Origin of the sequence: Luteibacter aegosomaticola, from assembly GCF_023078475.1 — a bacterium.
GTDB classification, from domain to species: Bacteria; Pseudomonadota; Gammaproteobacteria; order Xanthomonadales; family Rhodanobacteraceae; genus Luteibacter; species Luteibacter aegosomaticola.
In genome coordinates this window covers 1,835,425-1,893,095 of the sequence record NZ_CP095741.1, presented here as the reverse complement: position 1 = coordinate 1,893,095, position 57,671 = coordinate 1,835,425, and the positions used below count along the sequence as shown (strand labels likewise).

The 57,671-nt window shown below is 65.2% G+C and carries 43 protein-coding genes and 1 riboswitch (2 of these 44 only partly in view); of the genes, 21 read left to right on the top strand and 22 right to left on the bottom strand.

Going from position 1 to position 57,671, the window contains the following annotated elements; translation table 11 throughout:
• The 5 genes from L2Y96_RS08300 to L2Y96_RS08280 form a co-directional block, all read left to right on the top strand.
• Nucleotides 1-627, top strand: partial view of an SDR family oxidoreductase gene (locus L2Y96_RS08300; RefSeq protein WP_247335423.1) — the 3' portion only. Its footprint begins 105 nt before the window's first position; 627 of the gene's 732 nt are visible here — the last part of the coding sequence; the start codon falls outside the window, past its left edge; the stop codon is at nt 625-627.
• Between the two features lie 173 nt (nt 628-800).
• Nucleotides 801-894, top strand: a riboswitch (glycine riboswitch).
• 41 nt (nt 895-935) lie between these two features.
• Nucleotides 936-3,806 (top strand): aminomethyl-transferring glycine dehydrogenase, encoded by a 2,871-nt coding sequence (gene gcvP / locus L2Y96_RS08295; RefSeq protein ID WP_247335420.1) that lies wholly within the window; start codon nt 936-938, stop codon nt 3,804-3,806.
• Nucleotides 3,807-4,048: 242 nt separating this feature from the next.
• A complete protein-coding gene (locus L2Y96_RS08290) occupies nt 4,049-4,714 on the top strand; it encodes a carbonic anhydrase (RefSeq protein ID WP_247335409.1) in 666 nt (221 codons plus the stop codon).
• Nucleotides 4,711-5,589, top strand: a complete 879-nt coding sequence (locus L2Y96_RS08285; protein WP_247335406.1) for a bestrophin family protein — start codon at nt 4,711-4,713, stop codon at nt 5,587-5,589. The genes L2Y96_RS08290 and L2Y96_RS08285 overlap by 4 nt, the downstream gene beginning before the upstream one ends.
• Nucleotides 5,590-5,796: 207 nt before the next feature.
• A complete protein-coding gene (locus L2Y96_RS08280; protein WP_247335404.1) occupies nt 5,797-8,202 on the top strand; it encodes a GH92 family glycosyl hydrolase in 2,406 nt (801 codons plus the stop codon).
• Nucleotides 8,203-8,307: 105 nt separating this feature from the next.
• On the opposite strand, the gene L2Y96_RS08275 is transcribed toward L2Y96_RS08280, so the two are convergent.
• Together L2Y96_RS08275 and L2Y96_RS08270 are read right to left on the bottom strand one after the other, a co-directional pair.
• Complete coding sequence (locus L2Y96_RS08275) at nt 8,308-10,629, bottom strand: heavy metal translocating P-type ATPase (RefSeq protein WP_247335375.1); 2,322 nt, start codon at nt 10,627-10,629, stop codon at nt 8,308-8,310.
• Nucleotides 10,626-11,042 (bottom strand): heavy metal-responsive transcriptional regulator, encoded by a 417-nt coding sequence (locus L2Y96_RS08270; RefSeq protein ID WP_247335372.1) that lies wholly within the window; start codon nt 11,040-11,042, stop codon nt 10,626-10,628. The genes L2Y96_RS08275 and L2Y96_RS08270 overlap by 4 nt, the downstream gene beginning before the upstream one ends.
• A 792-nt stretch (nt 11,043-11,834) precedes the next feature.
• Between L2Y96_RS08270 and L2Y96_RS08265 the strand changes: the two genes are divergently transcribed.
• From L2Y96_RS08265 to L2Y96_RS08255, 3 genes are all read left to right on the top strand, one after another.
• Nucleotides 11,835-15,065, top strand: a complete 3,231-nt coding sequence (locus L2Y96_RS08265; protein WP_247335369.1) for a TonB-dependent receptor — start codon at nt 11,835-11,837, stop codon at nt 15,063-15,065.
• 83 nt (nt 15,066-15,148) lie between these two features.
• Nucleotides 15,149-17,518 (top strand): GH92 family glycosyl hydrolase, encoded by a 2,370-nt coding sequence (locus L2Y96_RS08260; protein WP_247335367.1) that lies wholly within the window; start codon nt 15,149-15,151, stop codon nt 17,516-17,518.
• A 35-nt stretch (nt 17,519-17,553) separates the two neighbouring features.
• Nucleotides 17,554-19,422 (top strand): glycoside hydrolase family 2 protein, encoded by a 1,869-nt coding sequence (locus L2Y96_RS08255; protein ID WP_247335358.1) that lies wholly within the window; start codon nt 17,554-17,556, stop codon nt 19,420-19,422.
• Nucleotides 19,423-19,434: 12 nt separating this feature from the next.
• On the opposite strand, the gene L2Y96_RS08250 is transcribed toward L2Y96_RS08255, so the two are convergent.
• From L2Y96_RS08250 to L2Y96_RS08240, 3 genes are all read right to left on the bottom strand, one after another.
• Nucleotides 19,435-21,207 carry a tetratricopeptide repeat-containing diguanylate cyclase gene (locus L2Y96_RS08250; RefSeq protein WP_247335356.1) on the bottom strand — a complete coding sequence of 591 codons (1,773 nt, stop codon included), beginning with the start codon at nt 21,205-21,207 and terminating at the stop codon, nt 19,435-19,437.
• Nucleotides 21,208-21,261: 54 nt separating this feature from the next.
• On the bottom strand, nt 21,262-21,576 hold the full coding sequence (locus L2Y96_RS08245) for a hypothetical protein (RefSeq protein ID WP_247335354.1): 315 nt from the start codon (nt 21,574-21,576) through the stop codon (nt 21,262-21,264).
• An 81-nt stretch (nt 21,577-21,657) separates the two neighbouring features.
• A complete protein-coding gene (locus L2Y96_RS08240; RefSeq protein ID WP_247335352.1) occupies nt 21,658-22,500 on the bottom strand; it encodes an SAM-dependent methyltransferase in 843 nt (280 codons plus the stop codon).
• A 205-nt stretch (nt 22,501-22,705) separates the two neighbouring features.
• On the opposite strand from L2Y96_RS08240, the gene L2Y96_RS08235 reads away from it, so the two are divergent.
• Entirely contained in the window at nt 22,706-23,077 is a 372-nt protein-coding gene (locus L2Y96_RS08235; RefSeq protein ID WP_247335349.1) for a nuclear transport factor 2 family protein, read from the top strand.
• A gap of 57 nt (nt 23,078-23,134) precedes the next feature.
• On the opposite strand, the gene L2Y96_RS08230 is transcribed toward L2Y96_RS08235, so the two are convergent.
• Nucleotides 23,135-23,890: an SDR family NAD(P)-dependent oxidoreductase gene (locus tag L2Y96_RS08230; protein WP_247335346.1), complete on the bottom strand. Its 756-nt coding sequence runs from the start codon at nt 23,888-23,890 to the stop codon at nt 23,135-23,137.
• A gap of 158 nt (nt 23,891-24,048) precedes the next feature.
• Here L2Y96_RS08230 and L2Y96_RS08225 point away from each other — a divergent pair, with 158 nt between their 5' ends.
• From L2Y96_RS08225 to L2Y96_RS08210, 4 genes are all read left to right on the top strand, one after another.
• Nucleotides 24,049-24,930 carry an AraC family transcriptional regulator gene (locus L2Y96_RS08225; RefSeq protein ID WP_247335343.1) on the top strand — a complete coding sequence of 294 codons (882 nt, stop codon included), beginning with the start codon at nt 24,049-24,051 and terminating at the stop codon, nt 24,928-24,930.
• Nucleotides 24,931-25,035: 105 nt separating this feature from the next.
• The gene (locus tag L2Y96_RS08220) at nt 25,036-27,318 is read left to right on the top strand and encodes a TonB-dependent siderophore receptor (RefSeq protein WP_247335341.1); all 2,283 of its coding nucleotides are present in this window, start codon (nt 25,036-25,038) and stop codon (nt 27,316-27,318) included.
• Nucleotides 27,319-27,324: 6 nt separating this feature from the next.
• Nucleotides 27,325-28,032 (top strand): response regulator, encoded by a 708-nt coding sequence (locus L2Y96_RS08215; RefSeq protein WP_247335340.1) that lies wholly within the window; start codon nt 27,325-27,327, stop codon nt 28,030-28,032.
• Nucleotides 28,025-29,413, top strand: a complete 1,389-nt coding sequence (locus L2Y96_RS08210; protein ID WP_247335337.1) for an ATP-binding protein — start codon at nt 28,025-28,027, stop codon at nt 29,411-29,413. Before L2Y96_RS08215 ends, L2Y96_RS08210 begins: the two co-directional genes overlap by 8 nt.
• On the opposite strand, the gene L2Y96_RS08205 is transcribed toward L2Y96_RS08210, so the two are convergent.
• The 4 genes from L2Y96_RS08205 to L2Y96_RS08190 form a co-directional block, all read right to left on the bottom strand.
• Nucleotides 29,410-29,943, bottom strand: a complete 534-nt coding sequence (locus L2Y96_RS08205; RefSeq protein ID WP_247335335.1) for a DUF488 domain-containing protein — start codon at nt 29,941-29,943, stop codon at nt 29,410-29,412. The two genes, L2Y96_RS08210 and L2Y96_RS08205, sit on opposite strands and share 4 nt — an antisense overlap.
• A gap of 133 nt (nt 29,944-30,076) precedes the next feature.
• The gene (locus L2Y96_RS08200) at nt 30,077-31,762 is read right to left on the bottom strand and encodes a hypothetical protein (RefSeq protein ID WP_247335333.1); all 1,686 of its coding nucleotides are present in this window, start codon (nt 31,760-31,762) and stop codon (nt 30,077-30,079) included.
• Nucleotides 31,759-31,908, bottom strand: a complete 150-nt coding sequence (locus L2Y96_RS08195; RefSeq protein ID WP_247335332.1) for a hypothetical protein — start codon at nt 31,906-31,908, stop codon at nt 31,759-31,761. The genes L2Y96_RS08200 and L2Y96_RS08195 overlap by 4 nt, the downstream gene beginning before the upstream one ends.
• Nucleotides 31,909-31,946: 38 nt before the next feature.
• On the bottom strand, nt 31,947-34,154 hold the full coding sequence (locus L2Y96_RS08190) for a toll/interleukin-1 receptor domain-containing protein (protein WP_247335330.1): 2,208 nt from the start codon (nt 34,152-34,154) through the stop codon (nt 31,947-31,949).
• Nucleotides 34,155-34,260: 106 nt separating this feature from the next.
• Between L2Y96_RS08190 and L2Y96_RS08185 the strand changes: the two genes are divergently transcribed.
• Nucleotides 34,261-34,614, top strand: coding sequence for a hypothetical protein (locus L2Y96_RS08185; protein WP_247335328.1), 354 nt, complete (start codon nt 34,261-34,263; stop codon nt 34,612-34,614).
• Between the two features lie 40 nt (nt 34,615-34,654).
• On the opposite strand, the gene L2Y96_RS08180 is transcribed toward L2Y96_RS08185, so the two are convergent.
• A complete protein-coding gene (locus L2Y96_RS08180; protein WP_247335327.1) occupies nt 34,655-35,554 on the bottom strand; it encodes a LysR family transcriptional regulator in 900 nt (299 codons plus the stop codon).
• A gap of 119 nt (nt 35,555-35,673) precedes the next feature.
• Here L2Y96_RS08180 and L2Y96_RS08175 point away from each other — a divergent pair, with 119 nt between their 5' ends.
• The 3 genes from L2Y96_RS08175 (at nt 35,674) to L2Y96_RS08165 (ending at nt 38,452) form a co-directional block, all read left to right on the top strand.
• Nucleotides 35,674-36,396: an SDR family NAD(P)-dependent oxidoreductase gene (locus L2Y96_RS08175; RefSeq protein ID WP_247335325.1), complete on the top strand. Its 723-nt coding sequence runs from the start codon at nt 35,674-35,676 to the stop codon at nt 36,394-36,396.
• A complete protein-coding gene (locus L2Y96_RS08170) occupies nt 36,396-36,881 on the top strand; it encodes a RidA family protein (protein WP_247335323.1) in 486 nt (161 codons plus the stop codon). Before L2Y96_RS08175 ends, L2Y96_RS08170 begins: the two co-directional genes overlap by 1 nt.
• Nucleotides 36,882-36,970: 89 nt before the next feature.
• A complete protein-coding gene (locus L2Y96_RS08165; RefSeq protein WP_247335309.1) occupies nt 36,971-38,452 on the top strand; it encodes a hypothetical protein in 1,482 nt (493 codons plus the stop codon).
• A gap of 3 nt (nt 38,453-38,455) precedes the next feature.
• On the opposite strand, the gene L2Y96_RS08160 is transcribed toward L2Y96_RS08165, so the two are convergent.
• Nucleotides 38,456-39,478, bottom strand: coding sequence for a sulfite exporter TauE/SafE family protein (locus L2Y96_RS08160; protein ID WP_247335306.1), 1,023 nt, complete (start codon nt 39,476-39,478; stop codon nt 38,456-38,458).
• A gap of 196 nt (nt 39,479-39,674) precedes the next feature.
• Here L2Y96_RS08160 and L2Y96_RS08155 point away from each other — a divergent pair, with 196 nt between their 5' ends.
• Nucleotides 39,675-40,775 (top strand): glycosyltransferase family 9 protein, encoded by a 1,101-nt coding sequence (locus L2Y96_RS08155; RefSeq protein ID WP_247335303.1) that lies wholly within the window; start codon nt 39,675-39,677, stop codon nt 40,773-40,775.
• Here the strand turns inward: L2Y96_RS08155 and L2Y96_RS08150 are convergent.
• The 8 genes from L2Y96_RS08150 to L2Y96_RS08115 form a co-directional block, all read right to left on the bottom strand.
• Complete coding sequence (locus L2Y96_RS08150) at nt 40,772-42,172, bottom strand: ATP-binding protein (RefSeq protein WP_247335301.1); 1,401 nt, start codon at nt 42,170-42,172, stop codon at nt 40,772-40,774. The two genes, L2Y96_RS08155 and L2Y96_RS08150, sit on opposite strands and share 4 nt — an antisense overlap.
• Nucleotides 42,169-42,834 (bottom strand): response regulator, encoded by a 666-nt coding sequence (locus L2Y96_RS08145; RefSeq protein WP_247335298.1) that lies wholly within the window; start codon nt 42,832-42,834, stop codon nt 42,169-42,171. Before L2Y96_RS08145 ends, L2Y96_RS08150 begins: the two co-directional genes overlap by 4 nt.
• Nucleotides 42,835-42,899: 65 nt before the next feature.
• A complete protein-coding gene (locus L2Y96_RS08140) occupies nt 42,900-44,378 on the bottom strand; it encodes a SulP family inorganic anion transporter (RefSeq protein WP_247335296.1) in 1,479 nt (492 codons plus the stop codon).
• 226 nt (nt 44,379-44,604) lie between these two features.
• On the bottom strand, nt 44,605-47,610 hold the full coding sequence (locus L2Y96_RS08135) for a TonB-dependent receptor domain-containing protein (RefSeq protein ID WP_247335294.1): 3,006 nt from the start codon (nt 47,608-47,610) through the stop codon (nt 44,605-44,607).
• A 108-nt stretch (nt 47,611-47,718) separates the two neighbouring features.
• Complete coding sequence (locus L2Y96_RS08130) at nt 47,719-49,629, bottom strand: alpha-galactosidase (RefSeq protein ID WP_247335292.1); 1,911 nt, start codon at nt 49,627-49,629, stop codon at nt 47,719-47,721.
• Between the two features lie 69 nt (nt 49,630-49,698).
• Complete coding sequence (locus L2Y96_RS08125; protein WP_247335290.1) at nt 49,699-50,622, bottom strand: 1-phosphofructokinase family hexose kinase; 924 nt, start codon at nt 50,620-50,622, stop codon at nt 49,699-49,701.
• A complete protein-coding gene (locus L2Y96_RS08120; RefSeq protein WP_247335287.1) occupies nt 50,619-51,542 on the bottom strand; it encodes a carbohydrate kinase family protein in 924 nt (307 codons plus the stop codon). Before L2Y96_RS08120 ends, L2Y96_RS08125 begins: the two co-directional genes overlap by 4 nt.
• On the bottom strand, nt 51,539-52,714 hold the full coding sequence (locus L2Y96_RS08115; protein WP_247335285.1) for an SIS domain-containing protein: 1,176 nt from the start codon (nt 52,712-52,714) through the stop codon (nt 51,539-51,541). Before L2Y96_RS08115 ends, L2Y96_RS08120 begins: the two co-directional genes overlap by 4 nt.
• Before the next feature lie 80 nt (nt 52,715-52,794).
• Between L2Y96_RS08115 and L2Y96_RS08110 the strand changes: the two genes are divergently transcribed.
• The 3 genes from L2Y96_RS08110 to L2Y96_RS08100 are packed head-to-tail and all read left to right on the top strand — an operon-like array spanning nt 52,795 to nt 55,746.
• Nucleotides 52,795-53,700: a class I fructose-bisphosphate aldolase gene (locus L2Y96_RS08110; RefSeq protein ID WP_247335283.1), complete on the top strand. Its 906-nt coding sequence runs from the start codon at nt 52,795-52,797 to the stop codon at nt 53,698-53,700.
• A 10-nt stretch (nt 53,701-53,710) separates the two neighbouring features.
• Nucleotides 53,711-54,931, top strand: a complete 1,221-nt coding sequence (locus L2Y96_RS08105) for an amidohydrolase family protein (RefSeq protein ID WP_247335281.1) — start codon at nt 53,711-53,713, stop codon at nt 54,929-54,931.
• 11 nt (nt 54,932-54,942) lie between these two features.
• Nucleotides 54,943-55,746 (top strand): DeoR/GlpR family DNA-binding transcription regulator, encoded by an 804-nt coding sequence (locus L2Y96_RS08100; RefSeq protein WP_247335278.1) that lies wholly within the window; start codon nt 54,943-54,945, stop codon nt 55,744-55,746.
• On the opposite strand, the gene L2Y96_RS08095 is transcribed toward L2Y96_RS08100, so the two are convergent.
• Together L2Y96_RS08095 and L2Y96_RS22960 are read right to left on the bottom strand one after the other, a co-directional pair.
• Nucleotides 55,727-57,004, bottom strand: coding sequence for a hypothetical protein (locus tag L2Y96_RS08095; protein WP_247335275.1), 1,278 nt, complete (start codon nt 57,002-57,004; stop codon nt 55,727-55,729). The genes L2Y96_RS08100 and L2Y96_RS08095 overlap by 20 nt on opposite strands.
• Nucleotides 57,005-57,050: 46 nt before the next feature.
• On the bottom strand, nt 57,051-57,671 hold the end of the coding sequence (locus L2Y96_RS22960) for a PAS domain S-box protein (protein ID WP_283248875.1). Its footprint extends 783 nt past the window's final position; the window shows 621 of its 1,404 coding nt (coding positions 784-1,404); its start codon lies beyond the right edge, outside the window — the gene reads right to left on this strand; it ends in the stop codon at nt 57,051-57,053.

Sequence of the window (57,671 nt, the reverse complement as noted above, 5' to 3'; positions counted from 1 at the left end):
GCCCGCGATGCCGGTCGTGGCCAGGCGGCCGCGGACACCCTGAAGGGCGAAGGCCTGGATGTCCGCTTCATCAAGGTCGACCTGGCTGATTCGGCCTCGCTTGCCGCGGCCGCCGCCCAGATCGAAGCCAGCGAGGGCCGCATCGATGTCCTCGTCAACAACGCAGGTGTTGCCCTCGAAGGCGATGGCAATGTCAGCACAGCGAACCTGGACGCGGTCCGCCGCATTTTCGACACCAACTATTTCGGCACGATCGCCGCCACCCAGGCCCTGCTGCCGCTGGTGAAGAAGTCGGCGGATGGCCGGATCCTCAATGTTTCCAGCCGGCTCGGCTCCATCACCTATAACGCCGATCCCAGCTGGGACTACGCCGCGGTCAAGCTCATTGGCTACAACGCCTCCAAAGCCGCGCTGAACATGTCCAGCGTGATCCTGGCCGATGAACTGAAGGACACCGGCATCAAGGTCCACGTGGTGTGCCCGGGCTATACGGCCACCGACCTCAACGGCAACAGCGGCCCGCAGACGGTCGAGGAAGGCGCCGAGGAGATCGTTCGCCTCGCCACTCAGGCCAACGCGGCCCCGAGCGGGTCGTTCACCGGCAAGGAAGGCCCGGCACCGTGGTGAGCGTGGCCAGGTAAATGGCGGCCCGAATGCACCAGCATGGTGCTTCGGGCTACCCCCGCGCGGGCTTGGGTTGGCTGTATAATCCCCGCCCTACCGTACGGTGGGAGAAGCGGATGGACCCGCTGCCGAAGGCGCAACGCCCGTAATCGCTCAGGCTCCCATACCATCGCGCGGCACATCACTCTGGAGAGACCGGTTCAATCCGGCGCCGAAGGTGCAAGGGGTACCCACCCCCAAACTCTCAGGCAAAAGGACAGAGGGGCGCCCCACGTGCCGGCACGGCACGTATTTCCGGACGCCCCTACGCCATGAGCCAGAAAAACACCCCCTCGCTGCGCGATCTCGAGAACCACGGCGCGTTCATCGAACGCCATATCGGCCCGAACGATGCCGAAATCTCCGAGATGCTTACCGTCGTTGGCCACGGCTCGCTCGATGCGCTGACCGATGCCATCGTCCCCGGCTCGATCAAGTCGCCTGCCCCGCTCGCCCTGCCTCGCGCAGTGACCGAAGAAGAGGCCCTGGCCAAGATCCGCAAGGTGGCTGACCGCAACCAGGTCTTCAAGAGCTTCATCGGCCAGGGTTACTACGGCACCCTCACCCCGAACGTCATCCTGCGCAACGTGCTGGAGAACCCGGCGTGGTACACGGCTTACACGCCGTACCAGGCCGAGATCTCGCAGGGCCGCATGGAGGCGCTGATCAACTTCCAGACCATGGTCACCGATCTGACCGGTATGGACATCTCCAACGCCTCGCTGCTCGACGAAGCCACCGCCGCCGCAGAAGCCATGACGCTCGCGAAGCGCTCGGCCAAGTCGAAGTCGAAGGTCTTCTTCGTGTCGAAGGATGTGCACCCGCAGACCATCGAAGTGCTGCGTACCCGCGCCGACGGTGTGGATATCGAAGTACACGTGGGTGACGATGCCGAAGCCGGCACCGTTGATAGCTTCGGCGTGCTGCTGCAGTACCCGAACACCTTTGGCCGCATCAACGATTACAAGGCGCTCGCCGACGCCACCCACGCGCGTGGTGCGATCGTCTGCGTCGCCACCGACCTGCTCGCCCTCACCGTCATCGCCTCGCCAGGTAGCTGGGGCGCCGATATCGTCGTCGGCAACACCCAGCGTTTCGGCGTGCCGTTCGGCTTCGGCGGCCCGCATGCCGCCTACCTCGCCTGCCGCGACGCCTACAAGCGCTCGATGCCGGGCCGCCTGATCGGCGTGTCGGTGGATACCGAAGGTAAGCCGGCTTACCGCCTCACCCTGCAGACCCGCGAGCAGCACATCCGCCGCGAGAAGGCCACCTCGAACATCTGTACCGCGCAGGTGCTGCTTGCCGTCATGGCCAGCATGTACGCCGTGTACCACGGCCCGGAAGGCCTGGTCCGCATCGCCCGCCGCGTGCACCGCATGACCGCGATCCTCGCCGGCGCCCTGACCAAGGCGGGCGTGAAGGTCGGCGGCGACTTCTTCGACACCCTGCACATCACGGGCGTCGACGCGAAGGCCCTGCATGCCAAGGCCGCCGCGTCGAAGATCAACCTGCGCGCGATCGACGCCTCGTCGGTCGGCATCAGCCTGGATGAAGCCACCACCCGCGCCGACGTCGCCGCGCTCGCCGCCGTGTTCGGTGCCGATGCCAGCGATATCGACGCGCTCGATGCCGCCACCGCCGACGCCCTGCCGGCTGCGCAGGTGCGTGGTCTCGATTTCCTCCAGCACCCGGTGTTCAACACCCACCACAGCGAGCACGAGCTGCTCCGCTACCTGCGTGGCCTCGCCGACAAGGATCTGGCGCTCGACCGCACCATGATCCCGCTCGGCTCGTGCACCATGAAGCTCAATGCCACCGCCGAGATGATCCCGGTGACGTGGCCGGAGTTCGCCAACATCCATCCGCTGGCCCCGGCCGACCAGGCGCAGGGCTACAAGCAGCTGATCGATGAGCTGGAAGCCATGCTCGTCGAGTGCACAGGCTACGATTCGGTCAGCCTCCAGCCGAATTCCGGCGCCCAGGGTGAATACGCTGGCCTGCTCGCCATCCGCGCTTACCACCGCTCGCGCAACGAAGGCCATCGCGATATCTGCCTGATCCCGGAATCGGCCCACGGCACGAACCCGGCTTCGGCGCAGATGTGCGGCATGACCGTCGTCGTCACCCGTTGCGATGCCAACGGCAACGTCGACGTCGAGCACATCCGCGAGATGGCCGAGAAGTACTCGGACCGCCTCGCCGCCATCATGATCACCTACCCCTCGACGCACGGCGTGTTCGAGGAAGACGTGGTCGCCATCTGCGACGTCGTGCACAAGCACGGCGGCCAGGTGTACACCGACGGTGCCAACATGAACGCCCTCGTCGGCGTGGCCAAGCCGGGCAAGTGGGGTTCGGACGTTTCGCACCTCAACCTGCACAAGACCTTCTGCATCCCGCACGGCGGTGGCGGCCCGGGCGTCGGCCCGTGCGCGGTCAAGTCGCACCTGGCACCGTTCCTGCCGCGTGCGTTCGGTAGCGAAGGCGAAGTGGGCATGGTCAGCGCCGCGACCTTCGGCTCCGCATCGATCCTGCCGATCTCGTGGATGTACATCACGCTGATGGGCACGGAAGGCCTGCGCAAGGCGACCCAGGTGGCCCTGCTCAATGCCAACTACATCGCCAAGCGCCTCGCCCCGCACTACAAGACGCTCTACACGGGCCGTAACGGCCTGGTGGCGCACGAGTGCATCCTCGACCTGCGCCCGCTGAAGGACGCCACGGGCATCGGTGCCGAAGACGTGGCCAAGCGCCTCATCGATTTCGGCTTCCACGCCCCGACGCTGTCGTTCCCGGTGGCCGGTACGCTCATGGTCGAGCCGACCGAGAGTGAATCGCAGCACGAGCTCGATCGTTTCATCGACGCCATGATCCAGATCCGCGACGAAATCCGCGCCGTGGAAGATGGCCGCCTGGACCGCGAGGACAACCCGCTGCGCAACGCCCCGCATACGGCGGCGATGGTCACGGGCACCGAGTGGACCCACGCCTACCCGCGTGAACTGGCCGCCTTCCCGCTGCCTTCGCTGAAGCTGAGCAAGTACTGGCCGCCGGTGTCGCGCGTGGACAACGTCTACGGCGACAAGAACGTCATGTGCGCCTGCATCCCCATCGATGCGTATAAGGAAGACGCCGAGGTCTAAGACCTCGCTGCCCCCTGTAGGAGCCCACCCTGTGGGCGACATCTTTCGCCTCACCGCCGCACACCCTGTGGCGCTATCGCGAACAGCGTCGCCCACAGGGTGGGCTCCTACAAGGGGGGACGCTTCGCTGCAAAAGAGCGGGATCCATACCGCTGCGCATTTCCATCACCCGGGTTTGCCTTAAACTGCGTCACCTAAGCCCGCCTGGCGCCCTGCTGGCGGCACTATTCCAAGGTGAGCACATGACCCAGGAAACCCCGCGCGACGACAGCCTGCTTGGCTTGCTCAAGGGTGTCGAAGACTTCAGCGCCAACGTCTTCCCCGAGACCCAGCAGCTGTTCAGCGAACTGGCCGAAGGCCAGAGCCCGCATACCCTTTTCATCACCTGCGCGGATTCCCGCGTGGTGCCGGAAATGATCACCCAGACCCAGCCGGGCGACCTGTTCGTCTGCCGCAACATCGGCAATATCGTACCGGGTTACGGCGAGATGCTCGGTGGCGTGTCTGCCGTGGTCGAGTTCGCGGTGGCCGTGCTGCGCGTACGCCACGTGGTCATCTGCGGTCACAGCGATTGCGGCGCCATGAAGGGCCTGCTGAACCCGGATTCCACCAAGAGCCTGCCGACGGTCGAAGCCTGGCTGCGTAATGCGGCCGCGGCAAAGAGCGCCGTGTTCGCCCGCCAGCCCGAGCCGGCCGACGTACTGAAGGATGTCACCCAGCAGAACGTCCGCCTGCAGCTCGACCATCTGCGCACGCATCCGGCCGTCACCGCTGCCCTGGCCAACCACGCCATCACGCTGCAAGGCTGGGTCTACGACATCGGCGACGGCACGATCGCCGTGCTCGACAAGGCCTCGGATACGTTCATCCCGCTGGCCGAAGCCATCAAGAAAGAACACAGCGCATGATCCTGCCGGGGCGCGCGCACCTCGGCCACATCCTCCGCTACGTCGGCAGGCCATTGGCCTTGCTGTTCGCGTGGGACGTGGCGGTCACCGCGTTCTGGTATTTCGCTCATCCGCGCTGGACGGCGGACTTCCCCGCCCTGCCCATCACCTTGCTGGGCTCGGCGATCGCCGTGTATCTGAGCTTCCGTAACACCACCGCCTACGCGCGGTGGTGGGAGGCGCGCACCTTGTGGGGCGCGATGGTCAATGCCTCGCGCACCCTGGCCCGTGAAGCCGTCACGCTGCTGCCCGAGCGGGCCACGGGCATCACCGTGGTCCACCGCCAGATCGCCTACGTGCAGGCCCTGCGCCTGCATTTACGGCGCCAGGTGCCGTGGGACGAACTTAGCCCGCGCCTTCCGCCCCAGGAAGTCGCCCGGCTTAAGCAGGTCGGCAACGTACCCAATGCCATGCACATGGCCACGGCGGAGCTCATCGCCGGCGCCAGGCCCGATCCCATCCTGCTTGCGTCGCTGACCCGCACGCTTTCGGATATCTCCAACGCCCAGGGCGGCATGGAGCGGATCAAGAACACCCCGCTGCCCCAGCAATACGCGACGTACCCGGCGATCTTCACCCACGGGTTCTGCCTGCTGTTGCCGCTGAGCCTGGTGGAAAGCCTGGGCCTATGGACGCCGCTGGGCTCCACGGTCGCCGGCTTCCTGTTCCTTGCGCTCCTGCAAATCGGCAACGACATGCAGAACCCGTTCGAGAACCTCGACGACGACGTGCCGCTGACCACGCTCACGCGCGCCATCGAGATCGACCTGCGCGACATGCTGGGCGAGACGCACGAGCTGAAGCCCGTCCAGCCCGAGAACGGCATCCTGTTTTAGCTGCCGACGCCCCGTAGGAGCCCACCCTGTGGGCGACGCTGTTCGCGATACCGCCACAGGGCCTGCGGCGGAGAGGCGAAAGATGTCGCCCACAGGGTGGGCTCCTACGGGACTCATGTTGCGGTGCAGTCATGACCGGTGGCACACGACACTGCGCGCCGCAGGGATTTCAATCGATATAAATTAGCCCATCGTGGAGGTTCCCCCTTGCGCGCGTTCCAGCCGATCGCTCTTGCCGCTGCCCTTTTCCCCGCCTTGGCCGGTGCCGCCTCCACGCCTGCGGAGCTTGTGAACCCGCTGATTGGCACGACGAACGGGGGCAATGTGTTCCCCGGCGCCGTGGTGCCGTTCGGCATGTTCCAGTTCACGCCGGAAGCCTCGCCGCTGCCGGGCAAGAAATCGCCGATCGCCGCACCGGGTGGTTATGAGTACCGCGCGGATGCCATCCGCGGCTTCGCCCTCACCAACGTGGAAGGCTGGGGCTGCGGCGGCGGTTCGGGCGACGTGCCGATCATGCCGATCACCGAGGATGTCGTCGCATCGCCCAGCACGGACTTCCGCCACGCCTACGCCTCGAAGTTCAGCCACGCCAACGAGACCGCGAAGGCGGGCCACTACCAGGTGAAGCTGGATAACGGCGTCACCGCCGACCTCGCCGCCGCCCTGCACAGCGGCGCGGGCCGCTTCGCCTTCCCCGCAGGCAAGCCGGTGAACATCCTCGTCCGCGCGTCGGATTCCGAAGTGGGCTCGGAGAACGCCACGGTCAACGTGGACAAGGCCAACCACCGCATCAGCGGCTCGGTGACCAGCGGCAACTTCTGCGGCTACATCGACAAGGCCGACCGGCATAGCTATTACACGGTCCACTACGTGATCGAGTTCGACCAGCCGTTCGCCAGCACCGGCACGTGGAAGGACACCACCGTCACCAAGGGCGGCACGAAGAGCGAGGGCGGCTCCGGTTACGGCGACAAGGGCTGGCCGAAGGAAGGCAACGGCTCCGGCGCATGGGTGGGCTTCGCTCCCGGCACGAAAGATGTGAACGTACGCGTCGGCATCTCCTACGTCAGCGCCGCCAACGCGCAGGCCAACCTCGATGCCGAAGTGCCCAGGGGCACGACGTTCGAGAAGGTCCGCGACAATGCCGTCGCCGACTGGAACAAGCAGCTTTCCCGCATCGAGATCGACGGCGGCACGCCCGACCAGCGCACCGTGTTCTACACCGCGCTGTACCACGCCTCGATGACCCCGAACGTCTTCAGCGACGTCAACGGCGAGTACATGGGCTTCGACCAGAAGCCGCATAAGGTCACCGGCACGCAGCACGCGCAGTACGCCAACTTCTCCGGCTGGGACGTGTACCGCTCGCAGCTGCCGATGCTGGCCTGGCTCACCCCGAAGATCGCCAGCGATATCGGCCAGAGTCTGTACAACCAGGCCCAGCAGAACCACGGCGTGTGGGATCGCTGGACGCATAACAACGGCGCGACACACGTCATGAATGGTGACCCCGCCGCGCCGTCGATCGCGGGTATCTATGCCTTCGGTGCGCGAGATTTCGACGCGAAGGGCGCCCTCGCCTCGCTGATCCACGCGGCCGACAACCCCACCGCGCTCGATACCTCGATGGACGGTTGCCCGGTCGAATGCGTCGGCCAGCGCCCCGGCCTCGACCAATGGCTGAAGCTGCACTACATCCCGGTCGGCGCACCGGCATGGGGCCCGGCCGCCGATACGCTCGAGCTGGTGGCGGCCGAGTTCGCACTGAGCGCTATGTCCGAACGCATGGGCGACAAGGCGAACGCCGACCGCTTCCTCGGCCGGGCGCAGTACTGGCGCAACCTGTTCGACCCGAAGGCAGCGCCGGATGGCGGCTATATCCGTAACCGTAACGCCGATGGCTCGTGGGCGCAGGTGAAGGACGACGACGACAAGGAAGCGCACGATTTCGTGCCCTCTACGGAGGACGGCTTCGTCGAAGGCAGCGCCGCGCAGTACGTTTGGATGGTGCCGTTCAACGTGCACGGCTTGTTTGAAGCCATGGGCGGCATGGATAAGGCCACGAAGCGCCTGGACAACTACTTCTACCAGCCGGATGGCAAGTTCGCCGTCACCAAGTCGGGCCCGCTGCATGCCGAACTGGATAACGAACCGTCGATCGGCGGTCCGTGGCTGTACAACTACGCCGGCCAGCCGTGGAAGACGCAGGAGCTCGTCCGTCGCGTGCTCGATACGATCTGGGTGAATGCACCGAATGGCATCCCCGGCAACGACGATCTCGGCGAGATGTCCTCGTGGTACGTGTTCGCCGCGCTGGGCATTTACCCGAACATCCCGGGCCGCGCGGAGTTCATCGTCGGCAGCCCGCTGTTCACCAAAGCCGTCATCCATCGCGAAGGCGGTGACGTGACGATCCTCGCGCCGAACGCCGGCATGGGTAAGCCCTATGTCCACGGCCTGAAGGTCAACGGCAAGCCGGTCGATCAGTCGTGGCTGCCGGAAACCTTCGCACTGAAGGGCGGCACGCTCGAGTTCGACCTGAAGGACACGCCGAACAAGGCATGGGCATCGAAGGCCAAGGACGCCCCGCCGTCGTTCGACACGAAGAAGTAACAGCCCCCTGTAGGAGCCCACCCTGTGGGCGACGCCTTTCGCACCACCGCCACAGGGCCTGTGGTTCTTCCGCGAAAGATGTCGCCCACAGGGTGGGCTCCTACGTTAGATGGCTTTGCTACGCAGGCGCAGCGCGTTGCCCACCACCGATACCGAGCTCAGGCTCATCGCCAGCGCGGCGATCATCGGCGAGAGCGTGAGGCCTAGCAGCGGGTACAAGATGCCGGCGGCGAGCGGCACGCCGGCCGCGTTGTAGATGAAAGCGAACAGCAGGTTCTGGCGGATGTTCTTCACCGTCGCTTCCGACAACGCGCGTGCCCGGGCGATACCGGCCAGATCGCCCTTCAACAGGGTGACCGAGGCGCTCTCGATGGCAATGTCGCTGCCATTGCCCATGCCGATGCCGATATCCGCCTTTGCCAGTGCAGGCGCGTCGTTCACGCCATCACCCGCCATGGCCACCTTGCGACCTTCGGCTTTCAACCGGGCCACGTAGTTCGCCTTGTCTTCCGGCGAGGCACCGGCATGCACATCATCGATCGGCAGCGCGGACGCCACGGCCTTCGCCGTCACCGCGTTGTCGCCCGTGAGCATCACCAGGCGCACGCCGGCCTCATGCAGCGCCTCCAGTGCTGGCTTCGTCGACGGCTTGACGGCATCCGCCAGCGAGAGCACGGCGGCCAGCCGGCCATCGATCGCCACATACATCGCCGTGGCGCCCTTCGCACGCCACTTCTCGGCAATGTCGCGCCCTGCGGCCGCATCAACACGCTGGTCTTCCATCAACCGGCCGTTGCCCACGGCCACGTCATGGCCCTCGACCCGACCAGCAACGCCCCGGCCCACGACCACCTGGAACCCGGCCACCTTGTAAGCAGGCGCACCCTCGCCTTCTGCCGCGGCAACGATCGCCGCAGCGAGAGGGTGTTCGCTCGGTCGCTCCACGGCGGCAGCGAACGCCAGCACCTCGGCGCGCTCGCGGCCAAACGTGCGCATATCCACCAGCGAAGGCTTGCCTTCCGTCAGCGTGCCGGTCTTGTCGAACACCAACGTGTCGATATCACGCAGGGATTCGATCGCCGCCGCATCACGGAACAACACGCCAGCCTGCGCACCGCGCCCGCTAGCCACCATGATCGACATCGGTGTCGCCAGGCCGAGCGCGCAAGGGCACGCAATGATCAGCACCGACACCGCGGCAACCAGCGCATGGGCAAACACAGGCTCGGGACCGACCAGCCACCACACCACGAACGCGAGCGCGGCGACGAGCACCACGCCTGGCACGAACCAGGCCGCGACCTTGTCAGCGATGCGTTGCGACGGCGCCCGTGAACGCTGGGCTTCCGCCACCATCATCACGATGCGCGAGAGCACCGTATCCGCACCGACGTGATCCACGCGCAGGGTGAGCGCGCCGTGTTGGTTCTGCGTGCCGCCGGTGAGCTTGTCGTGCACTTTCTTCGCCACCGGATTGGCCTCGCCGGTGAGCATCGCTTCATCCACATGGCTTTCGCCGTCAATCACGGTGCCATCAGCCGGCACCTTTTCACCGGGACGAACACGCAGATGGTCACCGACATGAATGTGATCGAGCGGCACATCTTCTTCGCGGCCATCGGCGGCGATGCGGCGCGCGGTCTTCGGCACGAGACCGAGCAGCCCACGCAACGCGGCACCCGTGCGGCGGCGCGCACGCAACTCGAGGAAATCACCGAGGGTCACCAGCGTAACGATGACCGCTGCGGATTCGAAATAGACATCGACATGCCCGTGCATGTCATGCATCGACACGGGAAACATCCCAGGCACGAGCAGCGCGAACACGCTGTACAGCCATGCCACGCCCGTACCCAGGGCGATGAGGGTGTACATGTTCGGCGACCAGGGCTTAAGCGAACGCCAGCCGCGCGCGAAGAACGGCGCACCGCCCCATAGCACCACGACGCTAGCCAGCAACGCCTCGCCCCAACGCGCGAGCGCATCCCAGGGCGAGGGCCACATCCAGCCAAACAAGTGTGGCCCCATCGCCACGACGAACACTGGCAAGGTCAGCGCCAGCAGCACGCCGAAGCGGCGGGCCATCGAGGTCACTTCACCATCATCGTCATCGAGCGACGGCATCGCGGGCTCAAGGGCCATGCCGCACTTTGGGCATGAACCTGGCCCTTCCTGGCGCACTTCGGGGTGCATCGGGCAGGTGTAGATCGTGCCAGCCGGCAACGGCGCCGCCGGCTCGACAGGCGCGAGATAACTCGCAGGATTTGCCATGAACTTCTCGCGGCAGCGTGCGCCGCAGAAGTGATAGTCGTGGCCTTCGTGCGTGTGGTGGTGCGGCGTTTTCGCCGGGTCCACCGTCATGCCGCACACCGGGTCGATGACGGCCGCCTGCGCGGTCGCCTTATGCGAGCAGCAACTCTCGCTCATGCGCTCGGCTCCGCCAGCGCCTTCAGGATCGGACAGTCCTCCGGCGAGCCATGGCCGGGACAGGCATCGACCAGCTCCGCCAGGCCATTACGTACGCGCTGCAATTCGCTTATGCGGTCATCGATGGCCTTTAAACGTGCTGCGGCACGATCACGCACGCCCTCCACGCCGCCATGGCGGTCTGCCGACAAGGCCAGCAGCTCACGGATCTCTTCCAGCGTGAAGCCAAGCTCCTTGGCTCGGCGGATGAAGCGCAGCCGCGACACTGCGGAGGTGTCGTACTCGCGGTAACCCGATGGCCGGCGACGGGGTTCGGGCAGCAAGCCTTCGCGCTCGTAGAACCGGATGGTATCGATGGCGACGCCCGCGCTCTGCGCGATGCGGCCGATGGTGAGGGACGGTTGAGTAGTCATGGCTCAAGTCTAGAGCCTTGAGCTAGCTCCAGAGTCAAGTGATACCCAGGCGCCCTATGACAGCCGTATGACCATGCAGATACATCGGCCGTTCCGACCGTTCCTAGGACATGGAATAGTTCATTTTTGGTGCACATATTGCCGATTTTGCATATATGGCACCCCGTCATCGTGACTGCGCCGCAACAAGGCCTGCCCGGAGTCGTTCGCATTTGGCTGTCTAAACGGCGCCACAGCGCCATTTGTTTACGATTTTTCGTAGATCTCTTCTGGTTTTGCGACGCAGCGTGACACCCCCCTACCCGACCCCGTTAAATCTGCGTCGGGGAATTAGATCGATCCAAGCCGAGAACCGACCGCAGAAACGGCCGACTCGATTTGGCGCAAGGCGGGGGTGGGGCAAGGGGTAACGTGCGCTGCATGCGCCGGCCCGCAGGTAGCCGCAACCCGCCGAACCGTTTGAGGGGAATGGGAAGCGACTACGTGAATGTAAAAACTACCCGTCATTCCATGATCCAGGGCCCACGCCTTTCGCGCGGCGCCCTTCTCTTCGTCTTTTCCGATGCGCCGCGGCACCCCGCCGTGGTGTTTCCGCACAACTGAAGCACCCACCGCCGACAAGCCCGGGGGCGCGTCGGCATTCTGAAATTTGGATCGATCCAAGACTGATGGCGAGAGGAGGACGCGTGCAGCACTAATTCGCGCATCTGCACCGGGTGATCAAACGGGGGATCACCGCGCTACGCCCACCAGGGCACATTTTCATTGAGGGATGAAAAAGAAATGTCTTACATGCCGCAACTTTTCAAGCGCAAGCCGCTGTGCGCCGCACTGGCCACCGCCACTCTTTCACTAGCCGTCGTTGCACCCGCCGCTGCCTTCGCGCAGCCTGCCGCACCCACCGCGCCTGTCTCCACGCCCGCCGCCGCACCGGCCCCGGCGCAGGATCAGCAGCAGTCGCAGGCTGATGCGGACCAGGCCAAGAAGGACGCCAACCAGAAGAAGAAGGATGGCAAGCAGGCCCGCGCCAACGACGAGCAGAGCCCGATCAACCTGGATACGGTGGTCGTCACGAGCTACCGCCAGTCGATCGACCAGAACGTGCAGGACAAGCGCGAAGCGAACTCCATCGTCGAAGTGATCAATGCGCAGAATATTGCGCAGTTCCCGGCGAAGAATATTGCTGACGCGCTGGCGCACGTGCCGGGCGTGGTCATCAGCCGCGAATCGGGCGAAGGCAAGACCGTCAGCATCCGCGGCCTGGCCCCGGAACTGACCTACACGCAGTTGAACGGTAACTACGTCGCTTCGGCCGATACCTCGGCCGGCCTCACCCGTTCGTTCAACTACACGCTGTTCCCGGCGAACATGTTCTCGGACATCAAGCTCTACAAGAGCCTTGAGGCCCGCCTGGATGAAGGTGGCATCGGCGGTAACGTCGATCTGCGCACCCGTCGCCCGCTCGAGATGGAAGCCAACGAAGGCTTCGTGACCGGCACCGGCGCCATGTCCGATACCAGCGGCAAGACCGAACCGCAGGGTTCGGCGCTGTATTCGTGGAAGAACAAGGACGAGACGTTCGGCTTCCTCGTTGCCGGCTCGTACCAGAAGCGCCAGGCCACCACGTATGAAGCGGATGCTTCCAGCTGGCACTGGTGGTCGGATGACTGTAAGGATCACACCACCTGCACGCAGGCACCGGTGGATATCCACGGCAACCCGTACGACTCCGCGGTCAACAACAACATCGACCTGTGGGGCAATGGCGTCGTCGACCAGGCGGGCAACGTCTCGAATGGTTTCTGGATGCCGCAGCAGTTCGCCACGAGCCGCAACGACCTGAGCCTGAAGACCAAAGGCGCCCAGGCCACGATGCAGTTCAAGCCGAGCGACCACTTCCTGCTGACGGGTAACTACTTCCGTTTCGAGCGCCAGCAGACCCAGATCACCAACACGCTGGAAATCCCCGAGTGGGGCCTGCCGAACAACAGCAACTACGCTGACCAGAACGGCCGCCTGCTCGCCCCGAACGGCCTGACCTTCGACCCGTCGCACACCATCGTGACCGGCGCGAACTACCAGCTGCCGGCCGCTGGCGTCGGTTGTAACTCCACGACCAACCCGGTGACCGGCGCGCAGCGCCAGCCGGTCGACGTCTGCTCCACCGAAATCCCCTGGCTCAACGGTAACTACTCCGTCGAGAAGGCCACCTCGCAGACCCTCAACTTGGAAGGCGAGTGGGACAACGGCGGTTCGCTCAGCGGCTCGTTCAACTTCGGCCGCACCTGGGCCAAGGGTGGCCCGTCGGTCGAACTGGGCATGGCTGCCAAGCCGCGTAACTTCGTCAACGGCGCGTGGGTCGACGGCAGCAATGGTGCCTCGTGGACCACGGCTGGCGGCGCCAACAGCAGCAAGCCGGGCATCAGTGCCGAGCAGGACGTGCTGAACAACATGCTCAACGGCGCGGGCCAGGTCGACCTGGGTTCCACCGGTTCGAACATGGTCAACACCTCGAACTCGCAGAACTTCGCCCAGGCTGACTTCACCTGGTCGCTCGATTCCAGCTGGCTGCAGTCGATCCAGTTTGGCGGCAAGTACAGCGACGCGAACGCCGAACAGCAGAGCAACGAAGTGCGCTGGTACTGCAAGGGCACCCAGCTGCAGTTCCAGACCTGCGATCCAAACGCGGGCCAGCTGCCGGCAGGCTTCCTGCAGGGTGACTATCTCAATGGCGTGAACCACGCCTATGGCGATGACATCTTCCCGGCGATCAACTTCCCGGCGTACTACAACTACCTGAACCAGACGTACGACCGCGTGCTCTACAACAAGCCGCAGAACAAGTCGTCGATCGGCGAGAAGATCGCAGCTGCCTACGTGCAGGCGAACTTCGACACCGGCACGATCCGCGGTAACGTCGGCGTACGCTTCGTCACGACGAAGCAGGACCTCACCGTCGCCAACCAGGTCACCACCAACAACGCGGTGTACTACCACGACCCGGCGGGCAACATCCTGATCTGCCCGGCCTCGGGCGTGAACGCGGGTGGCGGTGCGTGCGCCCCGGGTGATTTCCAGTACCTGCCGCGCGAAGTGTCAGTCGTCGAGAACTTCACCAACTCGACCACGCAGAAGCGTTACAACAAGTTCCTGCCGAGCTTCAACATCGCCTGGACGATCGCCGATAGCTTCGTCCTGCGTGCCGCGGGCTCGCAGGCCATGGCCCGCGCGAACTACACCGACCTGGCCCAGCTCGGCCAGCTGACCAACAACACGCAGGACTACTACAACGACCGCAAGCAGTTCGGTGCTCCGCTGCCGGGCTGGTACGGTTCGGGTGCCAACGCCGACCTGAAGCCGTTCACGGCTACCCAGTTCGACCTGGCTGGTGAGTGGTACTACGCGCAGCACGGCGTCGTCGGCGTCGATCTGTTCCAGAAGAAGGTGAAGAACTTCGTCGTTCCGGTCACCGTCAACAACATCAATGTTGACGTGGGCGGCACCCAGACGAACTTCCTGCAGTACAGCACCAATGCCAACGGCCGCTCCGGCACGTCGAAGGGCGTTGAAGTCTATGCGCAGCACACCTGGGATACCGGCTTCGGCTACATCGTCAACTACACGCTCAACAAGACGAACGAAACCGCCGTCTCGCTGGGCGATACGCAGGTCGGCAAGGCCGAGCTGATCGGTAGCGCGAAGTACGCCGCCAACGTCTCGCTGTTCTATGAAAAGAACGGCCTGCTGCTCCGTGCCAGCGACAACTGGACCGGCCGCACCATGACCGGCCTGGCCTCGGGCCTGCCGATCTACGCGCAGCCGTACCACCAGATCGACCTGAACGGCGACTATGAATTCAACAAGCACTTCATGGTCACGGCCTCGATCATCAACTTCAACAAGGCTACGCCGCACACCTACCTCGGTAGCGACACGCGCGCACGCCTGGTGCAGCTGATGTACCCTGGCCGCCAGTACTACGTAGGCATCACCTACAAGTTCGGTGGCGACAGCAACAAGTAAAAAAATCGGACGGGGCCAGGCACATCGCCTGGCCCCGTCTTCGTTTCAACGGATGAATCCCCGCTCCGTCGAAGGAAAACCCCATGAATACGCTATTGGCACGCCATCCCCGTCGTGCCCTCGTCCTCGCGCTGTCCGTGCTTGCCATGGGCTCCGCCCTCGCCGGCCAGGCGAAAACCCCGAAGTCCGCCGCCGCGGCCACCGCATCGGTCGATATCGCCAATCCGTTGGTTGGCACCGCGCCGCTGGATGACCAGAAACTCCTTGGCAACGCCCCGCCCCCCGGCGAGCCCACCTACACCGGCATGACCACGCCCGGCGCCAGCCTGCCGCAGAGCGCGACGGAAGCCGCGCCGGTGAACATCAACGCCGACCTGGGTTTTGCCACCGGCGTGCCCGTGGCCTACGACTACCGCCGGCCCACCATGCTGGGCTTCAGCGGCGGCGGCTCCACCTACGGTGCGCGCGGCGCGCCCATCGTCATGGCCGTGGTCGGGGACTGGACCGTACCGCCCGATTACGCGATGTCGGCCTACGACAAGGCCTCCGAGAAGGCGTCGCCCGGCTATTACGCCGTGGATCTCGCCACGTTCCACACGCGCGCCGAACTCACGGCGACGCAGTGGACCAGCCTGATGCGCTTCACCTTCCCGGAAAGCCATCGTTCGAACATCGTCATCAACCTGCGCCGCAACGGCGGCGATGTGGAAGTGGTCGACGACCACACGGTGCGTGGCGTCGCCACGGCCGGCCGCCGTGACCACGATGCGGATGGCCCGTACTTCGTCGCCGAGTTCTCCCGCCCGTTCACCAGCTTCGGCACGTTCCACTCCGAGGTCACGGAGAAAGGCGAAGGCCTGGGTCGTGAAGACGTGCAGGCCGATCGCCGCAAGGTGTCCGGCGACTACGCCGGTGCTTACCTTCACTTCGACACAAAGGCCGGCGACAAGGTGGTGGTGCGCATCGCGCACGGCCACAGCGCCGAAGAAGCCGACCAGCGCCTGAAAGCGCAGGACAGCGACGCCGATTTCGACCGCGTGCACGCCAAGGCGCGCGCGAAGTGGGCCGAGCTGTTCGATCGCGTGCAGGTGAGCGGCGGTACGCCGAAGCAGCGCATGCTGTTCTATTCGACCCTGTACCACTCGTTTGCCAGCCCGCGCATGATCGCCCGCAAGGGTGAGCACTACACTGACTCGCAGGGCAACGATAAGGTCGCCGATTACGACCATTACGGCCCCGTGCCGTTCTGGGATACCGGCCGCAACCAGATCGCCCTGCTCATGCTGATGCAGCCGGCCGTGGTGCAGGACATCATGCGCTCGGAACTGGACCGTGCCCGTGAGCGCGGCTACATGAACACCTCGTTCCATGGCGACCACGCAGTGTTCCTTTACGACGGTGCATGGCAGCGCGGTATCGATTTCGATTACAACGCCGCCTACGAGTACCTGCGCAAGAACGCCACGGACCCGAAGGGCCCGCGCGGTTACCTCGCCGAGTACGACAAGCAGGGCTGGATCTCCGACGAGATACCGGACAACAACCCGAGCCCGCCGCACGCTGGTGGGAAGGCAGGCGTCGCCACGACGCTCGAATACGCGTGGGACGACCATGCCCTGGCCGACTTCGCCCGCCGCCTCGGCAAGACCGACGATGCCGCGATGTTCGAAAAGCGCGCGGCGAACTACCGCAACGTGTTCGACCCCTCGGTCGGCTTCATGCGTGGCCGCACCGCAGACGGCAAGTGGATCTCGCCGTTCGATCCGGGCGAGCCGTACTACAACTTCATGATGAAGGAAGGCTCGGGCTGGTCCACCCTGTGGCTGGTCCCCCATGATGTGCAGGGGCTCATGGACCTGCTCGGTGGCCGCGATAAGTTCAACGCCAAGCTCGATGCGTTCTTCTCCACGCCATACACCGCCAAGGGCATCTGCCGCGATTGCACGGGCCTGATCGGCCAGTACGTGCAGGGCAACCAGCCCGACCAGCAGGCGGCCTACCTGTACGCATGGAGCGGCCAGCCGTGGAAGACCCAGGCGCTCACCCGCCAGATCCTCGCCCAGATGTACGGCAGCGATGCCACCGGTTACGGCTTCCCGGGCATGGACGACCAGGGCTCGACCTCGTCGTGGTACGTGCTGAGCGCGATGGGCTTCTATCCGGTCGATCCCTCGACGCCGGATTACATCATCGGCAGCCCGATCTTCGACGATGTACGCCTGCGCCTGGGCAACGGCAAAGTGTTTGAAATCGTCGCGAAGAATAATTCGGAGAAGAACAAGTACATCCAGTCGGCGACGCTCAACGGCAAACCCTGGACCAAACCCTGGTTCAGCCATGCCGACATCGTCAACGGTGCCACCCTGGTGCTGACGATGGGCCCCGAGCCGAGCAAGACCTGGGGCGCGGCCCCGCAGGATGCCCCGCCCTCGATGACCCACGCAGCGCTCTAAAACGCTATGCGCGACACCGCATGAAAGGACCTTAGATGACGTTCACCCCGAAGCTCCCCCGATCCCGCCCCTACCTCGCCATCACATTGGCCATCGCCCTCGCGGCGCCAGCCATGGCCGTCTCCGCGGCCGACGGCGTGTGGAACGGCAAGACCGCCGTGCTTCCCACCCCGTGGACCGCCGACGTCTCGCCGACGAATGCCCTGCCCGAGTACCCACGCCCCCAGCTCGCCCGCCCGTCGATCGATAAGCCGACGTGGCTGAGCCTCAACGGCTTGTGGGAATACGCCGCGACCGACAAGGCCGCCGCACCCCACTTCGGTGAGGCGCTGAAGGACAAGGTGCTGGTGCCCTACCCGGTCGAGTCCGTGCTCTCCGGCGTGCAGAAGCACTCGGACTTCATGCTTTACCGTCGCACGGTCGAGATCCCCGCCGACTTCACGGCGAAGGGCCAGCACGTGCGCCTGAACTTCGGCGCGGTGGCCCAGGAAGCCACGGTGTACGTCAACGGCAAGCAGGTGGCGAAGCATACGGACGGCTACACGTCGTTTAGCGCCGACATCACCGCTGCGCTGCGCCCCAGCGGCCCGCAGGAAATCGTCGTGGCCGTGCACGCGCCGGTCGACGGCGAGAACGTCATGGTCGGCAAGCAGCGCCTCAAGCCCGAAGGCATCTTCTACACCCCCGCCTCGGGCATCTGGCAGTCGGTGTGGATCGAGCCGGTGCCGGCGGCCAGCCTGGCGCAGCTGACCTTCACGAGCGACGCGAGCCTGGATGGCTTTACCGTCGACACGAAGGTCGATGGCAAGGCCGCGGGTGCGACGCTTCATGTCACGGCCTACGCCAACGGCAACGCCGTCGGTGAGGCATCCGGCGCGGCCGGCAAGCCGCTGCACCTGGCGATCAAGGACCCGCACCTGTGGAGCCCCGCCGACCCGTTCCTGTACACGTTCAAGGCCACGCTCAGCCAGGGCGGCCAGAACGATGAAGTGACGAGTTACGCGGGCCTGCGCACGATCGGCATCAAGTCGATCGATGGCAAGAACCGTATCGTGCTCAACGGCAAGCCCACCTTCCTGCTCGCCACGCTCGACCAGGGCTACTGGCCGGATGGCATCCACACCGCCCCGACCGACGCGGCGCTGAAGTTCGATATCCAGAAGACCAAGGATTTCGGCTTCAACACCATCCGCAAGCACATCAAGGTGGAACCGGCACGCTGGTACTACTGGGCCGACCGCATTGGCCTGATGGTGTGGCAGGACATGCCCGCCATGCCGAACGGCCACAACGACAAGATCAGCGAAGCCGACAAAACCCGGTTCAAAAAGGACGTCACCGCGATCGTCAACCAGCTCAAGGGCGAGACCTCGATCATCGGCTGGATCCCGTTCAACGAAGGCTGGGGCCAGTGGAGCATTCCGGCGGCGGGTGAACTCTCCGCCCAGATCAAGAAGCTCGATCCCTCGCGCCTGGTCAACGCACGCAGCGGCTACAACTGCTGCGATACCAAGGGCGATGTCCACGCTGGGGACATGATCGACGTGCACGACTACCAGGGCCCGGGCCTGCCGGCGCCGGACGCGAAGCGTGCATCGATGGATGGCGAACATGGCGGCCTGACGCTGGGCGTGCCGGGCCATGTCTGGCCGAACACCGCGATCAACCCGTATGGCGATGTGAAGGACCAGGCTGCGCTCAACGCCGGCTACGTGGCCAATACGGCGGTGCTGCGTGACAAGGCGCCAGCCATCGGCGTATCGGGTAGCGTCTATACGCAGATCACCGACGTCGAGGGCGAGCACAATGGTCTCTACACCTACGATCGCAAGGTCGAAAAGGTTGACGAGGCAAAGGTGCGGGAGATCAACGAAGCGACGATCCGCGCGAATAGCGCGCCGTGATGCCGCGCGGTCTCAGGGATGAGACCGCGATCCAGCCGCAAGAAGCGCCATGGCGACGGGTTCATCCCCGTCGCCATGAACGACAAGCCGGTTGCGCCCCCGGTGCTTCGCGACATATAACGCGGCATCCGCTGCACGACAGAGGGCTTGAAGATCGTGCCCCACGGCAGCCGTCGACGCCAGACCAACGCTGGCGGAGAACGAAACAACGACTCCATCGACCTCCAGTGGAGACGACGCGAATGCCAGGCGGATACGTTCCGCCACGACACGCCCCTGCAACATCGGCGTATCCACCAGCAGGATGCCGAACTCCTCGCCGCCCAACCGGCCAAGCAGGTCGGCTTTACGTAGCTGCCCCTTGCAGATCGCGACGGCGTGTTTCAGCACAGCATCACCGACTGCGTGTCCGTGCGTGTCGTTCACCTGCTTGAAGTGATCCAGGTCGACGAATACGAGACACCCGTCGCTCGACCGCTTCTCGAGCATGCGGAGTCCTCTCCCGGCCTCGCTCATGAAGTGTTGGTGATGGAAGATGCCGGTCAGGCCATCACACGACGATAGCCACTTAAAGCGCAGCTGGGATCGCTTGATGCGTATCATCAGAAAAATAATCGAGAGCAGCACAATGGCCATCATCACGACATAGAGTCGGCTGGTCTCGACCGCCTTGCCATCCAGTGCCTGCTGGAGCCTGAGGATCCGGTTTTCCTTGCTCAGGCCTTCCGTCTCAAGCTTATCGGCGCGGAAGTGCTCGCGTGCTGCCTCATACGCGGCGTTCCGGACATTGGCGTCGCGCAGATAGCCCTGGTCCTGGACCACGTAATGTTCATAGTAATCGAGCGCGCTGCTGGGATGACCTTGTGCCTTCTCGATCGTGTAGAGGATCCGGAAAGCGAATCGCAGCGCTTCGTTGATATCACCATCGTGCCCCATGGCAACGGTTGCGAGCGCGGTCTTCTTCGCCGCGGCCGCATTGCCGAGCTGGTCGTAGATCCGCGCCCGCTGGCTCATCGCGTCGATGATATGCCGGTAGTAGTGGCTGGCCTCGATAACCGGCGTGATGCGCTCGCTTGCCGCCAGGGCCTCCGGCAGCTTGTTCTCATCGATCAGGCGGTCGACAAGAATGAGCGACATCGTGTTTGCGAAGATCGGCTGGCCTGCGGCGGCGCATGCATCGATCGTCGACAGAAGTTCGGGGCTCTGCGATGTCAGCTTGCGCGAACCCTCGAGGGCCGTCACTTTTTGCACCATAGCCTGGCATGGCGACTGCCCCGCAGGCGTGGCTTTCAACATCTTTTCGGCGTAGTCGAGGCCAACCTCCGGCTGGCCCGCGAAGGTCAGCATCTGCGACAGGTTCGCCAGCAACACATAACGCGCTAACGGGTCGCTCACGTCAGGCAGACCATCCGCGGCGCGCGTCGCAACGGCATAGGCTTCCGCATACTTGCCCTGCTCGCTGAGATTGTTCATCAGCATGGCGGTAGCGCGTGTCACGAGGACATCGTCGTCCGCGTGTGCCATCACATCACGCAGGGTCGTTTCCGCCGCCGGGTAGCGCCCTTCGTAGTTTGCCTCCCAGCCATCAAGGAAGCGAAGGTACCATCGGTCGTGCTCGGTGAGGTTCGCCGCTTCGTTGCGCAGCGATTCCAGCATTACGACGAAGCGACCATGATCCGACGTACGCAACGCATCCGCCTGCGCCAACCGGGCACCGCCCGCGGGAGCGGGCAGTGCCGGATCGGCGTGCAAACCAGGCGCGCACAAGCCGAGAGCCAACGCCATGAGCGCCGGCCACGAGCGTACGCGCCGCTGGCGGCTACGCTGCATGCAATAGCCTCAATTCGACGGCGTTGCTTCGCCGTCGTCAGGCGTCTTCTTCGGCTCGTTGTCCTTGCCGTCGTCATGGTGATGGTGATGATGGTCGTCGTGACCGTCGCCTTCGTGGCCGCCCGTCTGGCTCGTGTGCTCAACGTGCATGTGTTCCAGACCCAGCTCTTCGGTGAGCTTCGCGGCATCGCCATGGGCTGCGAGTTCGCGCAACCCGGCCGAGGCACCCGCGGCATCGAGGGCGTGCGCAAGCTCCTCCTGCGATGCGTGGCGCAAGGTGGCATCCCGGCCAATGGCCTCAAGCAGTTCTACGGTGTCACGCATTACGTTCCCCTGGTTCGTGGTTGATGACGGGATTGGAACCTGCACCACCATAGCGGCGGGCAGGTTTGGATCTTTAGGGCATTACGCGGATGCGGGGGCGAAGCCGGAGCCGTGAACCGCGTCGAGGGCATCGAGCCGGGCGCGCATCGCGACGTTGGGCCTGAGGGCCTGGGCTGGCGGGAGCACCATCGTCTCGTGGCCCGTGAATGTCCCCTTGGAAAAATCGCGCAACGCCATCCGCTGGATATGTGGACCATGGATGGGTAGCGTGGGCGCGCGGTAGATCGTGATCTCGTGGTCGGCCGGATAGTCCGCCAGCAGGCGTTCCGTAAGCAGCTCGCGGTAGGCATCAGGGGTAAGGAACCGCCCGAGCGAACGATCGCCGACGACGCCGAGCTGCCAAAGAACCACGTAGCTTGTCGTATCCAGGTGGCGCTCGAAGAATAATGGCTGGCTCGCCTCAAGATGCTGGCATCCGACCCGGCCCGGATCGATGCCGAGATCCGCATACAGGCAATCCTCGGCGGAGACGCCGGCTTCCATGTGCGCGGCATAGCCCTCGGCGCGCGCCACCTCGACAACCTTGTGCGGCGACCACGCAAAAATGCCGGGGTGACCGTAGAACACCGCGCAAACCCGCTTACCAGCGCGAACCTCGGTCATCATGACCTCGACCCACTCCCGGTAGGTCCGCATGCGCGACTTACCCGGCTGATAGTACGGCTGCAGGCTACGCACGTCGGCGTTCAGCCGCTCCAGCCACAGCTGGACGACATGGTCGGAAAGAGCCGCAAACACGACATCGGCTGTTTCGATGTGGCTACGGGAGAGGGGCGTAAGGTGGGAGCCTAGGGTGATACCCATGCCGACGCAGGCGATGCTGCCTTTGCGGGGGTGGGCGGGTGTCTCTATCGGGGTGTTCATGGATTCGTCGCTGGCGATGAAAAAAACGACCGGTGTGAACGGCCCTCGCCAGGGAGCTCAAAGGCCCCTGAGAAAAACTGCGACTGACTGCCCCCCGGAATCCACCCAATAATGCGACACATTTCACAGTATCGATAGAGGGCAGCGGGTGGATTATTCCAATACCGCTGGGGGCACCTCGCGCCACAACAGTGCCATGGAACCCTTGGCCATCCGCACCGCCATCGACCAGCACTGGGCCGCCTCCGCAGCCGGCGATCAGGATGCCGAGCACGCGATTTATCACGACGACGCGGTGTGCGAGTACCCGCAGTCGGGCGAGGTGATCCACGGGCGGAAGAACCTGCAGGCACTCCGGAGCCATCACCCCGGTAAGCCGTCCGGCTTCAAGGTGCGCCGCGTTACTGGCGATGGTGCGCTCTGGGTCACCGAATACACCATCGATTACCAGGGCAAGCTGGCTTACACAGTAAGCATCATGACGTTTCGTGACGGCAAGGTAGCGCACGAAACGCAGTATTTCGCCGATCCGTTCGATGCGCCGTCGTGGCGCGCCGAATGGGTGGAGCGCGAGTAGCCCGGCAGGGGCGCGTCGGCCTCCCCGCGCGCCCCTGCCATCGGATCCGCTTGCGCGCTAGATCCCCTGCCCGCCCGATACCTCGATCCGCTGCCCGGTCACCCAGCGGTTATCCGTCGAAAGCAGGCTGGCGATCATCGGTCCCACGTCGTCGGCGACACCTACGCGGCCCAGTGCCGTGATGCCAGCGAAGAACTGATTGAACTCGGGCGTATCGCGCACGGCACCCCCGAAGAAATCGGTCTCGATCGCGCCCGGAGCCACCGCGTTTACGGTGATGCCGCGACCACCCAGTTCACGCGCCATGTAGACGGACAGCACCTCTACTGCGCCCTTCACCGCGGCGTAGGCCGACCAGCCTGGCGCCGAGATTCGGGTCAGTCCCGTGGAGAGATTGATGATGCGCCCGCCATCAACCAGGAGCGGAAGCAAGGCCTGCGTGAGGAAAAAGACGCCCTTGAAGTGCACGTCGACCAGGCGGTCGAACTGCGCTTCGGTGGTTTCGGTGATCGGCGCGACATCGCCGTGGCCGGCGTTGTTGACGAGGTGATCGAACGTCTCGCGTCCCCACGTTTTCGTCAGCGCGGCGCGCAGGCTTGCGCCGAAGGCGGGAAACGTCGCGGTGTCGCCGACATCGAGCTGTAGGGCGACAGCCTTGCGGCCCATGGCCGTCAACTCATCGACCAGTGCCAGCGCATCGCTTACGCGGCTTTGATAGGTGATGACGACATCGCCACCCTTGCGGGCGATGTGCAGGGCGGCATTGCGGCCCAGGCCGCGGCTGGCGCCGGTGATCAGGGAAATCGTGTTCATGGAGAAACGCCTCGTGGGTGGGATAAGCGAGGTGGCCAGTCTGGGCGCGGCGCGGCCACCAGCCTTTGCCCGAATCTCGGCGTTCTTTGCCTGTTTCTCCGAACCTTCGCGCGGCGTGACGGCATCGCAGTAGGATGGCAGCGTCCCGAGGGCCTGTCATGCATGACCTATTGCTCCAGATCGTCAGCCGTTACGCCGAGGCCGTTGCGCCCCCCGAGGGCGTCGCACATACGCCCATACCTGGGTTGACGGTCATACGCTGTGCCGCCCCGACTGGCCTCGATTACGCGATTTCGCGGCCGCTCGCCTGCCTGGTCCTCCAGGGTAGCAAGCGGGTCACCCAAGGCACGGCGACCTTCGATTTCAGCGCGGGCGATTCCCTGCTCATCACCGCCGACGTGCCGACGGTCAGCCAGATCACCGAAGCCAGTGCAGACACGCCCTATTACTCGCTGGTCATGGACCTGGACCCTGCGCTGATCGCCGAGCTCATGGTGGAGATGAAGGCCGAGGTAGCGACGGCGCGCCTGCCCGTGCACGTGGAACCCACGGACCACGAAGTGGCCGACGCCGCGCTGCGGCTCATGCGTTTGCTGGACCGGCCCACCGCGCTGCCGGTGCTCCACGCCCAGTTCGTTCGCGAGCTGCATTACTGGTTGCTTTCGGGCACGCATGGCGCGGCCATCCGCCAGCTGGGCTGGCCCGATAGCCATGCGCAACGCGTGACGCGCGCGGTGGCACTGCTTCGCGCCGAATTCAGCCAGCCCCTGCCGATCGAGCGCCTGGCCGCCGTGGCGGGCATGAGCCCTTCGTCGTTCTACGAGCACTTCCGCGCTATCACGTCGCTTTCGCCCCTGCAGTTCCAGAAGCAATTACGCCTGATCGAGGCCAGGCGGCTGATGACCGCCGAAGGCTCGTCAGCCAGCGGCGCTGCCTTTGCCGTCGGCTACGAAAGCGTGCAGCAATTCACCCGCGAGTACCGGCGCCTGTTCGGCCTGCCGCCGGGCAAGGACAGCGAACGCGTACGCGCCTCGGCCTGAGGCGCCGTTACATTCCCTTACATACCAACCATCGACCGGGCGGAACTCAACGCCAATAATTGCGAACGCGAATGACTCGCATTCATTGGTTTTCGAGGATCCACCGTGCGTCTCCCCCTTCCTGCCCCACGCCGCCTCCCCGGGCGGCTGCCGCTCGCTGCGGCGCTTGCCCTTGCCTTCGCCCTGCCCGCCCATGCCGCCGATAGCGACGCGGAGATCCAAAAGAAGGGTGTCACCGCGCTGGACGCCATGAGCGTCACGGCTTCCACGGCAACGGGTTACACGACGGATGCCAGCAGCAGCGCGACGGGCCTGGACCTGTCGCTGAAGGAGACGCCGCAGTCGATCTCCGTCATCACCCGTCAACAGATGGACGATCAGCAGATCGAAACCATCTACGACGCGCTGACCTCGACCACCGGCATCACCAGCAACGCGCTGGATAACTCGGGGCGCACCAACTTCCGTGCACGCGGTTTCGCCATCACCAACTACAAGGTGGATGGCATGCTGGTGGATGGCACGACCAGCTTCAGCGGTGCAGGCGCATCACTGAACATGGATCTGTACGACAGCGTGCAGGTGGTGCGTGGCGCCAATGGCCTGATGGGTGGCACCGGCGATCCGTCCGCCACGATCTACCTGCAACGCAAGGCACCCACCCGCGCCTTCGGCGGCAGCGTATCCGTGACAGCCGGCAGCTGGGACAAGCGCCGCGCCATGGGCGACGTGAATATTCCACTGACCGCCTCCGGCAGCGTTCGGGCACGCGTCGTGGTCACCGGTGAGGACTCGGGCAGTTTCCGCGACCGCGAATCGCTGCAAAGCAACGGCGCCCTGATCAACCTCGCCGCCGACCTGTCGTCCACGACGACACTGACCGTCGGCGCCCAATATGAGCGCACACGCAATGGCGGCGGTTCGTGGGGCGCGAACGTGCCCATCTGGTACGCCGACGGCAGCCGTACCAACCTGCCGCGCAGCACGAATCCCGTCACCGACTGGAGCGTCAGCAAGCGCGATGCGACCACGCTGTTCGCCACGCTCGAGCAGGCCCTTCCGGGCGATTGGCACGCAAAGCTTGGCGTCTCGCGCACGGATGGCGACGCGTACGCCAACGCGGCCGTGGCGAAGGTCAACAACTCACGGCCGGGCTTCGGTGGCTTCTGGAACCAGGACGGTACCGGTGCATTCCTCAACGGCATCCACTCGGAATACGAGGCGCGCCGCGACAATATCGACCTGAGCGTCTCGGGCCCCGTCGAGCTCTTCGGCCGCCAGCACGAACTGATCGCCGGCTTCAACGGCTACCGCGACGAGCAGACCAACTACACCTTCAGCAATGCGCTGGGTAACTGCAATATCGCAGGCGTCGCACCGTACAGCGGCTGCCAGTACCGGGCGATCGGCCTGCCCATCACCAACTGGCAGACGTGGGACGGTTCGTATGCGGATTTCAATACGCACCGCACCTATGCCCGCACCGTGGATCACGTATCGAACTACGGCGGCTACATCGCCGGCCGTTTCAACCTGGCGGATGGCCTGCATGCCGTCGTCGGCACTCGCCTGGGCAACTACCGCCTGCAGACCGACACGTACAACGTGAGCGATGCGCGGACGCGTGCCCCCGCCACGGGTGATCAGCAGGTATGGACGCCCTATGCCGGCCTGCTCTATGACATCGGCACGCATCTCACGGCTTACGGCAGCTACACGCGCATCTTCACACCGCAGGGCGATGTCCGCGACGAGAGCAATACCCGCCTTGATCCGATCACGGGCAACAGCTACGAGCTGGGCCTGAAGGGTGAGTGGTTCGATGGTGCCCTGAACAGCAGCGTGGCCTTGTTCCGCAACCAGCAGAACAACGTAGCCGAAGCCACGGGGGCCACGAACCTCGACACGGGCGAGGCGATCTACCGTGCGGTGAGCGGCGTTACCTCGAAAGGCGTGGACCTGGAAGTCTCCGGCCAGCTCGCCGAGGGCTGGAACCTCTACGCGGGTTACACCCACCTGACCGTCCGCGGACTGAGCTACCAGCAGGATCCGCGCAACCTGTTCCGGCTTAACACGGCTTACACCCTGCCCGGCGCGTTGCACCGCGTGACCGTCGGTGGAGGAATCTCCGTCCAGGGCCCGACCGAATGGAGTACCAACCCCGGCCGGCCGCTGGGTAACGGCCGCTACGATGCGAGCAACCTGCGCGTCGGCGGCTATACCCTGGTGAACCTCATGGCCCGTTACGACGTGACCGAGCGGCTGCAGGCCACCCTCAACGTCAGCAATGCCACGGATAAGGTGTACTACCAGCAGTTCGGGTTCTACGATGGCCTGATTTACGGCACACCCCGCGCCACGACGCTGACGGTGCGCTACCGCTTCTGAGGATCCATGGCCCCACCGCATCTCCTTATCGTCGACGACGACGCCGGTATCCGCGACCTGCTGCAGGGTTACCTGCATGCGCAGGGTTACGGCGCCACGGCCGTCGGCGACGGTAAGGCGATGTGGCAGGCGCTGCGGGAAGGCACGTTCGACCTCGTGGTGCTCGACCTCATGCTACCGGGCGACAACGGCATCACCCTGTGCCGCAAGCTGCGGGAATCGCATGACCTTCCCGTCATCATGCTCACGGCGCACTGGCAGGCGTCGGAGCGCGTCGCGGGGTTGGACGCAGGCGCCGATGATTACGTCATGAAGCCTTTCGACCCCGTCGAGCTGCTCGCGCGCATCCGCGCGGTCTTGCGCCGCGCCACGCCATCCACGAAGGCGGAGCCGCGCATGCTGCGCTTCAACGGTTGGCGACTGGACACGCGTGTCCGCGAGATGACCTCCCCAGGGGGCCGCGTGGTTAGCCTGGGCGGCTCCGACTACCGCGCGCTTCGCGAACTGCTGGCCAGCCCCCATCGCCCCGTCAGCAGGGACCACCTCGTTGACCAGGTCTATGGTCGCGACCGTGCCCCGAACGACCGCGCCATCGATGTATGCATCAGCAGGCTGCGCCAGTACCTGGACGACGATGCCCGCAAGCCCTCGCTCATCCGTACCCTGCGCAACCAGGGCTATGTACTGACAGCGGATGTGCACGCGGATGCCTGACGCACGGCCACGCTGGCCACGTACGCTGTATGGTCGCCTGGTGCTTGTCCTGGTGGTCGGCATGCTTGTCGCCCAGCTGCTCACGGGTACCATCTGGTTCGATAAACGCTACGACCGGCTGCAGGAAATCCCGGCACGGCTTGCCGGTGCCCGCATCGCCCAGGCACTGCGCACCCTTGAGACCCACCCTGACCTCACCGGCGAGCTATCGTCGGGGGACTTCAGCATCACCGTGCTGGGCAACGTCGCGCCGCGCAGCAAACTCACCCACGAGCAACGGGAAACCGAGCGGCTCATCGCCGACGCCGCAGCGCGACAGGCGGGCGCGCCTCGCGATATGCGTTTGCGCGAGGTTCGTCTCTACGACGACGACAACCGCGAAGGCACACATCTGGCCATGGTGACGGCCGAACATCCACATAGCCAGTTCATCGTGGACGCGGCGACCCTCGACGGCCACGCGTACCGCTTCGCGGTCACGGAGGGCCAGGCCGGCCTGCGACAACGCCCCGCGGAAGCGTTCCGCGAATACGCATGGCGCGTCTATGGCCTGCGCACCCTGTTGATCCTGCTGCTGGGCCTGCTTCTGGTGCGCTGGATCACCCGCCCCCTTACCCGCCTTGCCGAGGCGGCGAAGACGCTGGGCAGCGATCTGCGTGCGCCGCCGCTCACCCTGACCGGCCCTAACGAAGTTCGCGCGGCCGCCGGCGCATTCAACCAGATGCAGCAACGGCTGATGCGTGCGCTCGATGAGCGCGACGAGCTCCTGGGCGCCGTATCACACGACCTGCGCACGCCGATTACACGGATGCGTTTGCGTACGGAGATGATGCCGGCCGGACAAGAACGAGACGTGCTTCGTGGCGAACTGGCGGAGATGCAGGCACTGGTGGATTCGGTGCTGGCGTACCTTTCCGCCGGCGCGTCCCCTGGGCCCCTGCAGCAGGTCGACCTGGGTGCGCTGGCTATCGCGGTAAGCGAAGACCAGCGAGACATGGGCCACGACGTCGCCTGTCTCGTCGAGGGCGAAGGCATCGTCGCTGGCGAGACACGGGCCATGCGCCGGGCGCTGGGTAACCTCATCGACAACGCGGTGCGCCACGGGCACCGGGCACGCGTGCTCGTTCGCGGCACGGAACTCACCATCGACGACGACGGGCCCGGCATCCCGGACGAGGCGATGGCGCATGTGCTGCAACCCTATTTCCGCCTGGAGCGCTCGCGTCGCTCGGGCATCCACGGCACGGGCCTGGGCCTCAGCATCGCCAGGCAATTGCTGCTCGCCCAGGGAGCGACGCTGGCACTGTCGAATGCCCACGGCGCCTCGGGGGTGGAAGGCCTGCGCGTGACGATCCGTTTCCAGGCGTGGGGTGGCGACTAGCCGGGGTACGTGATCGTTCCGTCCGCATGCGCCACTGCGGCATCGGTGAGACGCGCTTCTTCGACATGACCCACGTCGAAGAGATGCCGAACTTCCCGCCCCTCGGCCAAGGCGTAGTCCGCGATGATCCGCCGGTGGCAGCGCCACCACAGCACTTCCGAGCACATCATCGCGGCGGGTTTCGCGGCACTGACCCGCATAAGGTCACGGAACGATGCCTGGAAGGATTCCGATAGCGCGTAATCCGCGTAGTTGTGGAACCCGGCAACCTTCCAGTACGCGTTCACATCGGGGGCGACCACCACGGATTTCCGCCGGCGCCCGGCTAGCCCCGGAAGGTGTTCGTAGCCGATACCTGCCGATGCCAGCGCAGCGGGGAGTACGTCCTGATTGAACTGGGGGTTTGTACGTGAGCGCGGAAAGGCCCGCACATCCACCAGGCACGCGACGCCCGCATCCAGCAACACGGCCAGGAAATCCTCGGTCGTGCGCGTCGAGTGGCCCACGGTGAATAGCGGCGGTGACTTCACCTGCTCACCGGATGTGCTTCAAGGCGCTGCCCTTGGTTGCCTATCTTGAATGCGATGGTCATGGCAACGTGCCTCCTCTCTATCCGCCGACGATCGCACTGACAGGGGATAGGCAAGGTGAACGCTACTTTTATCAAAGCTTACTGTGCTCCACCTGCCGCTCGCGCTGCATGAGCGTCCACTCCGCATGCTCCGTGAGCGCGGCCTCGCCAAGCGCCAGCAGGATCGCGCGTTGCTGTGCCGGGTCGTTCGTGCGATCCAGGGCGCCGCGCGCGCTGGTGAAGATCCGCTGCATGAAACAGTACTGGCGCATCAGCTCGCGATCAGCCTTGCGATACGCGTACGCCTCGCGCACTGCCGCGATGATGGAGAGCACCGCCATCAGGGTGACGAGGGTCACCTTGGTTTCCTCGCCCAGGCGTAGCGCGAAGACGGCGAGGAACACACTGATGACGACACCACCCCACAAGCTGATCCGGCCGACGGTCTCGGTGAGGTGGTGCAACCCCTCGCGCTCGGCGGTCTTCGCTTCGTAATAGTGCAGTTGGCCCGACCGGCCCGTTTCGCCGACCCACTCCGCGATCACTTCACGAAGGCTGGCTTCGCCGGGCTCTTCCGGATGACTCGACGGGTACAGGCTGGCGGCGCGCATCACGTTGCGGATCCAGCCCAACTCGATGTTTTGCTTCTGCAGGAAATTATCGTGCGCGAACTCATGGTCGGCGCTGGCCGCGATGCCCGCACGGCGCCAGCAGGACTGGATGCGCAGGCCCTCGGCCAGTGCCCGGTAATCAAGGTACTTGCGATGCCATCCCCGCCGGCGCGCCAGCATCGCGACGAAGCCACCCGTGGCGAACAACGCCAGGAACCCGTAGATAAGCGAGTTGTTGCCGGGCAGATGCGCGTAGAAGGTAAAGGCGATGCCCATCATCGCCGCGACGATGTACGTAGCGCGAAGCGCCAGCACGACGCGCTGGCGAAAATGGACGGCAAGCCAGTCTGCGGCGTGGAATACCGTTTCGATCGTCGCCGTGGCCGCACACGGGCTCCCGTGCAGATGGCGTGGTGCCTCGTCGATCTCGCCGGCATGCCGCTGCACATCGTCATTGAAATCAGCCATGCGTTCGAACATCACCTGGAAATCGCCTGGCAACTCCGGTCTGAATGACATGTCGTCGACAGTGCGCCAACCCGCCTGCAGGGGGCGCAATCCCTCCGCGACGGACTCGCCGGCCCGCGGGCACACGATGTGGTACAGCAGGCTCTCGTCACCCCCCGCCAGTACATGGCGGATGTGCTGGTGGCGGAGCGTCGGCCCAGGTAGGCCACCGGTGAGGTGGTAGTGCACGATTTGCGCCGTGCCGCCGATACCGTTGGCTTCGTTGCCGTCCCACAACGCCAGCAACACGTGGCAATGGCTGGCAATGTAGACGCCGGCCTTGGCGTATTGCCGATCGCGTGCCGCACCGGGGGATCCCACGACGTGCCGTGGGGTCTCCATCAACCGCGGCAGCAGCACGACCTCGGCCCGCTTGCGCAACGATTCGAATAACGCGCGCACGCCCACGTCGTCGAAATCATCGACGTACAGATCCGGTGGCAAGGGCAGCGGCGCCACGAGCTTTGCACCGATGGCCAGCGCTTCTTCCGCCACCAGCTGGTCGCCGCCTTCCGCCAGCGCGGAAAGCACGAGCAACGGCGTCCCCGGGATGTGCTCCTGGAGTTGGCGGAAGAATGCCCTGACCGCCTCGCGGACGGGCTCGATATCCTCGGGTGCAATGTCGCGATGGCTCGTGACACCGACCACCAGCGGCATCATGAGGGTTTGATGCCTGGCTTCTTGGTGATGAGCGACGGCTCCATCAATGGCCGCGCGGCGGCTCCGGCGGCGGCATCGGCGTCGTTTTCAGGCAGGTCCTTGCGTTGGTCATCCGGTGCATCGTCACGATCGTCTGCGTTGGACATCTCGTTCTCCTGCTGGGGTGGACTACGTTGTGACCCTGCTAACGGCTGCCGCCCGTCGCGGCGACCAGCTCGCGCTGGAAGGCCTCGTTGACGGGGTAATCAATGTGCTGGCTGCGCAGGCGCTGTACGAGCGCGGGGTCGCGGTAGCCCGCTACCCGCAACGTTTCGATGAGTGGCGCGGCATCCGCCCGGCGTCCAAGCGCGAGCATGGCCTCGGTCCGTAACGCGAGGAGCCGGGGGTCCGCCTGGGCCCCATCCGCACCGGCCTCGCCCAGTGCGCGCTCGCGAAGCATGCGCGCTGCAACAGCGTCGGGCGCGGCATCCGCGGCCGCGAGGCACGCGCTGAGCGCGGCAAGCAGCGTCGCCCGGTCGGCGGGTTGTGCGGCGCGCAGTGGCCCTAGCCAGCGCATGGCGTCGTTTGCGGCGGCGTTGGCCGCCACGCGATCACCGCGCAGCAACGCCTGGGCCGATGCCTCGACCTGGGCTTCGGCGTACTCGCGCTGCCACGCGGCGTTACGCGGGTCCTGCTTGCGCAGCATCGCGAAGATGGGCATGGCCGCTGCAAGGAGATCGCGCGCGGCCGCGTGCTCCCCCGCGAGTCGGCGCAGACGCGCGAGCTGGATGGAGAACAGCGCGACGTGCTCCTGCGCATCCGTGTTGCTCAGGTCGAGGGCAACGAGCGCGCGCGCGGCGTCGACCGCTTGTTGCAGGCGCGCCGTCCCCGCAGGCACATCGCCCGCGAGCACCTGTACACGGCCGAGCATGGCCTGCACGTTGAGCAGGCTGTCCTGGCGATTGGCATCCTTGGGCTCGGCACGGCTCAGCCGTGCCTGGATGGCTTCGTCGGCAGAAAATTCCGCCACGGCGTGGGCAAGCTCGCCGCGCATCAATGCCAGCTTGCCCAGGTTGTAATGCGCGGACCCGAGCCACTCCGCAACATCCACATTGCCGCCATCGGCCGCCGCAAGACGTTGCAAGCGGCCGAGCATGTCGCGGTAATGCGCGCCCGCCTCATCCAGCGCACCGCGCGCTTCCATCACCCGTCCCATGTTGTTATCGAGCAGGGCAAGCTGGAAGTGCAGGTCATCGTTCGTGGGCGACGCCTGTTCCGCAGCGACCAACACGCCGCGTGCGTCAGCGAACGTGCGCTGCGCGTCATCCAGCCGGCCCTGCCGCCAGTGCACCATGCCAATGAAGGTCGTGATCTCTCCGAGCAACCCCTGGCGGGACACGTCGGAAGGCTGGTCGGCCGCCAGCCGGACGGCAACGACGCGCGCCGCTTCGTACGATGCGAGCGCCGCATCCAGCCGCCCCTGATCCAGTCGCACGCTGCCAATCTTTTCCAGCGCCGTCGCACGCTGGAGCAAAGCCCGGTCGCTCACCTCGTTCGTGGGCTGGGCCTGGAAATACGCCATCGCGCGGTCATCCACCGCTTCGAGGATATCCAGCCGCGATACCTGGGCCAGCCGGTCATTCAGGTCACCCAGCATGAAGGCGACCAGATCCTCTGCATCCTTCTGCCGGCGCTCCGCGACGTGGCTTGCGACCACGGCATCTCGCCGTGCGAGGGTCGCACGGAGCGCAAGAAGGGTCATTACCAGCGCCACGGCCAGGGCCACGGCGGAGAGCGCCACCGCGCGCCGTGCGCGGCGCTGCAGGTCGCGTCGCTTCAGGGTATCGAGGCCGACGCCCAGCATCCCCGCCACCAGCTTGCACAGTGCATCGGCCTTGCCGTCGCCGCCGGAACGGACATCCGCAGCGAGTGGCTCGATGACGTCGTCGCTGAGGCCGCCCTCCGCGTCGTAGCGCTGGCGCAACGCAGGCGGAAAACATTCCTCGGCCCCACGGCCGGGGATGCGGCTGGCGTTGGGCTCACCGCCGACCACGAGGCAGAAGATCCGCTCGCCGCCACCGAGGCGCTGGTAGGTCCGGATCTCTTCATCGACCCAACGGGACAAAGCTGCAGCCGGAGAGCAGACCACCACCAGGCACGCCGATTGCCCGAGCGCCTGGGTGACCTTCTGGCCGAGATCGCGGGCCGTGGCAAGTTCATCGGCGTCGCGAAATATGGGACTGAGCCGGCGCGGCACCACACCGGTCTCGGTCAACGTGCCGACGAGGCGATGGGGGATGGTGTAACGCTCGAGCGCGCGGTGCAGCCACGCCGCCCAGGCTTTGTCCCGGTGGCTATAACTGATGAAGGCCCGATAGCGGAACGCCGGGGCCGCCGGACGTTGGGCAACCACGCGTGCTCTCCCCACGACGAATGCCGAAGCCGCCCCACCCCACGGTAAGGCACCGGCTTGCCCGCCTGCCCGGACACGCGAAACCTTACGCTACCACCAAAACGTGATGCGCATCACGCTTTTGCCGGTTTTATCCGGGCTAATTGCAGTCAGTGGGGCGCACCTGGGGCTTTTTCTCAACATTCAGCCACCTGGCTGGCTTTCATGCGATGCTGGCCCCACGTCCTACACCAAGGTCAGTCGACTTCCGACAGGAGCAGCAATGAAGCGTTTCACGATCCTGGCAGCGATCCTCAGTGCCGGCGCCGCGTTCTACATCGCAGGCTTCGCTACCGGCGCCATGTTCCTCTTTGCTGCGGGCGCCCTTTTTGAAGCGGCCTTCTGGATCACGCTACGGCGCAAGCCGCGCCCTGTTCGCATCGAGGTCAAGCGCGACGAAACGCGCCGCCGTCACCGCTAACCGGTTCCGCCCGTTCCTTCTTCGATCAGGCCCGCTTCGATCAGGCCCGTCGCCACGACGGGCTTTGCCACGCCGCCAGCGCATCCAGGAACACCTGCAGCCGCTGCGGCATGAAGCGCCGCGTCGGGTACACGGCGTGCACCGGGAATTCCGGCGACGCCCAATCCGGCAGCAAGCGCACCAGTTCGCCGGAAGCAATCCGTTCGTCACAGTAGGCGGTGGGCAGGAAGCCAACCCCATGCCCGTGATACACGAACGCACTGACCGAGTTGAAATCACGGCTGGATAGCGGGCCGTTCACGTGCACGCGTTCCGTGCGCCTGCCCTTCACCAGCACCCATTCCGCCTGGTTGTTCCGGGCATTGATCATCACGCATTCGAAGCTGGCAAGGTCCGCCGGCTTCTGTGGCAGCGCGCGTCCGGCGAGAAAGCCGGGGGTGGCGACCACGTAGCGCTCGCTGGTGCCGATGTTGCGCGCCACGAGCGACGAATCGTGCAGATCGCCGTAGCGGATCGCGACGTCGATGTTCTCCCCAATCAGGTCGAGGAACGCGTTGGTGATGTGCAGATCGACGCGGATGCGCGGGTACGCCCGCATGAAATCGGAGACGAATTCGAAGAACGGGGGCTGGCCAAGGATGACCGGCACCGAGATGCGTAACAGGCCTTCCGGCGCGCGCTGGGTCTGCGTGAGCGCGCGCTCCGCATCGTGCAACTCATGCAGGGGTTCGCTGCACTGTTCGTAATAAGCCCTGCCCTGCACGGTAAGGCTGAGCTTGCGCGTGCTGCGCTGGAGCAGGGTCACGCCCAGCGACTCTTCCAGCGTGGTCACCCGCCGGCTGACGGTGGACACCGGCATGCCCAGTGCCTGCGCGGCGCGGCTGAAGCTGCCCAGTTGGGCCACGCGGACAAAGACCTCGATGTCGTTGAGATCGACCATGCGGCCACTTTTCCATAAATGGAAAAGAGTTTCCAGACTTTTCCGTCTAATCAAGCAATCCGGATCGGCGGAGCATACCCCTCCAGCAAGACACCTCCCCCATAGATCCGGAGTTACTTATGAACGCTAAAACCATCATCGTCACGGGCGCTTCGCAGGGTATCGGCGCGGGCCTCGTCAAGACCTTCCTCGATCGCGGTTACAACGTGGTCGCCACCTCCCGCAACGTGAGCGCATCGAAGGAGCTGCCGGTGTCGGAGCGCCTGGTGCGCATCGACGGCGACGTCGCCCATGCCGCCACCGCCGAAGCCGTGGTGAACGCCGCGGTCAAGGCGTTCGGCAAGGTCGACGGCCTGGTGAACAACGCTGGCGTCTTCATCGCCAAGCCGTTCACCGACACGACCGAAGAGGACTACCGCCAGCTGTTGGCAACCAACCTCGATGGCTTTCTCTACATGACCCAGCGCGTGGTGAAGCAACTGCTCGCCCAGGGCACCGGTGGCGCCATCACCAGCATCACCTCTCCGTTGGCCGATCACCCGATCGCGGGCGTGCCGGCTAGCGTGGCGATGATCACCAAGGGCGGTATCGAGTCGGCCTCGCTGAACCTCGCGATGGAATACGCCACGCAGGGCATCCGCGTGAACACCGTCGGCCCGGGCATTGTCGATACGCCGATGCATGCGAATGGCCCGAAGGAGATCCTGGCCACGTTGTCGCCGATCAACGGCATCTCGAGCATCCAGGAAATCGTGGACGCCGTGGTGTTCGTCACGGAGGCCCCGCGCGTCACCGGTGAGGCGCTCCGCGTGGATGGCGGCGCCCATCTGGGTAAGTGGTAATGAACGCCCCGCAAGCGCATGCCGCTGGCGCAGAACGGCGGCTGGTGGAACTCGGCATCACGCTGCCCCCGCCGCCGTCACCGTTCGGCAAGTACGTCGAGGCGGTGCGGGTCGGCAACATGGTGTACTTCAGCGGCATGTTGCCGGCCGTAGGCCACGACCTGCCCCTGCTGGGCCGCGTGGGCGAGGCACTGAGCGTGGCCGAGGGCCGCAAGGCTGCGGAAATGGCCGCCCTCAGCGCACTCGCCGCAGCCAGGGAGTTCCTGGGCTCGCTTGACCGGGTCACCGCCGTCGCCAAACTCGGCATCTACATCGCGACGGTGGGCGATTTTCGTGAGCACCCGGCCATCGCCGATGGCGCGTCTGAGCTCATGGCAAGCGTCTTCGGCGATGAGCTGCTCGCCCCTCGCGTCGTGCTCGGCATGGCTAGCCTGCCCCTGGGCGTGCCGGTGGAACTGGAAGTCCTGCTCGAAGTCGCCCATTAATGATGGCGTGATGATCACGGCGTGGCGGGCGGCCTCAAGATAAGGGGCCGCCCGCCGTTACGCATGGGAGAATCTGACGAAGGATCGTTGTGAATCCCCTTCTCCTGAAAACCAGCACGCCCACCGCACCCACCTCCTGGCAGGATCGGATCGTTGCGCTCGCCTCGCGGCCCACGGCGGCGACCGCCGCCGTCGCGAAGCCGTCCGTCGTGTTCGAGCCATCCGCGGCACAGTCGGCCGCGGCCACCTATGGCGATGCCTCCAAGGCGGCCGTCGATCCGTCGTCGGACGACGCGATCGCCGCGATCATCACGCGCAATGCGGCATCCGCCAATAGCAGCACCGTGTTTGCCGGACTGGGGCAAGCCCTGCTCGGGCGGTTCAACACCGAAGGCACGAATTTCAGCACCGATGCCGCCAGCTCAAGCGGCGCCGATGCGGCCATCAGCCTCGGTATCCGCACGGCCAGCGGGGCGACGGTCAAGCTAGCCCTCAACGCGTCATCGAGTGGCCTCTCCGTCAGCCTGAACTCGGACCGCACGCTTACCGACAGCGAGAAGCAGGCTATCGCCAGCCTTGCGAGCGCTTTCCAGGATGCCGTGGATGGCCTCAGCAAACAGCCTCCCTCGCTCTCGCTCGATGGCCTGATGGGTGCCGACACCTCGGTACTCAGCAGCGTCGACCTGAACGCCACGGTCGCGACCATGCCAGGCGTGCACGAAACCATCGCACTGCATACGGGTACCGATGCCCGATCGCTCAAGGTCGATGGCCCATCGGGTTCCATCGCGATGGACCTGGACATGAGCCAACCCGCGACCTGGGGCAACCGCACGCAGCGCGATGCCGCGGTGGCGAGCTACCTTGGCCAGGTGGATGCCGCCGCAAGCCGGGGCCACGCTGATGCGTCACTGGTCGCCCTGTTCAAGGACGGGTTCAGCCAGCTCAACAGCCATTACCCGACCTCCCCCACCAGCGCATCCACGCGCGGCACCACGCGCGCCCTTTCCAGCACGGACCACGCCTTGCTGACCGGTCTCGCCGATTTCAACGCATCGATCTCGCAAGCCAGCAGCGCGCCCAATCCCATGCACGGTGACGAGCTGGACACGTTCAACTATGACGTTTCCCAATCGACCACGCTGAGCGGACGCAACGCCAGCGATCGCCACCTCACGCAGACGCTGGCCAGCCACCTGACGGCGAGCTTCCACACGTCGCCATGGCCCGACACGCCGCTGCACCTCACCGACAAGCTCGGCTCGCAGAATTACAACTACACGCAGATCGATGACTCGGCGCACGCCAGCACCGATATCGCCTATGCCAAGGGCAAGCTCGTCTCGGCCAGCATCCAGCACGACGCCAGCCAGGACACGCACGTGAAGAAGTACATGGTCGGCCAGCTCATCGACGATACCGATACGCCCTCGCATGGCGAGAGCACGCGCGACCTGCTCCCGCTTCTGACGAACCTGGCGCACGACACGAAAGCGGACCCTACGGCATCGCTCGACACCCTTCACGGTTACACCGGGCTCAGGGCGGATCCGCTAAGCGCACGGAAGTAAGCCTCAAAGGGTGTACTTCTCCATCACACCTCCGCGCCACACATGCACCTCGAAGGCGCGGCGCGTGAGCGTGTGCACGGCCTCCACCATGACGTGATCCGCGCCTTCGGCCAGTTGTTCAACCTGTGTGCGCACGTGGTGTGGGAGGTCGGCGACAGCCACCACGTACTCAACCTCCATGGCCTCCGTGCGCCGGAATTCCAGGGTGGCCTCGCGACCGAATCCACGAACCTGGGCATCGAAACCTCCGGCCACGCGGCTGGCCTGTACGGTGACGCCATGCCGCTGCGCAAGGTCCGCCGTCGAACCATCGAGCATCGCGACGCCGGCCACGATCATCGCGGCGTAACCCGCGCGCCGGAACAACGCTTCGCCCAGCCGCGGAATGACCTGACGCGATACGAACGCCGCAACGATGGCTGCGGCGCCAAGGACGGCACCGGCCACCAGTGCCTCACGCGTCATTAGACCGAAGTACGCGTAAAGCACGAGCTTGACGAGGTGGAGCACGATCTCGTTCGCCGCCCGCGTCGCCACGAGCCGCTCGCGCGAAAGCCCGTAGCGGAGGTAAAAGCCGTTGAAGAGGAGGCCCACCGCGCCGGTGAAGCCCGATATCCCGCCCGCCAGGAACCCGATGACGGCCAGCGTGCCATGCGTCGCCGGGCGAGATGCCGCAACGATACGAGGCTTGCGCCATAGCATCGGCAGGTTGCCCATGAGGAACAGCCCGATGACGAGCTCGGCATACGCTGGGCTCGCATGGCGAAGAAGCCACGTGCCCAACAGCGCACCGGGTAACGATGCGGGTACGAACCAGCGCACGATGCGCCAGTCGATATGGCGGATGAACACGCCCATCCGCATCACCGAACTCGCGGCGCTGCCGAGCGACAACGCGACAGGCACCTGCGCCATGGGCAAGCCCGCGCGCAGGACAGGCATCAACACCAGGCCTGCCCCGCCGCCGCTCACCGCGCTGATCGTGAACGCCACGATGGTGCATATGAAAAGTACTGCCAGAAACATCAGCCATCTCCTTGGAGCGCGGAGCATCGCGAACGATCCTTAGCGGCACCTTCGCGTCGCGCAGGTGCATTTGGGTTTTGCTCAGCTAAGGCTAGGCTAAGTAAGCCTCCCGTCATCTGGCTGACAGGAGCGACTAAGGTCGGGGAGGCAAGGTACGCGTATCGCCCGGCCAGTCCGGGCGCTTTTCGGACTACGCATGTCTTCGATCGTCGCTTCGTCACGCAGCACGGCTTCCACGGAAGGAAAGCGCACGCCCATGCATGGGCGCCTGCAAGCCTTTCGCCGCCGGGCCATGGCCTGGTTCGTTCGTAAAGCGTTTCCTTCCGCAGGCAATGTCGTAGCGCCGGGGCAACTTCCGCGCAGCGGCATGCAGCGCATCCTCGTCTGCCGCCCGAATCACCGGCTGGGCAATACGCTAATGGTGACGCCGCTATTGGCCGAACTTGAAACGCACTTCCCGGGAGCCGAGGTCGACCTGCTAGCCTCCGGGGGTGCTGCACGCAGCATCTTTGCGGGGTTCTCATCGCTCGGAGAATTGTTCCTGATCGACCGGCGCGCGGTGCGCCACCCGATTGCCACGATCCGCACGCTCAGCCGCCTGCGTTCGAAGCGCTACGACCTGGTGATCGATGCGGCCTCCGGCTCATCGTCTGGCCGGCTCGCCGCGAGCCTCGCGCGGGCGCGGTTCCAGTTACGCGTGGAAGGCATGCGTGACGCACCGGCGCATTTCGCCGCGCGTCCGGTACATGCGCTGCGCGAAGCCCTGGGTGTGCCTGCCGGTGCATGGCCGCTGCTCGATCTGCGCCTGGGTGACGCCGAACGGGCCAAAGGCATGGCCACGCTGAACCGCGTGCTGGAAGCGAACAGCGACCGCGATGCGCCCGTGCTCGCCATCTTCCCCAACGCCACCGGTGCGAAGTGCCAGGACGCGTCGTGGTGGCAAGCGTTCCTCGCCGCGCTGTTCGAGCGGATCGGCGAACGCCGCGTGGTCGAACTCGTGGCGGCCGATGGCCTGTCTCGGCTCGATAACACCTATCCCACGTATTTCACCAGCGATCCGCGCAAGCTCGCGGCCTTCATCGAAGCGGCTGGCATCTACATCAGCGCGGATTGCGGCGTGATGCATCTCGCGGCGGCGACACGGGCCACGGCGATCGGGCTGTTCAACCGCACCGATCCCCTGCGTTATGCACCTTACGGAGCACGCAACGCGGGCATCACCTGTGACGAGGCCGGCCCGGAGCAGACCGCGCGACGTGTCGCGATGCTGCTCGGTGCGCAGGGAACGAACGCCTAAGCGGCGGCCCCCGCGGGTGCGAGCGGCATGCGCACGTGCACGCGAAGGCCGTGGCCCCACGGCGCGTCCTCGAGACTCACTGCGGCACCGTGCAGTTGCGCGACGCGCTGCACGATCGACAGGCCCACGCCAAAGCCGTCGCCGAGACCCGTCGCCTCGCGGTGGAACCGCGCGAATACGGCGGCTCGACGCTCGGGCGGGATGCCGGGGCCATCGTCCATGACATCCATGCAGGCTTCCCCGTCACCAGCCTCCACCGCCAGCACCACACGGCCGCCCATCGGCGCGTGGCGGGCCGCGTTTTCCAGCAGGTTGCGCAGCATGGCGGAAAGCGCCGCGGGGTAGCCCATCACGACCACCGGTACGGGTGGCAGGCCCACGGCGAGCGAGAAGCGCGTGCAGTCGACCGTCGGCGACCATTCGGCCACGACATCGCGCGCCACGGCAGCCAGATCTACCTGCACTAGCGGCAGGTGCGCGTGCTCATCCAGGTGTGCCAGCACGAGTAGCTGGTCGGTACGGCGCGAAAGCAGGCGCAAGCTAGCCAGTGCGTCGGGCAAGGCCGAGGGCGAAGCGTCATCGGCACCGAACACCGCCACGCTGTCGAGGTTGATCATGGTGGCCGCGATAGGCGTGCGCAGCTCGTGCGCCACATCGGCACTGAAACGCCGCTCACGCTCCAGGGCGGATTCAATCGTGTCGATCTGTGCATTCAGCGCGTCGACAAGCGGCGTGACTTCACGTGGCGAATCGGCCAGCACCACCGGCTCTCGCTCACCCGGACGCCGCCGGGAAAGCACGCCTGCAAGCACTTCCAGCGGGCGCAGGCCGCGGCGAACCGCCCAGCGCAGGGCAAGCAACAGGAGCGGCAGGCCAACGACGATCGGTAGCGTCCGCTCCACCGCCACGGCGTTGGTCATGTCGCGACGCGAATCGTGGCGTTCGGCCACGCTGATGGTCACACCCAGGGTGGGATCCATGCGGGTATACACGTGCCAGCGCCTGCGGTGCACCTCGAACGAGCGAATCACGCCATCCGCGGCAAGCTCGCGAGGCAGGTCGCGCATGTTGTCCGTCACGAGCAAGGTATCGCCGTCCTTATCGGTCACCCGGTAGCCCACTTCCGCCTCAAACGTGGATGCGGGCCCCTGCCCGTTCGCCACCACCGGCACCGAGGGCAGCGCTTCCAGCCGCTCCTGGATCGGGAGTGCCGCGACGCCGGTCTGGCGCAGCAATGCATCGAGGGTCTCGGCAGTCTGCCGCAAGCGGATATCCGAGAGGTCATTCATCTCGTCGATGGTCCGCACGGCCGTAAGCAACCCGAGCGGCAGCAACACCGCGAGCACCGCGAACATCACGTAGCGGCGCAGGCGGCGCTGGAGCGAATCGTCGGTCACGCGGGATCCGTCGGCACCATGTAGCCAAAGCCGCGCACGGTTCGGATGCTATCCGGCCCGAGCTTGCGACGCAGCGCGTGCACCAGCACTTCGAGGGCGTTGGGGCCGACATCCGATTCGTTGCCGTAGACGGAGCGCTCGATCGTCTCGCGACGGACAATGCGCCCTGCCCGCTCCATCAGGACGTGGACCAGTGCGAACTCACGCCGGGTGAGTTCGATCCGCTGGCCTTCATGGGTGAGCTCCATGCGGCCCACGTCAAGGCGCAGCGTGCCGGCTTCGATCACGTTATCAGCCAGCCCCTGGGCGCGTCGGGCCAGCGACCGGATGCGTGCTGCCAGTTCGTCGAGATGGAAGGGTTTAACCAGGTAGTCGTCCGCACCGGCATCCAGGCCCTCCACGCGCGACTCGATGCTGTCGCGCGCCGTCATCACCAGGATGGGCGTACGGATGCCCGCGCGGCGAGCCTCGCGCAGGACCTGCACGCCATCCTTGTTGGGCAGGCCCAGGTCCAGCAGGACCAGATCGACGTTCTCCTGGCGCAAGGCCTCCAGCGCCTCGTTGCCGGTCTGCAGCCACATCACGGCATGGGTCAGCTGTTCCAGCGCACGCTTGATGGCGGCGCCAAGCCGCTCGTCGTCCTCGACCACGATGATGTTCACGGAAACCTCCGAACGTTCGTTGGGCCGTATTCTGCTACAACGAAACGGAACGGAAACCTGCGGTGTCAGTGACCGGTAGCCGGACGTGCCCCTTCCTTGTCATGGGTGCCCAGCCGGGTAACCAGGGTGGCGCTAGCTTGGTTCAGGCCACGCACCTCCACGGGAAGGCCCAATTCGCGGAATTTGAGTACCACCTTGTCGAGCGCGCCCACGGCGGTCAGGTCCCAGAAGTGGGCATCTTCGACGTCGATGACCACGGCGGAAAGCCCATCCTCGCGCACGTCGAACGTCTCGACGAAAAGGTCGGACGAGGCGAAGAACACCTGGCCCCTGACCGAATACGTGCGTACCCCGTCGTCGGCAAGCGAACTATCCACATCGAGCATGCGCCCCACCTTGGTGGCGAAGAACACCGCCGAGAGGACGACGCCGGTCAGCACGCCGCGGGCAAGGTCGTGGGTCCACACCGTGACCACCACCGTCGCCAGCATCACCACGCTGGACGAGGTGGGATGCGAACGCAGCGTGGCGAGCGAGCGCCAGCTGAAGGTACTGAGCGAGACCATGATCATCACGGCGACCAGCGCTGCCATGGGGATCTGGCTCACCCAGGGAGCGCCGAACACCACGAGGATCAATAGCACCACGCCCGCGATCAGCGTGGACAGGCGGCCGCGCCCACCGGATTTCACGTTAATGACGGACTGGCCGATCATGGCGCAACCGGCCATGCCGCCGATGAGGCCCGTCGCGATATTGGCGAGGCCCTGGCCAACGCACTCGCGGTTCTTGTTCGAGCGCGTGTCGGTCATGTCGTTGACGATCTGCAGCGTCATCATCGACTCGAGCAGCCCAACCACGGCCATGGTCAACGCGTGCGGGAGCACGATCTTCAGCGTATCCAGGTTCAGAGGCACGTCAGGCCACAGGAAGTGCGGCAGCGAATCCGGCAGCGCGCCCATATCGCCGACACGGTGGATATCCATCTTGAACACGATGGCCACGATCGTCAGCACCACGATGGCCACGAGCGGCGACGGCACGGCCTTCGTGACATACGGGAACAGGTAAATGATGCCAAGGCCCGCGGCACACATCGGGTAAACCAGCCAGGGCACGCCGATCAGCTCAGGCAGCTGTGCCAGGAAGATCAGGATGGCCAGCGCGTTGACGAAACCTGTCACGACCGAACGCGAGACGAAGCGCATCAACGAACCCAGCTTCAACGCGCCGATGGCCATCTGGATGAGGCCGGTGCAGATCGTCGTAAGGAACAGGTATTGCAGCCCGTGCTCCTTGACCAGCCCGACCATCAGCAGCGCCATGGCACCGGTGGCCGCCGAAATCATGGCCGGACGGCCGCCCGCGAAGGCGATCACCACCGCCATCGAGAACGACGCGTAGAGGCCCACCTTGGGATCGACGCCCGCGATGATCGAGAACGCGATGGCTTCGGGAATAAGCGCGAGTGCGACAACGAGGCCCGAAAGGACGTCGCCACGCACGTTGAAGAACCACTGCTGGTTCCAACGAGAGGTATGCATTGAGGGATGTTCCAGGTGCGCCGGAAAATAGCCGGCAAGCGTCAACCCCGCGGCAAGAAGCCGCGGCCGTCAGAGTGTGGGACGGCGATGTTTCAGGGTGGCGTAAGCACCGGAAAGCTCTCGGAAGACGTGCGAAGTTCCGAAGTCTACCACGCCCTCGTAGGAGCGCGCTTGCGCGCGATAGGGCTTGCGGCAAGCACATCGCGCGCAAGCGCGCTCCTACAGGTTAGTAGTCGTAGGTGATGGAGAAGCGGACGTAGCGCGGGTCCTGCAGGTACAGCGGGGTGCGATAGAGCGGGTTCGGGGTCGCCGTGGCGTCCTGGTAGTAATGCGGGTTGAGGCTCAGCGTGGCCTGCTCGTTGGTGACGTTGAAGACGTCGAGGTTCAGGCCGAGCTTGTGTTCGGCGAAGGCCGGGGTCCAGTGCAGGCCAAGGTCGAGCTGGCGTTGCCACGGCATGTTGCCGGTGGATCCCGGAGGTGCCGGGCGGCCGTCGCAGAAGTGGTAGTTCGAGTTGTAGCCCGCCGGATCGCTGTTGTCGTTACCGAACAGGCCCAGGCAGGTCGAGGGGCTACCCGAGATCAGGGAGAGATTGCCGGACACCATCCACTCCGGGGTGATCTGCCAGTAACCGTAGAGCTTGAGCTGGTGCTTGTGATTATTACCCTGCAGGCCATTGCTATAGACCATCAAGGCAGGAAAATCCCAGTCTTCCGACTGCGAGGGACCATCGGACTGCACGTTGGACTGGGTCAGCCCTTCCGTGTTGCCGTAGCTGCGTGAGTACGTGTAATCGATCCGGCCATACCAGCTACCATCGAACGGGTGCTCGAGGAACGTATCCAGGGCGTAGTAATTGCGCTTGATCTTCGGGAAGCCCATTTCCTTGTTGCTGAGCTTCACGTCGTGCGCATTGCCCGCATCATCGAGCACCACAAACGTGTTCGATTTGCCCGGGTTGATCAGGTAACAGCTATTGACCGAGGCCGCGGTAATGCCCTGCGCCGCCGCGGCATTCGTGATCCGGTCGACATCGCAGAAATCGTCGATCCCCGTGCGCAACACGCGACGGGAAAGCTTGGCCCCGTAGACCCAACGGTTATCGATACTCTTGCTGAAGCCGAGCATGTACTCGTCCTGGTACTCGGACTTCAGGCCCTTCGCCGTAACGGTACGCGGATCAGGCGGCACGCCGAACGCGTTATTCGCGGACACCGGACCCGATAGCGCCGTCAGGCCGGAGGGCGTGCCGTCGGCACCGATACCCGAATAGGTAAAGTACTGGGTCGTGCTGGTATATCCGGCAGCGGCGCTCAGTGCGGGAGCCAGCGGTGACCCAAGGTAATAGCGCCCCGCGTTGCCGTAGACCTTGAACGATGCATCACCCTCCACATCCCAGCTGAAGCCAAGCCGTGGCGCCCACTGCGGTTTGGTTTGCGCGATATAGGGCTGGTTGTCGCTGTTGTAGTTGGTGAACTGGTCGTTGCGCAGGCCCAGCGAAAGCAGCAGGCGATCGCTCGCCTGCCACTGGTCCTCGATGTATTGCGCACGCTCCGTACTGCGCACCGTCGCCACCGCCGACGACACGTTCTTCATCGCGTAGTAGCCACCGGCACCGTCGAGCGTGCTGTTCGGCGGTGCAACACCTAGGCTGGGCGCCGGGCTGTTGCCCGGCAAGGTGGTGAATCCGTACGACCACGAATAACCCGGCCCGGAGGTGCGCGCACCCTGGTTCTCCGCGGTGGAATGCAGGTTATCGATGCCGGCCGTGATCGTGTGATCACCCAGCTGCCAGGCCAGGCTGATCCGCAGGTTGTTAGAACGGTTGCCCTGGTCAGGGTCATAGATGCTCGACACGGTCTGCCCTGCCGAACGCGCCGAGCCACCGGTGATCGCGGGGTTCTGGTTCTCGGTGCCGGTCACGTAGGTAAGCGCATCGTTGTAACCGACGGGCACTTCGAAGTTCTGCGTGTGCATCTTGCCGTACTGCGCACTCAGCGTCAGCGTGTCGGTAAGGTAACCGGTGTACTTGGCCGTCCACAGGTTGCCGCCGGTCTTGATCGTGTCGGCGTGGCCAATGACATCACCGCGCTTAAGCGTATTGAAATCGTAGCCGTAGATATCGCCGCTGGTTTCGCGCGTGTTCGACGCACCGGTCACTTCCAGGATGTTGCTGTCGGAAATATTCCAGTCGACCTTGGCATACCACTTGGGCATCTTGTAGTCGTACGAGGTATAGGGGCTGGTCGAGGTCACCGTTCCCAGGCGGTTGCCCTCGCTCTTCGCCCATTCACCCGACGCGAAGAAGAACAGCTTGTCCTTGATCAGCGGGCCGCCCACGTAGGCGTCGTACACGGTGTTCCAGTTGCTGTTCTTGCTGCGCGGCGTGTACAGGTTGCCCGCGACCGGCACCGGCGGCAGGCCGTTCTGGTAATACGTGTTGTCATACGAGGCACGCAGCGAAGCCGGATCCCAGCTGAGCTTGCCGCCGAAGTGCCAGTCGTTGGTGCCGCGCTTGCCCACCATGTTCAGCACGCCGCCATCCGAACGGCCGTACTGGGCGCTATAGCCGCCCGTGTAGACCTCCTGCTGATCGATCGAGCCATAGGGAAGCGTCAGGCCACCGGCCGCCTGGAGCGGATCGGTCGTGTTGAATCCATTGATGTAGTACGCGTTCTCGTTGGCGGCCGAGCCACCGAAGCTGATCAGCGATTGCCCGGTAGGACCGGTGAAGCCGCCAGCATTGCCGACGACGCCCGGCGCCAGCCGCGCCGCCGCCTCGGCATTGAAGCCAAGCGGCAGCTTGGCCAACTGTTGCGAGGTGATCACCGTACGTGAATCGACGCTGGTCACGTCGATCGGCGGCAAGGCGCTGGCCGATACGGAAACCCCTTCCAGCTGCTGTGCGCCCGACGCGGTGGCGGGTGCGGCAAACGAGACGTCCGTCGCGACACCCACGCGCAACCCCACGTTTTCGCGTGATTGCACGGTGGCGCCCGCCTTGCGCAGCGAGACGGTGTAGTTGCCCAGCGGCAGCTGCGCGATCGCATAGCGGCCCCGCGCGTCTACGGGCACGTCACGCTGGAAACCGGTACCGCTTTCGATATGCACCGTGTCGCCGGTGCCTTGGGCCACCTGGCCACTGATGGCGCCCGTGGTCGATTGCGCCAGCGCTCCCCCGCTGGCCAGGCCCGCCGCGATCACCGCGGCCAGAACACGCTTACGCTGCTTCATGCCCTGCTCTCCCCATTTTTCAGGCAAAAGCCGTCCCTCGCGATGGAGCCCCCGCGATCGCCAGAGTCAGCCAGGTTGCTGCCCCCGCGGCACGGGGGCACGGTTGGATTACGGTGTCAGTTCGAGTGTCAGCACCTGGAACGGCTGCAACGTGATCGTGGTGGGCGTATCCGCATCGAAGGCCTGGACAGGCTTACCTGCATCGGCCTTCCACGGACTACGTGCCTGGAAGCGGCGCTTCGCGCCAGGCGGCAGCTCGAGTTGCCGGTCAAGGTCGACGACGAAAGCCTGTGGTTTGTCCGACGGGTTACGCAGGGTCAGGATCGCTTTCGCCGGGGTCCAGGAGGCCCAGCCGTAAACGTCGAGTCGGCCCGGGTCACCACCCACCCAGTGGGTGTCACGAAGTACGCCGGCATTCGTCCGCGACCAGCGCGCGGCCTCGGCCAACGTGTCCCAGTCATCGTTCGAAAGCAGCTCCGGCGTGATGTAGAGCTCCTGCAACGCGGTACCACTGCCGAAGTACGAGTGCACTTCGTTGGCGAAGTCATGGCCCGGATCCGTGTTGAGCTTGCGATTCTCGCGCGCGTAGATGATCCCGTGCAGCATGAGCGAGTTCAGCGGGAAGAGCGGTCCCTTCTCGACGATGTTGTGGTACGTCTCGCGGTCGCGGTAGGTGATCCAGCGTTCGCGCTTGCTACCGACGCCCACCAGCTCATCATCCTCACCATCGCGCCAGATCGAATCCGCATACATCAGCCAGAACGGCGAGGCGAGCGTACCCGTGGTCAGGTTGATGAAGAGATCGGGTTTGGCGGCACGCAGGTCGTCGATCAGGTGGATCGCCGCATCGAAGTCGCTATCAAAGACGCTGCCCGGGAAGACCTTGTTGGCATTGCCGGTACCGTCGAGTTTGAACTGGTTGACGCCGTTGTCCTTGACCAGCGCCATGGTCACGTCATGGAAGCGCTGGTAGTACTTCGGACCGGACAGGGCCATGCCTTTGTCGACAATCTCGTACCCCGCCTCGCCTGCGCGCTTCGCACGCTCCTTCGACGGCGGCCCATAGCCACCCCACGGGGAGAGCCACATGCCCGGCGCGGCGCCATAGGCTTTCGCTGCCTCGGCCAGCGGCTTGAAGCCGTGCGGGAAATCCTTGCTGAAGGCCCACGTGCCGCTGTAGTCATCCCAGCCATCATCGAACAGGAACGAATCGAGGGTAACGCCACGCTTGGTCGCCAGCTCCTCGCCGATGTGGTGGATGCGCTCAAGCGCTTGCTGCTCGGTATACGGCGTGAAGTAGCCGATGTCGTACCACGAGTTGTAGTGCAGGAAGGTGCGATACGGGTGCGCGCGCTCGCGTTCGATGTAGGTGAGGAAGTCGCGGCGAAGCTGGTTGTCGTGCGTGGCGCCAATCGATGCCGAATAGGTCACCGACGTGCCCTTGCGCAACGGCAACTCACGCTCGACCCACAGCTGCACCTTCGTGCCGCCGCTGACCAGGCTTTTCGAGAGCGGGTTCTCGAAACCGAGCCAGTCGTGCCCGGAAATAACCGGCGACCCGTCCACGCTGCCGACGACTTCGGAATCAGGCAGCTTCGCCTGCAGCAGATCCACGCGGCGCACGGGCTCGTCCGTCTTCAGCGCGCTGATGGTGACGATTTCACGCAGGTAATCGGAGCCCTTGCGCTGGACCCAGCTGACGTCGACGCGAAAGCGCTGGTCCTTGTCGGTGAAGCGCGCGACCAGGCGCTTGCCGGGCAGCTGCTCCGCAGCGCGCGAAGCCTTCGGGTCGGCCTTGAGGGTCTCGGTGCGGAGCTTGCCGTCGAGCCGGAATTCGGCCGGGCCAAGCACGCTGCCATCGGCCAGCATGAGCTGGAACGGCACCGCGATGGGCAGCTCACGCTGATTGATGTGATCGGTCACGACGACATCGCTGACCCGGCCATCCGCCACCTTCCACGCCAGCGTGACCGCGCCTTCGCCGAACGTATCCGCCAGCGCCAGTGGCGCCAGTGTCATCGCGCAGGCCGCTACCAGCGCACGTACCCGAAACCCTGCCTTCCCCATCCACCCTCTCCCGATCTGTTGCTATTTCACCAAGGGCTCGAGACGGACGAGTGGCCTAAGGCCATCCACCGTATCCAGCCGTACAAATCCTGTTTCATCGCCCAGCGCGTTCGCGGCGCCACAGGCCACCGCAAGGCGCAACGCGTCAGCCATGCCTTCCCCGCGCACCAGCGCCGCGACGAGACCGCCGAGGAAGCAATCGCCCGAGCCCACGGTATTGCGCACGCCGTCCACGCTGAGCGAGGCCTGCCAGGCGCCCTGCTCATCGACGCCCACGGCACCAAGGCCGCCCAGGGTGAGCACCGCGTGGCGCACGCCACGCGCGTGCAACGCACGGGCCACCACGGCCGCATCGGCGAGCGTGGAGACAGGCGCACCAACAAGGTCCGCGGCCTCCGCTGCATTGGGCTTCAGCAGCCAGGGCGACGCGTCGGCGGCGGCGCGTAGCGCATCACCACTCGCATCGATGGCACACGGTAAGGCGAGATCACCTGCGACCTTCGCGTAATACCCAGGGTCGAAACCTGGCGGCAGGCTGCCCGTGCAGACCACGGCTTCGCTTTCGCCTGCCCAGTGGCGCAACACCTGGTCGAGCACGAAGCGGGTGTCATCACCCGGATCGTCACTACGCTCGAGGATTTCGGTCATGCGGCCATTGGTCTCGCGAATGGCCAGGCACTGGCGCAACGGAACCGGCGAGCGCACGGCACGAAAGTCGACGCCGCGCAGCCGCAGGCGTTCGCTGAATTCCGCCGCGTGGCTGTCGTCACATAGACCCACCAGGGTCACCGGCATACCGAGCACCGCAAGCGTCTGCGCCACATGCACGCCCTTGCCACCGGGCCGTTCATCCGCAGGGGTACACCGGTTCACGGCGCCGGGATGCAAGGTCGAGAGATCAACGAGACGATCGATAGCGCTATTGAATCCAGCGACGGTAATCATGCATGGGCTCCGAGCCACGCACGCACCTCGTCTTCGCCCGCCTGCGCGCTCGTGCCACCCAGCGCGCGCGTCGACAACGCACCACATGCCGCACCCCAGCGCATGCTCGCCACCAGCGACTCGCCGCGGAGCCATGCATGCAGGAAACCGGCGTTGAAGTTGTCGCCAGCGCCCGTCGTATCCACCGCGTCGACCGCGAAGCTCGGCACATGCACGATGTGCTCACCGTCGAGCGCGAGACAGCCCTCGCGGCCGTGCTTGACGACGACGCGCGGCCCAAAGCCCGAAAGCGCGCGCAGGGCGGCTTCGACATCGTCTGTTCCGGCCAGCGCACATGCTTCGACAGCGTTGGGAAGGAAAATATCCACGCTCGGCAACACATCGCGCAGCCCCGCATCCCAGGCGGCGCGCGGATCGAAACCCGGGTCGAGCGACACCGTCAGGCCCGCCGCGTGCGCGCGAGTACATAGCGAGCCGAGATCGCCCTGCAGTTTTTCCTGCAGGTAGTAAGAGGACACGTGCAAATGCGTGGCACCTTGCAGCATGTCGTCGGATACATCGGCGCCGCGAAGTTCGGCAATCGCACCGGGAAAGGTCACCAGCGCGCGATCGCTCGCCCCCGAGAGCGCGACGGTAAGGCCCGTTTCATGCGCTGGATCGATGATCACGCCACGGGTATCCACGCCGGCATCGCGCAAGGCAGCCGCGCAATAGCGCCCGCGCTCGTCATCACCCGCACGGCCAATGAAACGCACCGTGTCGCCCAGCCGCGCGAGGCCAAGCGCACAGATCATCGATGAGCTGCCAGGCACCTGGCTTGCGCCACGGGCCAGTTGCTCGGTGCCGAACGCTGGCAAGCCGTCGATCCCGGTAAGGATCAGGTCGACGTTCATCTCGCCGGCGACGACAACGGTACTCACGCGGCATCACCATCGTGCAGGGTGAACTCGCCCACCACCCGGGTAAGTACGCCTTCTGAGGGCGTATCCGGGCGGTGGCCTAGCTGCAGGCAGCGGAAGAAAGCGAACAGCTGGCCCACCGCGGTATGGACCAGCAATTGTTGCGCTGGCGGCAGCGCGTAGAGCCCCGGCAGGTCGACCGCCAGCCCACGTTCACCAGCTACGCCAGGCTCGATGTCCTGGCCCACCACGATACGCGTGGCACCGAGGTCCTTCGCATCGAGCTCGCGCAGCAGATCCATCTCGTAGGCACGCACGGCACCATCGCCCGACAGGTACGCGACCAGCACACCGCCGCGATTCAACCAGGCCATCGGGCCGTGGCGGAAGCCGAGGAAACTCTCGGCCAGTGTCACCGTATCGCCGCCGCTCATCTCGAGCATCTTCAGCGCGGACTCGCGGGCCGCGCCGTAAGCACCCGCGCTGCCCAGGTAGACCGTGGTATCGCGCTCGGCCGCGGCCATGGCGGCCAGTGCATCGGCATACACATCGAACACGCGCTCGACGAGCGCCGCGGCACCATCGGCAGGCCGCGTGCCGCCGAGCGCACTGCCCGCGAGCAACATGTTGGTGAAGCTGCTCGTCATCACCAGGCTGCGATCGTTCGTGCGCGGATCCAGCACGATCACCTCGACGCGGGATTCATTCACGTAACGGGTCGCCAGGCGCCCCTGCGCATTGCAGGTGATGACGAGATGGCGCCAGCCCGGTGCGTTGGCGAGCACCGCGTCCACCGCGCCGACACTTTCAGGGCTGTCGCCTGAGCGGGCGATCGACACGAGCAGACCCGCGGGGCCTGGCAAGACGCCAGCACGGTGGGTCAGCAAGTCGCCCGCCGGGATTGCGCGAGCCGGGATGCCGAGTTCAGCCTGCAACACCGGGGCCAGCGCTTCACCCACATAAACCGAGCTGCCCGAACCGGTGAACGCGAGTTGTGCGGGGCGGCCGGCCAGGGCGCGGTCCAGGACCGCGCGGAACGCAACGCCCTGTGACCCGGCCGTGGTACGCCAGGTGGACGGCTGTTGCAGGATTTCCCGCAGGGTGTCGGCGTAGCCTAGTTCCCGTTGCCGGGCCTCAGGCACGCCGCGCAAGGCTGCAAGGGATGGAGCGGATTCGTGGGACGGAAGGGTCATCGTGGGGCTTGACTTTCGATAGGTTGAAAACGAAAGATAACGAAACTTTCGATTGCAGAGTAGCCCCGAGGAATCACGACATGCAAGCCCCGACGCACACCGCCCCCACCCTGGCCACCCTCGACCTGCCTCCGGGGAAGCGTACTCGCCTTCAGCGCATGCTCTACGGGCACGGCCCGGGCAACGGCACCCTGCTTGTCCTGCCGCTGGACCAGGGCCTGGAGCACGGCCCGACGGATTTCTTCCCCCACCCGCCGGCGCTGGATCCGAGCTACCAGTTTCGCCTGGCCGAGGCCGGTGGCTTCTCGGCCATCGCCTTGGGCATCGGGCTGGCCCAGAAATACATCGGCGAGTATGCGGGGCGTGTGCCGCTGATTCTTAAGCTCAACGGCAAGACCAACATCCCCGGCGATGGCGATGCCACCTCGCCGCAGTTCGCCTCGGTCGAAGATGCCGTGCGCCTCGGCGCCGACGCGGTCGGCTACACACTCTACGTGGGCTCGCCGCGCCAGCACGATGAGCTGCGCCAGCTCCGCCAGGTGCGTGAAGACTGCGATCGCTACGGCATGCCGCTGGTGTTGTGGTCGTACCCGCGCGGCTCGGCGATCGATGCCCGCGGTGGCAAGGGTTCGCTTTACGCCCAGGATTACGCAGCGCGCGTGGCGCTGGAAGTGGGCGCGGACATCGTCAAGCTGCACGAACCGGACGATCGCCGTGACGGCGTCCCGGGCCCTTACGCTTCGCTGGACGAAGACGCGGCAGGCCGCACTTCGCGCGTTGTGCGTTCCGCTGGCCGCACCATCGTGCTGTTCTCCGGTGGCGAAAAGAACGACGACGATGACGCCGTGCTGCGCAAGGTGGAGTTCTACATGCAGCAGGGTGCCACCGGCGTGATGTTCGGCCGCAATATGTGGCTGCGTCCGTTCGAACAGGCCGTGGCGCTCACCCGCCAGGTGCATGAGATCATGCAGCGCTACTCGCGCTAAGGGCTTGCTGATGACCGACGACCGCCACGACGAGGCCTGGGCTGGCTGCCTGTGCTGCTCGCCACCCGCTGCCCGCGGCGCGGCGGCCGGCGGCGCCAGCAAGAACCCGCTGGAAACAGCGCCCATGGACGCCAGCCTCCGCCTGGTGGACTTCGCCCCGCGCAGCATGCTCGCGAACACCGGCACCCGCATCGAAACACCGCGTTTCCCGGTCATCGACATGCATACCCACCTGACCTGGATGAAGCGCACTCGCGGTGGTGTATCCCTTGGCGAAGAGATGGTGCAGTTCGCGAGCCCCGCGGAGCTCCTGCCGCTGATGGACCGCAAGGGCATCCGCTGCATGGTGAATCTCACCGGCGGCGTGGGCCGCGGACTGGAGGATTCCATCGCCCGCTTCGACCGGGCCGCGCCCGGGCGGTTCCTGACACTTACCGAGCCATCGTTCCACCTGTTCGGTGAGGCGGATTATCCCGCGCGCCAGGCCGATGCGCTGGCGGACGCCGCGCGGCTCGGCGCCCGCGGCCTCAAGCTGCTGAAGACGCTCGGCCTCTACCTGCGTGAAGGCATCGACCAGGGCGCGCTTGTCGGCCTGGATGATCCCCGCTTCGATCCCATGTGGGAAACCTGCGCGGCCCAAGGCCTTCCCGTGTTCCTGCACACGGCCGATCCACTGGCCTTTTTCGAACCCACCGACCGCCACAACGAGCGCTACGAAGAACTGGCCCAGCACCCGGACTGGTCGTTCTACGGCCGCGATTACCCCACGCACGCGGCACTCATGGCGGCGCGCGACCGCGTGATCGCCCGCCACCCCAACACGACCTTCGTCCTTCTTCACGTCGGCAACCAGGGCGAACGGCTGGACGATCTCGCCACCACGCTGGCCCGTTTTCCCAACACCCTCATCGATATCAGCGCGAGGATCGGTGAGTTGGGCCGACAGCCGCGGCGCAGTCGCGCATTCATCGACCGGTTCCAGGATCGCGTGCTGTTTGGCACCGATGCGGTGCCGCCACCGTTCGGCGATGCTGTGCCGCAACAACGCCTTTGCGACGAGCTATACGAGATCTACTACCGTTTTCTCGAGACCGATGACGAGTACTTTGACTACGCGCCAGCGGCCACGCCGCCGCAGGGACGCTGGTCGATCTACGGGCTGGGGCTATCTTCGGCTATCCTGCGCAACGTGTACCACGACAACGCGGCGCGACTGTTGCGCCTGGACTAACTCCCGACGACATGAGCGAACGACGCGTGAAGGCGCCGCCGAAGAAACTGCTGATCGAAGAACGTCGACGCGCCATCGTCGACCTGCTGCGCACCGATGGCCGCGTTACCGTCGATAATCTCGTGGCACGCTACGGTGTCTCGGCCGTCACCATTCGTGGCGATCTCGAAGCCCTGGAGATCGTTGGCATGGCCAAGCGCTCCCACGGCGGCGCCGTGCCAGCGGAGCCTTCGCCGCAAGACGTTCCGCTCCCGATCAAGGAAACGCGCCGGCTGGCCGAGAAACGCCGCATTGGCGATGCCGCCGCACGCATGGTGTCCGACGGCGAGACGATCATCCTCGACTCCGGCTCCACCACGGTGGAAATCGCGCGCTGCATCCGCCAGCGCAAGTGGAGTTCGCTCACCGTCATCACCAATGCGCTGAATATCGCGCTCGAGCTCAGTGGCCTGCCCACCGTCCGCGTGATGATGCTGGGCGGCATGCTGCGCCAGACCTCCTACTCGCTGGTGGGCATGGATGCCGAGCGCGCCCTCTCCCGCCTCTCCGCTGATCGCCTGTTCCTCGGCGTCGATGGCCTGGATACCGCCATCGGCGTCACCACGCCCGACCCGCAGGAAGCGAGTCTCAACGCCATGATGGTGAAGTGCTCGCGCGAAGTGGTCGCCGTGCTCGATGCCAGCAAGATCGGCCAGCGCAGCCTCGCCGTCATCGCCCCGATCACCGGCCTCAACGTGGTGATCACCGATACGACGGCCCCCACCGATGCCATCCACGCGCTACGCGAGCAGGGCGTCAGGGTTCAGTTGGTCTGACGGCCCAGGTGCGGTTAACCACGTAAGTCTTGCGCTCCGTCATGACGAGGCACCTGCCGGAACACCCTACGGAGATACGCTTTGCCAACGGTCCCAGGGGCGCGGCGGACAAGCGTGCTTGCAGGGATTGGGGTGATGGGTGCTCGTGGAGCCACAACATGAGCGATGCCATCCGTAATGTCGCGACGTAGTCGGCGGCGCGATCGACAAAGGCGTTGAGGTTCGCGAGCCTGCCTTCGCGTAGCGAGGCCCCCGGCCACCCTTCCCTGATTTGGGCTTCATCCATGGGAGCTCTGTCAAGGACCGTGGCGGGCACCTCGATATCCTCGAACGCGGCGCGTCGCGTGACCTCGTCCCCCAGGGCGAGCGCCCAACCTTCGCTGATGTACTCCCACCCCTTCGCGCCCGCCATTTCCTGGGCGCGCTGAGAGGCCACCCATTCATTGGCTGCCACGCCGCCGAATTGGACTTCCTCTATCGTCGGCGTCGCAAATGCTTTCCGGCAAGGCGCGGGTAAAGGCACGTCTATCGGCATCGCCGCAAGCATATCCGTCGCCAGCTGGAGGTTAAGCCTGGCACCCGCCGACATGAAGACGCGATCCAGTTGTGTGTTCGCGCTTGCCTGAAAGCGGCGGAACGACGCTGAAGCCGTGCACGCCGACGCCAGGCCACCCGACGTATCGCCGTCGACGAACTGAAGCGCCGCAGCGGTATTCCAGAGTTGAAGCGCGGGCTGGACCCGGGCGACCGGCATGAGCGGATCCGGCGGCATGGTGTTCCACCAGATGTCGTAGCCGACCAGACTTTTCACGCGCGCGAGCAAGCGCTCATGTCGCTTGAGCACCGCCCGGAGGTCATTGCGGTGCGCGCGCACCGCGTCAAGACATGATGGCGTCGACTTGCCACACATCAGGGCATATTCCGCCGCTGTGATATCAGGAAGCCGCTTCGCCGTGGCGGCTGCCGCATAGGGAAATGATGGCCACTTACCCTGCGCCCCATCCGCCCAATGGCGACGGGCCCAGTCTGACGCCACGGCGTGATCAGCCTGATAGGCCTTCTCAGCCTCGGCCGGCGTCATATCGAATTCCAGCGACCACGCCACGGGATAAGCGTTGCGGCCGGTCGGCTGTGACGGCGTCTGCAGCGTTCTGGCCAGCGCCACCTGCTCAGTGGTTGGCCGATATGGCTTGTACTCGTCCGCCGCCACGACCGACATGCAAACCAGCGCAGCGCATGCCCAGATCCTTTGCTTCATCCCGCCCCCTCCCTTATCCCTGGGTAACGATACCCCGGCGGCGAGATTACATCACCGCCAGGCGTTCGCGAGCGGTGGCCAGCAGGTGGCTGATGCGGGTGGCGGCATCCCTGGACTGAGCGGCCAATGCGCGGACTTCGTCGGCGACGATGGCGAAGCCCTTGCCGTCGCTGCCGGCGCGTGCGGCTTCGATCGCAGCATTCAGGGAAAGCACGTGGGTCTGGAAGGAAATCTTCGTGACCGTGCTGGCGATCGCTTCAACACGGCCGGTGAGGTCGAGTACGTGCAGGCTGGCGTCATGGCGTGCCGTTACGTCGTGGCCGTGCATCACCAGCTTCGCCGGCTGTCCTTCCACGTCGCGTAGGACACTGACCGTGGCGGCGATGCGTACGCCCTCCCCCTCGGCACGCGCCAGCAACAGCGACGCGGTCGCATCGCGCTGGCTGGCGAGCGCTTCCCTGCCGCCCGCGCCCACGGTATCGAGAACGTTGACCGCCTGCGCGGGCGCCTCCGCGCCCAGTAGATCACGCAGCAGCGGATTGCCGTTGAGCCAGCAGCCATCGAGCGCCCACTCAGCCACGAGGTTGCTTCGGTCGATCGCCTGCAAGCGGATGCGATCCTCCTCGCTACGCAGCTTCACGCGGGTGATATCCGAGAGAATCGCGAC

Excerpts from the sequence above, each read along its gene's own strand:
- L2Y96_RS08195 (WP_247335332.1), bottom strand. The coding sequence starts at position 31,908 with ATGTCCAACGCAGACGATCGTGACGATGCACCGGATGACCAACGCAAG.
- L2Y96_RS08130 (WP_247335292.1), bottom strand. The coding sequence starts at position 49,629 with ATGACACTGGCGCCACTGGCGCTGGCGGATACGTTCGGCGAAGGCGCG.
- L2Y96_RS08105 (WP_247335281.1), top strand. The coding sequence starts at position 53,711 with ATGACCGACGACCGCCACGACGAGGCCTGGGCTGGCTGCCTGTGCTGC.
- L2Y96_RS08210 (WP_247335337.1), top strand. The coding sequence starts at position 28,025 with ATGCCTGACGCACGGCCACGCTGGCCACGTACGCTGTATGGTCGCCTG.
- L2Y96_RS08185 (WP_247335328.1), top strand. The coding sequence starts at position 34,261 with ATGCGCATCACGCTTTTGCCGGTTTTATCCGGGCTAATTGCAGTCAGT.
- L2Y96_RS08215 (WP_247335340.1), top strand. The coding sequence starts at position 27,325 with ATGGCCCCACCGCATCTCCTTATCGTCGACGACGACGCCGGTATCCGC.
- L2Y96_RS08140 (WP_247335296.1), bottom strand. The coding sequence starts at position 44,378 with ATGCATACCTCTCGTTGGAACCAGCAGTGGTTCTTCAACGTGCGTGGC.
- L2Y96_RS08265 (WP_247335369.1), top strand. The coding sequence starts at position 11,835 with ATGCCGCAACTTTTCAAGCGCAAGCCGCTGTGCGCCGCACTGGCCACC.
- L2Y96_RS08230 (WP_247335346.1), bottom strand. The coding sequence starts at position 23,890 with ATGAACACGATTTCCCTGATCACCGGCGCCAGCCGCGGCCTGGGCCGC.
- L2Y96_RS08175 (WP_247335325.1), top strand. The coding sequence starts at position 35,674 with ATGAACGCTAAAACCATCATCGTCACGGGCGCTTCGCAGGGTATCGGC.
- L2Y96_RS08115 (WP_247335285.1), bottom strand. The coding sequence starts at position 52,714 with ATGACCCTTCCGTCCCACGAATCCGCTCCATCCCTTGCAGCCTTGCGC.
- L2Y96_RS08100 (WP_247335278.1), top strand. The coding sequence starts at position 54,943 with ATGAGCGAACGACGCGTGAAGGCGCCGCCGAAGAAACTGCTGATCGAA.
- L2Y96_RS08200 (WP_247335333.1), bottom strand. The coding sequence starts at position 31,762 with ATGATGCCGCTGGTGGTCGGTGTCACGAGCCATCGCGACATTGCACCC.
- L2Y96_RS08095 (WP_247335275.1), bottom strand. The coding sequence starts at position 57,004 with ATGAAGCAAAGGATCTGGGCATGCGCTGCGCTGGTTTGCATGTCGGTC.
- L2Y96_RS08250 (WP_247335356.1), bottom strand. The coding sequence starts at position 21,207 with ATGGCGTTGGCTCTCGGCTTGTGCGCGCCTGGTTTGCACGCCGATCCG.
- L2Y96_RS08290 (WP_247335409.1), top strand. The coding sequence starts at position 4,049 with ATGACCCAGGAAACCCCGCGCGACGACAGCCTGCTTGGCTTGCTCAAG.
- L2Y96_RS08135 (WP_247335294.1), bottom strand. The coding sequence starts at position 47,610 with ATGAAGCAGCGTAAGCGTGTTCTGGCCGCGGTGATCGCGGCGGGCCTG.
- L2Y96_RS08110 (WP_247335283.1), top strand. The coding sequence starts at position 52,795 with ATGCAAGCCCCGACGCACACCGCCCCCACCCTGGCCACCCTCGACCTG.
- L2Y96_RS08170 (WP_247335323.1), top strand. The coding sequence starts at position 36,396 with ATGAACGCCCCGCAAGCGCATGCCGCTGGCGCAGAACGGCGGCTGGTG.
- L2Y96_RS08180 (WP_247335327.1), bottom strand. The coding sequence starts at position 35,554 with ATGGTCGATCTCAACGACATCGAGGTCTTTGTCCGCGTGGCCCAACTG.
- gcvP (WP_247335420.1), top strand. The coding sequence starts at position 936 with ATGAGCCAGAAAAACACCCCCTCGCTGCGCGATCTCGAGAACCACGGC.
- L2Y96_RS08285 (WP_247335406.1), top strand. The coding sequence starts at position 4,711 with ATGATCCTGCCGGGGCGCGCGCACCTCGGCCACATCCTCCGCTACGTC.
- L2Y96_RS08255 (WP_247335358.1), top strand. The coding sequence starts at position 17,554 with ATGACGTTCACCCCGAAGCTCCCCCGATCCCGCCCCTACCTCGCCATC.
- L2Y96_RS08225 (WP_247335343.1), top strand. The coding sequence starts at position 24,049 with ATGCATGACCTATTGCTCCAGATCGTCAGCCGTTACGCCGAGGCCGTT.
- L2Y96_RS08245 (WP_247335354.1), bottom strand. The coding sequence starts at position 21,576 with ATGCGTGACACCGTAGAACTGCTTGAGGCCATTGGCCGGGATGCCACC.
- L2Y96_RS08240 (WP_247335352.1), bottom strand. The coding sequence starts at position 22,500 with ATGAACACCCCGATAGAGACACCCGCCCACCCCCGCAAAGGCAGCATC.
- L2Y96_RS08125 (WP_247335290.1), bottom strand. The coding sequence starts at position 50,622 with ATGATTACCGTCGCTGGATTCAATAGCGCTATCGATCGTCTCGTTGAT.
- L2Y96_RS08275 (WP_247335375.1), bottom strand. The coding sequence starts at position 10,629 with ATGAGCGAGAGTTGCTGCTCGCATAAGGCGACCGCGCAGGCGGCCGTC.
- L2Y96_RS08260 (WP_247335367.1), top strand. The coding sequence starts at position 15,149 with ATGAATACGCTATTGGCACGCCATCCCCGTCGTGCCCTCGTCCTCGCG.
- L2Y96_RS08270 (WP_247335372.1), bottom strand. The coding sequence starts at position 11,042 with ATGACTACTCAACCGTCCCTCACCATCGGCCGCATCGCGCAGAGCGCG.
- L2Y96_RS08160 (WP_247335306.1), bottom strand. The coding sequence starts at position 39,478 with ATGTTTCTGGCAGTACTTTTCATATGCACCATCGTGGCGTTCACGATC.
- L2Y96_RS08155 (WP_247335303.1), top strand. The coding sequence starts at position 39,675 with ATGTCTTCGATCGTCGCTTCGTCACGCAGCACGGCTTCCACGGAAGGA.